This is a genomic window from Streptomyces javensis, from assembly GCF_039525925.1.
GTDB classification, from domain to species: Bacteria; Actinomycetota; Actinomycetes; order Streptomycetales; family Streptomycetaceae; genus Streptomyces; species Streptomyces asiaticus.
On sequence record NZ_BAAAIF010000001.1, the window covers coordinates 173015 to 228880 of the forward strand.

The following is a 55866-nucleotide window of genomic DNA, read 5'->3' on the forward strand; positions in this document are numbered from 1 at the left end:
AACTGCGCCATGGCCCGCTGCGGTTCGATCAGGTAGCGCGGCAGCTCCCCGGGGGCCGTCCGCCGCTTTCCCACCCGCTTCTTCCAGCGCCCGACCTCCACGTCCCAGGCGTCGGGGTGTGCCGGTGCCGCGTACAGGACGTTGACGGTCGGGGTGCCCGCGCCCGGGTCGCCCCGCAGCAGGGCGCGTTCGGTGCCGTCGAGGCGTTCGTCGAGGGTGGTCGCGTCGGAGCCGGAGATGACCGTGTACGACTTCTTCCGGGCGCAGTAGGTACGGGCCAGCTTCTTCACGAACAGCTCCAGATGGAACGCCCGGCCCGCGAAGTAGACGACGCGCGCCTTGGATTCGCAGAGATTCATGGCGAAGGTCTCGAACTCGTTCGGGGTGACCCCCGCGACCTCCGGCCCCTCCGAGGTGAACGTCATGTCCTGGGCTCCGGCACCGCCGCCCCGGGCCTCGGTGAACGCGTCCCGCAGCGACTTGTCGTAGCTGTCGTCCGGCCGGGTGTCGGCCACCAGCGCCGTCTGCGCGCGGGCCAGCCCCGGGTCGTAGCGCAGCAGCGCGGCGGCCTGGCCCTTGGCCGTGGACACCACCCGGGCCAGACCCGGATAGCGGTAGGGGCCCGGACCGTCGGCGTTGGCGAACGACTGGGAGGTGACCAGCCCGGCCACGACGGGGATCCTCAGCTCGTTGGTCAGGTGGCTCATGGCCTGCTGGGTGGAGTCCAGGCTCAGATTGAAACCCACGACCATCCGCAGCTCGGGCTCCTGGTCGACCAGCCGGTCCACCGTGTACCGCCACGCCCGGTAGTCCCGGCCCGGGTTGGCCGCCACCAGCCGGATGGGCGGGGTCGCGTCCGAGCCGTTCGCCTGGAGCTGTCCCAGATAGGCGCCCTGCACCTCGCTGAGGATCTGCCGGCGCACCGCCGGGTTGTCCGACTCCATCGGAATCATCAGCGCCACGGTCGCATGCGCCGTATGCGCGATCCGCTCGTTCTCCGCCTCGATTCCGGCGAAGACCTCGCGCATGCCCCGCAGACCGGGCATGAAGACCCCGGTCCCGTCCGAGACGCCGACACAGTCCGCGCCCCGCATCAGCAACCGCTCGCCACAGCCGTCCGCACGGCCCCACGGGGCCCAGTTCAGCAGCCCGGCGAGCACCGCGGACACCACCGCCACGGTGCCGGCGGACAACATCGCCGGGCCCCATCGGCCCGCCCCGAGCGCGGGCAGCGGAGCCGGTGGCGGGGAGGCGAGCCGCACCTGGAGCACCCGGCTCGGCAGCGGTACGTCCTGACTGCGCCGCCACCGCTCCACCGCCTCGTCCCGGGCGCGGAACCGGTCGGGCACCGCGGCGGTGATCTCCTCGGCCGTCACGGGCGGCTGTTCGCCCCGTGGCGGAGGCGCGGCGCCGGGGGCGGAGGTGGCGATGACGACGGGATGCACCCGCAGCTCGCGCGCCCCGTCGTCATAGGCGTCCAGCAGCCGGTCCCTGATCTGCCGCCGTGCGGCGGACCGGTCGACGTCCGGCAGCAGGATGACCGGGCGCCGCGCCCGGTTGAGGCGGCGGAAGCGGCCGTAATGCGCGTCGATGTCCGCGAGCAGCGCCTCGACGAGCAGCAACTGCTTGTCCGCCACGGGTTCTCGCTGCCGGGCGCGCAGCTCCCGGAAGACCTCCAGCTGGGTGACGACCCGGCCCCGGAACCACTTCCTGCGGTACCAGCGCACCGTACGGCGGTGGGGCAGGCGGCAGACGTCGGCCACCTTCACCAGCACCCCGACCAGCCCGCCCAGCTGCTGGGCGATCTGCTCGTCCCGGGCCAGCGCCTCGGCCCGCTCCTTCATCTCCTGAAGGGTGTAGCGGCGTTCCTCGGCGATCGCCTGCTTGACCATCCGCGCGATCTTGGCGTTCTGCTTGGCCGGCATCTGGCCGTCGTCCGGCCGCCACACGTACAGCGCCGCGAAGGCCGCCGCGAAGCGGGGGAAGCCGATGGGCAGCCGGTAGGCCGGGCGGCCGTCGTAACCGCAGCCCTGGGCGATGGCCAGCAGTTCGGTGACGACCTGCTGCTCCGGGGTCTCCTCCGCCGGCAGCTCATCCGGACAGTTGACCGGCAGAACGCCGCGGTGCCGCTCGTGGAAGAGGCGGGGCCAGCCGCGGACGGTCGCCTCCTCACCCTCGAGCTGAAGGATCAGCGCCCCGCTCGAACGGTGGAACCTCAACCGCCCGAAGCGCAGCCGGTCCCTGATCGTCAGCTGCGCCAGCGCCGCGTCCAACGCCTGTTCCATCTCTGCCCCCGTCCTCCGAAGGGGTGAGGGTAGGGCAGGGGCCCGGGAGGGGTCCCGGGCCTCAGGGGGTATCGGCACGGGGGTCCAGGGCGCCCCCTCCGACGGCGACTCCTAGTCCGGCTGTTCGCCTCGCGTGGCATGCGCGTACGGCTCGTCCGCCGGTACCGCGCCGCGCAGCGCGTGGATCATCGTGCCCAGCAGCGGATTGCTGTTCTCGTGCCGGTGCAGGGCCATCACGCGGCGGAACGCCAAGCGCTGCGTCAGCCGACTCGCCTCCACCGAGTCGTCGGGTGAGTGACCGAGCCCCGGCACGACGGCCACGCCGAGCCCGGCGCCACCGTCGTCGCCGTCTCCACCGCCGAGGGAGCCCTTCACGACCCCGCCGGACTGGACGTGCCCGCGCTCCGGACCGCGCGGGAGGAGCACGGGGGCGACTTCGTCACCCGCCACCACCAGGGCATGGCCGTAGCACCCGGCCAGGAGCTCACCGTCGACTGCGACATCCTCGTGCCGGCGGCCTCGCAGGACGTCATCGACGAGACAACCGCCCACCAGATCAAGGCCAAGCTGGTGGTGGAAGGCGCCAATCTGCCCACCTCGCCGCGGGCACAGTCCGTCCTCGCGGAACGCGGCATCTCCCTGCTGCCCGACTTCGTGGCCAACGCCGGTGGTGTCGTCGCCGCCGCCTTCGCCATGGACGCCCGCTACTCCGGATTCCGGCCCGAGACCTCCACCATCTTCGAGACGATCTCCAAGCGGCTGCGCGCCAACGCCGTCACCGTGCTCGAAGAGGCCCAGCGCCGCGCCACCACCCCGCATATGGCCGGGCGCGGCCTCGCCGAGGAACGCGTCCGCGCCGCCATGCGCAGCAAGGGCCGCATCCGACCTTGATCCTTCTGTTACCTGTCAGTCCGGTGACGGCGGCAGGGCGGGCACACTGGGGTCGATCACGGCGATCCCCATTCGACCTGGTGAGGGCAGAAGGGCCCTCCGTAGGGGATGGCATCGACAACCAGGACGTTACCCGGCAATATGGTCACGTGGATGAGTTCGTCTTTGTGAGCGGTCGCCTCTGCCTCGACCTGGCGGGCACGAAGCTGTGGCGACGCGGTCTCCGTACGGAGCTGCTGACCTCCCCGAGCGATGTGAGCCGCTGGATCAGCCAGGCGGAGCTGCTGGACGATCCTGGCCCCATGGACACGCGGGGGCTGGAGCGGGTCCGCCGTCTGCGAGAGGCGATCTACACCCTGGTGCGTTCCTGGCCTCCCGGAGACCCGTCGGACGCGGAGTTCAAGGAGGCCCTCGCCGAGGTGAACGACGCGGCCCGGCTGCCGCTGCCCAGGCATCAGCTCGACGCGTCGGGGCGGCTGACGCGGACGGGCGGCGTGGACGAGGTCCTCGGCGCGGTGGCGCGCGACGCCGTGGACCTGCTGAGCTCGGCCCAGCTCGCCAAGGCCAAGGAGTGTGCGAACCCCGACTGCACCCGTCTCTTCGTGGATGTGTCGCGCTCGGGAGCCCGGCGGTGGTGCGGGATGGCGGAGTGCGGAAACAAGCACAAGGCCGCCAGCTACCGGAAGCGGAAGAAGCAGCAGGCCGCCGTGGAAAACTGAGAATGTGTCAGCCGACCTCGATGACGATCCTGCCGGGGGTTCCACCGGCGGCCAGGGCACGCTGCGCGTCGGCCGCGCGCGCCAGCGGATAGGTGGCGCCGATCCGGACGTGGAGCCCGTCGGCCTCGGCGAGTTCCACCAGCGCCGTGAGGCCCGCGTGGTCCATGCGGCAGAAGACCGGAGCGACCCCCGGCACACCGATGTCGACGAGGGACGCCACGCGGGCGCCGGGTGCGGCGGCGTGTGCCGTCGCCGTCAGCACCCGCCGCCGACGGTGTCCAGGGCGTGGACAGGCCGCCGTGGGCGCGCTGCACATCGCTCCTGATGTATCCGACGACCTCGTCACCGGCCGGGAACTCCGGTGTGGCGAGGCCCGGGCGCTCCACCACACCGGCGATGTCCCAGCCGGGGAGCACCGGGACGTACGTATCGACGGCGCCGTCCAGCGCGCCCGCCTGCATGGCCAGGTCCGCGTGCACGTCTCGTCGCTGTCGCGGTCGATGCCGAACCCGAACCGGGTCCCGTACGGCTCCGCGAAGGCGGCTCTGACCCACTACAGCAAGGGCCTGGCGAACGAGGTCGCCCCATACGGCGTCCGGGTCCACAGCGTCACCCCCGGATTCACCTCGTCGCGTTCCTCGTCTCACCCCGCGCGGCGTCCATCGTCGGCGGCGAGTACGTCATCGACGGGGGCAGCAAGCCCACGGTGTGACGGCAGATCGTTTCCGAACCACAAAGAGAACAGCGATTCTGTTAACGTGTTCTCTGCGCAAACAGAACTGGCATTCTCTGTGGGGAGGGGTGTGTGGTGCCGCGGCTCACCGACGCGCGCAAGGAGCTCCGGCGTGCCCAGATCGCCGAGGCCGCCGTGCGCTGCTTCGGCCGCAATGGCCTGGAACGGACCTCGATCGCCGACATCACGGCCGAGTCCGGCCTCTCGGCCGGCTCGATCTACGCGCACTACCGCAACAAGGCCGACCTGGTCCAGGCCGCCGCCCGCGAGGTGCTCGCCAGGCGCGCCGAGGTCCTCGGCGAGTACGCCGCGAGCGACACTCCGCCCGACCCCGACGAACTGCTTGTCCGCCTGATCGCCGCCATCGACCCCGCCGAGGCCCGGGTCGGCGTGCAGACCTGGGGGGAGGCGACCACCGACCCGGTCATCCGCGACATCGTCGTCGACATGGTCGACCAGATGCGCGCGCTGCTGCGCGACTGCGTCACGGCCTGGCTGGTCAAGGTCGAGCACCAGGAGCCGGCCGCGGCCCGGGAGCGCGCCACCCCGATCGCCCACCGGGTGTCGGCGCTCTACCAGGCAGAACTGCTGTACACCGCCTTGCGATCACCGACCGAGGAGACAGCGTCATGACCACCCTGACCGCATCGTTCGCGGGCCGCACCGTCTTCCGGATCGGCTATGGCGCGGCGCAGCTCGCCCGGCTGCACGACCGCCGCGGCGAGGCCGTCGCGCTGCTGCGCCGCGCGGTCGGGCTGGGCGTCGACCACGTGGACACCGCCGAGTTCTACGGCTTCGGTTTGGCCAACGAGGTGATCCGCGAGGCGCTGCGCCCCGAGGACGGTGTCCTGGTCGTCACGAAGGTGGGCGCAGACCCCAACCCGGGCGGCCGCCTGCCGCTGCGGCAGGCTCAGCGGCCCGAGCAGCTGCGCGCCAGTGTCGAGGCCAACCTGCGCGGCCTCGGCGTCGACCGGCTCGACGTGGTCAACCTCCGCCGCCTGGACACCGGTCCGGGGCTGCGTCCCGAGCGCGACCAGGTCGTCGACCTCGACGACCAGCTCGCGGTGATGACCGCCCTGCGCGACGAGGGCAAGATCGGCGCGCTCGGTCTGAGCAGCGTCACCCTCGACGGCCTGCGCCGCGCCCTGCCCGCGGGCATCGCCTGCGTACAGAACGCGTACAGTCTCGCCTCCCGCGACGACGAGGACATGCTCGAACTGTGCGCGGCCGAGGGCATCGCCTGGGTGCCGTTCTTCCCGCTCGGCGGGGCCTTCCCGGGCCTGCCCAAGGTCACCGGGGAACCCGCCGTGCACGCCGCGGCCGAGGCCCTGGGCGTCACGCCCTCCCAGGTCGGCCTCGCCTGGCTGCTGCACCACGCCCCGAACGTGCTGCTCATCCCCGGCACCGCGGACGCCGACCACCTCGAGGCCAACATGGCGGTCGGCGAGATCACCCTCGACGCCGCGACCCTCGCCACCCTCGATGCCATCGAGTCCCGCTCCAACGAAGTCCCCATCGGCTGACCGGAACCAGCGCGACCAGAGTCGCGACCACATGCCGGACACCCTGACGGAACGTCAGGACGTGCCGGGAAACCCCGCTCCACCAGGCTCCGAGGACGGATCATGAAAGCCATCATCTACCGCGACAACGGCGACCCCGACGTTCTTCGGCTCGTCGACCGTGACCTGCCCGCGCCCGGCCCCGGCGAGGTCCGCGTCCGGATCGCCGTGTCCGGGATCAACCCGACCGACTGGAAGGCCCGCTCCGGCGCCTCCGGCCCCAAGCGCTTCCCCGAGGTCACCCCGCACCTCGATGGCGCCGGCACGATCGACGCCGTCGGGGAGGGGGTCGACCGCAGCCGGGTCGGTCAGCGGGTCTGGCTGTTCCTGGCCGCCGCCGGGCGGCCCACCGGTACCGCCGCCGAGTTCACCGTCGTGCCCGCCGAGCGGGCCGTCCCGCTGCCCGACGAGTCCGGTTTCGACGTCGGCGCCTCACTCGGCGTCCCCGCGCTCACCGCGCACCGCGCGCTCACCGTGGCCGAGGACGGGCCGCGCCGTCTGGGGCCCGGGGCGCTCGACGGCAAGGTGGTGCTCGCCGCGGGCGGGGCCGGGGCGGTCGGGCACGCGGTGATCCAGCTCGCCCGCTGGGCCGGCGCCACCGTGATCACCACGATCAGCGGTCCGGAGAAGGCCCGGCTGGCCACCGCCGCCGGGGCCCACCATGTGATCAACTACCGCGAGGGCGACCCGGCCGCCGAGATCCGCGAGCTCGCCCCGGACGGCGTCGACATCGTCGCCGAGGTGGCGCTGGGCGCGAACCTCGCACTGGACATGGCCGTGCTGCGGACCCGCGGCACGATCTCGACCTACGGCAACGACGGCGGCAAGCCGGTCGAACTGGACGTGATGCGGAACATGGTGCTGAACACACGCTTCCAGTTCGTGGTGCTCTACACGGTCGGTTCCGAGCCGCTCGCCGCGGCCGTCGCGGACGTCGCCGCCGCGGTCCGCGATGGCGCGCTGCCGGTCGGCGAGGAGCACGGCCTGCCGCTGGTCCGCTTTCCGCTCGACCGTACCGCCGACGCGCACCGGGCGGTGGAGAGCGGCGCGGTCGGCAAGGTCCTGGTGGACGTCGCGCCGTGACGCCCGGTCGGCCAGGGCCTTCGGTGGTCAGAGGCTGGTGAGCAGGGCGTCGAGTGGCGCGGGTACGCGGTCGTTGTCGAGGGCCTCGACGAGGACACGGCCGTAGTGGATCTTCCGCCCCTTCTTCGTACCGAGGAAGCGCCGCAACTGCTGCTGTGAGTCGCGGCCCCGCTGTGCGGGCTGGCGCAGGAAGGTCTGAAGGGCGCGCAGGTCGCCCTCCGCCCGGACGAGCTCCGCCACTCGTGTCACGCCCAGCGCGCGGATCAGCTCGTCCTCCAGATCCGCCGCGCAGACGAAGAACTCCTGCCGCGCCGCGTCGGCCCGCTCCAGACCGCGGGTGTAGTAGCGGCGCTCCGCTTCGTCGCACAGTCCGGTGAGGCGGAGACCCAGACCGGGTGGCCCGAGGAGCTGGGCGAAGCGTCCGACGCTCATGGCACCGCCCATCGGCAGGACGCAGACCCCTTCGGCCGCCAGGTCCCGGCCGCGGCGCGCGGCCAGCGAGCCGACCGCCGCGGCGTCGCTCGGCCCTTCGAGCAGGACGACCGCCCGGACGGGCAGCCGCGCGGCCAGCTCGCCCGCGGGGCCGCCGGGGCCACCGGCCGCCCACGCGGTGACCGCTTCCCGGAACGCCCCCATGTCAGCCATGGGATGAGTCTCCGGCCCTTCCGGCCGCCACGCCAGGGAATTTCACCTCCCCGGATCCAGCCCGGATCCAGCCCGGATTCAGCCCCGTCGCAGCGCTCGGACGAGTCCCGCCAGGATGTCCTCGAGGACGGCATGGGACGTGGCGAAGTTCAGCCGCAGAAAGCCGTCGGCGTCCGGGCCGAAGGGACTGCCCCCGTCGAGCAGGACACCGCCCTCCCGCAGCACTCTCTCCACGGGTGGTTCGCCGAGCCCCAGCGGCCGTGCGTCGAACCAGGCCAGATAGGTGGCCTCCGGGAGGTGATGACGCAGCTGGGGGAGTTGGGCGCTCAGCACCTGATGGACCCGTCGGCGATTGCGGTCCAGCACGGTGAGCAGGTTGCGCTGCCAGGCGTCGCCCTCTCGCCACGCGGCCTCGGTGGCGGCGACGCCGAGGGGCGATACGGCGCCGTAGAGGTCGGGTGGTTGTGCGTCGCGCAGCGCGAGCAGCCGGTCCGGGCCGTAGTGGGTGACCGCGCAGCGAATGGCCGCGAGGTTGAACGCCTTGGTGGCGGAGGTGAGGGTGACGGTGCGCCCGGCGGCGTCCGGGGAGAGGCTTGCGAACGGTATGTGGCGATGCGGCTCATGGACCAGTTCGGCGTGGATCTCGTCGCTGATGACCAGCAGATCGTGCCGACGGACGATGGCGGCGATCTCCTCCAGCTCCGCACGGGTCAGCGCGCGGCCCGTCGGGTTGTGCGGGTTGACCAGCACCAGCGCCTTACAGCCCGACTCCGCCACCGCGGTGTCGAGTGCGGCCAGATCCATGCACCAGCCCTCGGCGGAGTCGTGCATCGGGATGGGCACGGCCCGTCGGTTCATCGTCGCCAATGTGGCGAGGAACGGAGGGTAGTTGGGCGTCTGTACGGCCACCGCGTCACCCGCGCTCGTGGCGAGGTGCAGGACGAGTTGCAGACACTGGATCAGATCGGTCTGCTCACGTACGCGGTCCGCGGGCGCCGCCCAGGCGTAGCGGTCCATCATCCGCTGTGCGAACGCGCGCCGGAGCGGACTGCCGTCCGGCCAGTCCGGATAGCCGAGATCGCGGCGGTCCACGGCCTCCCGCAGTGCGGCGACCACCACCGGAGGGGTGGGGAAGTCCATGTCCGCCACCCATGCGGGGAGCACCCGCGGTCCCGGACGGTGCCATTTGACGCTGCGGCGGGCGCGCAGCCAGTCGAGGCCGAGGTCGTCGAAGCCGGGCACCGGCCCGGGCGGGATGACGCTCATGAACGCGCTCCCCGCTTGAGCAGATCACGGGTGATCTGTATGTGGCCGTGGTGCTGGGCGAGCTCTTCGAGTACGTGCAGCTGGACACCGTGCACGCTCAGCGGGCGGTCCGGCCCCTCGAACTCGGCGGGCGGTGTGTTGTGCGGGAGCACCGTCGGCGTCACCGGTTCGAGGTCGGTCGCCAGCCGCTGGAAGAGTGCGTCGACCTTCCGCCGCAGCTCGTGCGCGCTTCCCGTGGCGGTGAACTCCGCGGCGCGGTCACGGTCGACCTCCCGCCCGGCGACGACATGCCCGATCCAGTAGTCGGCGACCCCAACGCAGTGGTACGCGATCGCGTAGGCGGAGTTGGCGCCCGGAAGCGGCGGGCGGACGTTTCCCGCGTCATCGCCCAGGTCTTCCAAGGCGCCGAGCATGCCGTCGAAGGCGCGGCGCAAGAAGTACAGATATTCGCTCTGGTCTCGCAAGGTGGAGTCCTCGTCGATGGGGAGAGGTGGGATCTGCTTTCGTCACCGGCTTATGCGGTGACGGAATTAGGATGGGGTTCCTGAGCGGGCTTGTCAACGCTCCATTTCCTCGTGCGGAGGGTGCGGAGGGGGCGAATCATCACCACATCGACAGGTGTCCTCATCGATGTGGTAGACCATCCGGACCTAGCAACATTGTCTAGAAGTGGAATTTCGGTCGATTGGCATGAGCGCGGGACACGCCCCGGCCCTACTCGAGAAGACGGACGTCACTCCATGACCACCACGCCCTCCACCCCTGCCGGGACGCTGGCCGACCCCGACACCCCGTTCGCGGTGGTCGACGTACACAAGGCGCTGCGGAACATCGACCGACTCGCCGCCAAGGCCGACCACCTCGGCGTCGTTCTGCGGCCGCACGTCAAGACGGCCAAGACCACCGACGGCGGCTACACCGACGTCGGCGCGGATGCCTCCCGCCGGGCCGGAATCGGCATCCCCGCGCAGATCGAGATCGACTGCGACGGCCACCCCAGGGCAAGGGCGGCCGCGGCCGGATCGGCCGCCCCCGTCGACGGGCAACCAAGCGGATCGTGCCATCGTCCTGAACGACGGGTCGCCTCAAGGAAGTCATGCGGTGCGTACGCACGCCGACATCGTCAAACCACTGCCGGAACTGCTCGCGGACCACGCCCGTCGCCTCGAGGACAAGGTCTCTTTCCAGGACCGGCTTCGGGCGCGTGACCCACCGGGAGCTGGAACGGAGGACCGCACGGCTGGCCGGGCACCTGGCCGGACTCGGCCTGACGCGCGGTGACCGGGGGGCCGTACTGCTCGGCAACCGTGTCGAGGCGGTCGAGAGCCTGCTCGCCGTCACCCGGGCGAGCGGCGTGGGCGTGCCTCTGGATCCAGGGAGCCCGGAGGAGGAACTGACCCGCCTACTGGACGACAGCGGGGCACCCCTCCATCACGCGATGAGCCAGGTGGTGTGCTTCCTCGGGGTGACCGCGGTGGGGGCGAGCGCGGTGCTGCATGGAGCTGTCCGGCTTCAAGCGGCCGTCATCCTGGTGGACACCTATCCCCCCGACCACGGCGACCGGGGCCGGACGCTCTCCGCCGGGCGCCGAACCCGCCCCGGACTGGAGCCTGCCGCACGCCGAGGTCATCGTGGACGGGGACCACTTCACCATGCTGGAGGAACACGCCCGTACCATGGCGTATCCGGGACGCCCCAGAGCGATACGCAGATGTGGCGGGAGCCCCCGGTCCCGCGGCGCGGACCGCCGGTCCGGGTCCGGCGCGGGCGGACCGCTGACCCGGCCTCCCCACGCCCACAACTTGGCCGTGCCGGTGGGCACCAGCAGGACCGAGGAGCATCCGGCAGCCGTCAGCAGCCGCGTCGCGGCGTCGGCGAGTTCATCGGCCCCGCCGGCCACTTCAGTGTCGGACCAGGCGATGAGCGCCAGATGGTGCACGGTCAGGTCGTAGGAGAGTCGGCTCATGGCCAAGTCGCGGTCGATCTCCCGGCCCGCGAGGACGTCCCGCACCATCTCCTGCCGGGCCGCCGCGGCGCCGGCGAGCCAGCGGTCACGGGTGACGGCGAACTCCTGTGCCATCAGGGCGCTCAGCGCGGCCATCCCCTCGAACAAGTCCGCGGACATCTGCCGCATACCCTCCGCCTGGCTCTCCGGGGGCAGATGGGCACCGCACCAGTCGAAGAGCCTGCCGAGGAAGTCCGAGTGGAACAGTTGGACGCCCTGGAGCCCCACGTCCACCGATACACCCCTCGGCACGGCTTCCCTGACCAGGGCGGAGATCTCGCTGCGCAGAGCGGCGGGCGGAGTGTGGTCCCCCGACAGGGAGACGACGGCGGACAGAGCCAGGGCCTCGTAGGAACGGCGCGGCCGGAAGTGGACGTACCGGACGTCGGAGAGGCCGTGGACGTTTCGTCTGGCCGCCATGGCCTGGCCGGCCTCGATGGCCCACCCCGCCGCCGCGCGGCCGACCCGGGCGACCACCTCGGCGACCAGCATGGGATCGGACACGGCTGAGCCGACGACCGCCTCGTCCTCGGGCCGGAGCCGTCCCAGCCATGCCCGCTCCGGGGTCCTGATCCCGTCCGTGCTCACCAGGCGCCCCGGCGCATGGGCCGACCGTGACTCATCTGCTGTCCCGTGTTTCCTTGTCGGCGCGTACGCCGTCGCACTCCTGGCCCCTCCACAGTAGTGCTCCACCGCCACCGCCCCGGCCCCCGGTCAACCGGCTTCGGCGCGGTGCCCGCTCATCACCGCCAGGCTTTCGTCGCGGATGGGATGTGAGGTGTCGCGGTCGGGCCGGTAAGGAGCCAGCGTGGGTTCGGGCACGGAAGTGGTGAGTTCCTCGGCGGCGAGGGCGGCGAGGAGCGGGGCGAGGGTGACGCCGCTGTGGGTGGTGATGGTGTAGAGGCCGGGAGCCTGGAGGTGCGGGCCGACCAGGGGAAGGCCGTCCTCGGGAACGGGACGGACACCGATCCGGGTACCCCCCAGGGAGCGGAAGGCGGGCAGGATCGCGGCGCACCGGCTGAGGAGGTCCGCTTCGGGCGGCACATCGGTTGACGCGGTCGGGGCGAGGAGGGCGTCGACCGGCCAGGAGATGGCGCAGACCCGGTTGCCCGGGGCGGGGCGCAGATCGACGCCGGGGGTGGCGACGATGGCGCGCAGCGGCTCGGCGAGCGGGACGGACTCGCCCACCAGACCGGGGATCTGGCGCAGCGGCAGCCGTACCCCGGCCAGTTCGGCGATGCGCCCGGCGTCGGGGCCCGCACAGTTGACGACGTGGTCGGCTTCGAAGCGCCGGCCCCGTGCCTCGGCGCCGCGCACCCGCTCACCGTCCAGCAGCAGGGCGGTGACGGGACTGTCGTAGCGGATGTCGGCGCCCAGGGCCGCGGCCCGGTCCAGGAGGGTGCGCGCGAGGAGGGGGGCGTCGTACCAGGCGGCGTCGTCGTGCACCACGAGTTCGGTGGCGCCGCAGGAGGCGGGGTCGACGGCGGGTGCGAGCGTGCGCAGCTCGCCCGGGTCGGCGATGCGGCAGGGGTGCCCCCAGCCCGCGAGGCGCTCGGCACGGGCGCGGAGGACGCGCTGTTCCTCCTCGGTGTGGCCCCACTGGACGAGCGGCACAAGATGGCGCCAGCCGACGGCCCCTGTGTCCGCGTGGATCTCCTGCTCCAGCTCGCGGTGGAGCGCGGCGCTGCGCCGGTTGAGCAGGAAGTAGGAGTGGGGGGTCTTCAGATGGGTGACGTCGATGGAGAAGGTGGCGCTGGAGGTGCCCGGCGTGCGGCCGCCGGCGTCGAGCACGGTGACGCTGACACCTGCCTCGGCCAGGCGGTGGGCGGTGGCGGCGCCTATCACTCCGGCGCCGATGACGAGGGCACGGGTCATGGAGACTCCTTCGGTGGCGGTCAGAGGACCTTGCTGAGGAAGGCGCGGGTGCGTTCGTGGCGCGGGTCGCTCAGTACCTCGGCGGGCGGGCCGGTCTCGACGACGGCTCCGTCGTCCATGAACACCAGCGAGTCGCCGACCTCGCGGGCGAAGCCCATCTCATGGGTGACGACGACCATGGTCATGCCGTCGTCGGCGAGCGCTCGCATCACCTCCAGCACCTCTCCGACGAGTTCGGGGTCGAGCGCGGAGGTGGGTTCGTCGAAGAGCATCAGTTCGGGCTTCATCGCCAGCGCGCGGGCGATGGCCACCCGCTGCTGCTGGCCGCCGGAGAGCTGGGCGGGGTAGCTGCCCGCCTTGTCGGCGAGGCCGACGCGGTCGAGCAGTTCCGCGCCGCGTTCGCGGGCCTGTCTCTTCGGCACCTTCCTGACCTGGACGGGGGCCTCGATGACGTTTTCCAGCGCGGTCATGTGCGGAAAGAGGTTGAAGCGCTGGAAGACCATGCCGATGCCCCGGCGGCGTCGTGCGACGGCCTTCTCGTGCAGCTCGTGCAGCTTGCCGTCCCGCTCCTCGTAGCCGACGAGCTCGTCGCGGACGTACAGGCGTCCCCGGTCGATGGTCTCCAGATGGTTGACGCAGCGCAGGAAGGTGGACTTGCCGGACCCGGAGGGGCCCACCAGACACATCACCTCCCCGGGGGCGACGGTCAGGTCGATGCCCTTGAGCACGTCGGTGCGGCCGAAGCTCTTGTACACGCTCTCGGCTCTGATCACGGCTGGTGTCAACGTGCGCTCTCCTTACGGTGGTTCCGGGCCGCGCCGCGCAACCGCTGGAGCGGGGTGGGCGGCAGGTGGCGGCTGGTGCCGCGGCCGAAGCGCCGTTCCAGGTAGTACTGGCCGACGCCCAGCACGGAGGTCGCCACGAGGTACCAGAAGCAGGCGACGACCAGCAGCGGAACCTGCTGGAAGTTGCGTGAGTAGATGCCCTGGATGGAGGTCAGCAGCTCGGGCACGGCGATGGCGAAGACCAGCGAGGTGGTCTTCAGCATGGAGATCGCCTGATTGCCGGTGGGCGGGATGATGATGCGCAGTGCCTGCGGTAGCACGATGCGGCGCAGGGTCTGCCCGCGGGACATGCCCAGCGCCTGGGCGGCCTCGTTCTGACCGTCGTCGACGGAGGTGATGCCCGCGCGGACGATCTCGGCCATGTACGCCGCCTCGTGCAGCCCGAGGCCGAGGACGGCGGCGGCGAGCTGGGTGATGAGGTCGTTCGTGTCGGCCTGCACGAACGTCGGCCCCCAGGGGATGCCGAGGCCGATGGTGGGGACGATCGCGGAGAGGAAGTACCAGAAGAGGAGCTGGACCAGCAGCGGGGTGCCGCGGAAGAGCCAGATGTAGCACCAGCTGAGCCGGGAGAGTATCGGGTTGGCGGACATCCGCAGGACGGCGAGGACGACACCGCCGACGATGCCGAGTGCCATGGCGAGGAACGTCAGCAGCAGCGTGGTCCGCAGCCCCTCCATGATCACCGGCGAGAAGAGGAACTCACCGACGGTCCCCCACTGCATACGGGGATTGGTGATCCAGCCCTCCAGGAGGAAGACCAGCAGGAAGGCCACGACGACCGCGGCGACGCGCTGCCCCGGACGGCGCGGCGGGACGGGGCGCGGGGACGCGGCGGCGTCGCCGGAGTCCGTCCGGACGAGGGTCTCGGTCATGCCGTGCCCCCGTTCACCGTGGCGCTCTTCAGGGCTCCGGACCTGATGTTCCACTGCTTGAGGATCTTCGCGTAGGTGCCGTTGTCGATGAGTTTCTGTAGGGCACCGCGGACAGCCCGTACCAAGGTCGGCTCCTCCTTGTTGATCAGGATTCCGTAGGGCAGGAAGCGGTACGGCTCACCGGCCGTGCGGAACCTGCCGTGCGACATCTCCGCCTGGTAGACGACGGTGGGGGTGCCGCCGACGAACGCGTCGGCGCGGCCCGTGGACAGCGCCTGGAAGCAGCCGACGGAGTCGGGGAAGACCAGTTTCTCCAGCTCCGGCTTGCCGTTTGCCGCGCACTTCTCGGCCTGCGCCGCCACATCGTCCACCTGCGAGGTGCCCTGCTCGACGGCCACCTGGCTGCCGCACAGGCTGGTGAGGGAGTGGATGTTCCCGGCGGCCTTCCCGGAGGCGAGGATCGAGCTGCTGGTCTTCATGTAATCGACGAACGTGACCTGCGACTGACGCTCCTTCTTGTCGAGCATGGCCTGGATCGCCACGTCGTAGCGGCGGGACCGGACACCGCCGATGATGCTGTCGAAGTTCGTCTGCACCAGGCGCACACGGACGCCGAGGATTTGGCCGACCGCGTGAATGAGGTCGGGTTCGGCGCCGATGACGGTCTTGTTGTCGATGTCCAGGAGGGACAGCGGCGGGTAGTCGTTGCCGACCGCCGAAGTGATGGACCCTTTGTCGCGAATGTCCCGGGGGAGCAGGGCGTGGAGTGCGGGGTCGACGCGCTGCTCGGGCACCTTGGACTGGTTGACGGTCGTGGTGCCGCCACAGGCCGTCACGGTCGGCGTGAGCAGCGTCGCGAGCGCGAGGGGAAGTGCGGTGGCGCGGGCTCGCGCATGCCTTCCGGGCACGGTGCCTCCCTTCTGAGCCGCTGGTCAGAGGACCGGCGCGGGGCTGGTGAACGCCCAATCTGCGGGATGGCGGCGGCCCGGGCAAGAACAGGGAGAGTGAACGTTTCCACGCGGAGTGTTAAGTTCATTTGATGCTGACTCCGCCGCAGCTTCAGGCGATATGCGAGGTGGTCGCCGCGGGCTCGTTCCGTACCGCCGCGAAGCGCCTCGGCTACACCCCCTCCGCCGTCTCCCAGCAGATCTCCACCGTCGAACGCACCCTGGGCGTCCCGCTCTTCGAGCGCTCACCGCGCAGCGTGCGCCCCACCGCGGCCGGGCTCCAGCTCGCCCTCCGCGCGGGACGGCTGCTGGCCGACCTGTCTGCGACGGAGAACGAGATGCGCGCCTACGCCGCGGCCGAGCGGGGGCGACTGCGGCTGGGCAGCTTCTGGTCCGCGGGGTTCCGGCTGGTGCCGACGGTGCTGACGGGGTTCCTCCGCGATCGGCCCGAGGTCGACGTCCGCTACGAGGAAGGCGACCCGCAGGTCACCGTGGACGCGGTGCTGGAGGGGCGGCTGGATCTCGCCGTGATCTTCGAGTACGGCGTGGTACCGCACAGCTGGCCCGAGGGCCTGGAACACACGCTGGTACGGGAGGAGCCGCTCTACCTCCTCCTCCCCGCGGCACACCCCCTCGCCGGACGGCCGCGCATCCGCCTCGCCGACCTGCGGGACGAGCGCTGGATCAGCTACCACGAGGACACCGACGCCGCTCGATGCCTGCGCCACATCTGTGCGGCCGGCGGTTTCCTGCCCGAGGTGCTCTTCCGTACGAACGACTACAACCTGCCCTACGAACTGGTCCGGCAGGGCCTGGGGGTGGCGATCGCACCGGAACTCGCCGTCGTGGACACCTCCACCTCACCCGACGCGTCCGGCACCCGTCTCGTCCGGCTCACCGACCCCACCCACACCCGTCGGATCTACGCCACCCGGCGCACCACCGACCCCAACCCGTTCCTTCCCCTGGCCATCGCCCTCCTGCACACCGCCGCGGCCGCCCTGCCCGAGCGGGGCGAGGGCGACTGCCCCGTGGTCACCGGCTGAACAGCGGGCGCGGCGGTGCCCGGCGATTTCCCGCTCTCGCTCGGCGCGTACCCCGCGGAGTCAGCGGCCGGGTTCGTAGGTGAGTTGCTTGACCTCGCGCAGGGTGAGGGCGGTCTCGATGGAGTGGACTCCGTCGAGGGCTCCGATCTTGTCGCTCAGATAGGTGTACAGGCCGCCGACGTCGGCATGGAGCGTGGCGGCGACGATGTTGGCCTGGCCGGTGGTGGCCGCTGCGAAGCGCACTTCGGGATGGGTCGCCAGGGCGTGGCCGATGTCGGCGAGGGCGGCCGGGGCGACCGTGAGCCAGAGCATGGCCACGACGTCGTTGCCCAGGTGCTCGTGGTCGAACTGCACGTCCAGGTAGAGGACTCCGGTGGAGCGCAGGCGGTCCAGGCGCCGTTTGACCGCGGATTCCGGCAGGCCGGTGCTCGCCTGGAGTTCGGTGAGCGGGGCACGCCCGTCCCGGCTGAGGATGGCGAGCAGCGCTTCGTCGGCGTCCTCCAGGACGAGGGGGGTGGTGGCCGGTTCGGTGGGTGGCGGGCTGAGGGCTGCCTGTTCGTCGGGGCTGAGGGCGTTGATCTTGCTGAGCCAGCCGACGGGGCCTCCGTAGAAGTGGTGCAGCAGGCAGTGGGCGCTGACCGAGGTGACGCGGGGGGTGCGTTGGAGGCGGGCGAGGAGGAGTTCGTCCCTGGCCTGCCGGGTGCGTGGCTTCATCGCGCACATCACCTCCGTGCCGCCCGAGATCACGCTGACGTAGGAGGTGTCCGGGCGCCGGGCGAGGGCGCCCGCCAGCTGCTCGGCGGCGTCCGGCGTGCAGCGCAGGCGGAGGAGCCAGGTGCTGCGGCCGAGCCGGCTTTCGTCGGTGATGCCGAGCACGCGCAGCTGCACGGTGGTGCGCAGCCGACGGAAGCGGCGGGCGACGGTCTGGTCGGAGACCCCCAGGGCGTGGGCGATCCGGTTGAACGGCGCCCGACCGTCGAGCTGTAGTGCCTGGAGCAGCTTCAGGTCGAGTGGATCGGGCGCTTGGGACTGCACTGGTCTCTCCTGCTGTTCGGGGCGGACCGGACGTCGACCGGGGGCGCTCCCGTCCCACGGGTGTCGCCCCGTGCCGCCCCCGGCCGTCGCATGCCCTGGTGTGACCGTATCCGGTACGTGTGTGAGCCGTCGGTCGGGCCCGCCGCTTCAGCTGTCCGGGTGAGCCAGCTCCAGGTGGACGTTGTCCAGGCCCTGGCCGTGCAGGGTGACCGTGGTGGCCACGGGCGGGTATCCGGCGGTGATCAGCGAGTAGCTGCCCGCGTCCAGGTCGGTGAAGGAGTAGGCGCCGTCGGAGCCGGTGGTCGTGGTGCCCACCACGTTTCCGGCCGCGTCCACCAGCGTCACCCGCGCGTCGGTGAGGGCCCGGCGGCCGGATCCCGCTCGCACGACGCCCCGCAGCCGCGCGCCCGACCGCAGTGGCACCTCCAGCGTGGTGGCTTCGGAGCCGGACAGCTGAACCGGGAGGGCGACGGGCCGGAACCCGGGAGCGTTCACCGTGAGGGTGTGGTCGCCGGCCGGCAGCTCACCGAAGCCGAACCCGCCGGAGGCGTCGGTCATGCCGCTGGCCAGTACGTCGCCGCGAACGTCCGTGACCATGACCATGGCGTCCTCCACAGCCACCCCGTCACCGGCCGAGACCACGTTGCCGGCGAGCCTGCCGCCCCCGGACAGAACCACGTCGTGGGGGAGCGGCTCCTCGTGCAGCACAACCGTGGTCGCCTGGGGCTGGTGGCCATCCGCCGCGGCGATCAGCACATACGACCCCGCTGCCGGGGCGGTCAGCTCGTAGCGGCCCGCGCTGTGGGCCACCGCCCGGCCGACCTGTCGCCCGGTCAGCGAGATCAGCGTGAGCGTGGCGCCCGCCATCCCATTGCCGGCGGCGTCACGGACCCGGCCGGTCAGAAGTGGTCCGGGGCGGGTCCCGGTCGGGACGTCGGCCCCGTCGCTCACGGAGCCGGGGCCGCCCGGCTGCCGAAGTGAGGCCCGCGCCGGACCGTGCGCGGCAGCCGCGCCGACCAGCACCGGCTCCGGCTCCACCACGGGCGACGGCTTCGCCTCCTCGGGTGGTGCCGGGACCGAGGCCCGCGGGGTGCGCAGCAGCACCGCGCCGACGACGGCGGCGAGCAGCGCGAGGGCCGCGGCCACCATCAGGCACAGGTGAAGGCCGTCGAGGAAGGCCGCGGACAGGGCGCCCAGGGCGCGGCCGGTGTCAGCTCCCAGGTCCATCCGGGCCACTGTCCCCAGCCCGCCGGCTTCCACGGCCGCGGTGATTCGCTGCGCGGTCGCGCCGTCGACCCCGGCGGTCCGAAGGTGGCTGGGGAGGGCGTCGGCGGTCCTGGTGGTCAGCAGCACGCCTAGAACGGCCGGGCCGAGTGCGCCGCCGACCTGCCGGAAGGCGTTGTTGCCCGCCGCCGCCATACCGGCCAGGTGGTGCGGTACGGAGGCGACGGCGGTGGCGGTCATGGGTGTGACGACCAACCCCAGGCCGAGGCCCAGAAGAGCCAGTCGCCAGGCCAGCGCGCCGAACGGCGTATGCGCGTCGAGCGCGGTCAGGGACACCAGGGCGCCCGCGGTGAGCAGCAGGCCGGTGGTGATCAGGACGCGTGCCGAGACCCGGCGCAGCAACGGCCCGACCACCACCCCGACGAGCAGACACACTGCCGACACCGCCAGCATCCGGTAGCCCGCGTCGAGGGTGTCGAGCCGCTGCACCATGCCGAAGTAGAGGCTGAGGACGAAGAAGAAGCCGATCAGCCCCAGGAAGCTGATCATCGCGATCAGCGTCGTCGCGCTGAACGCCGGGCTGCGAAAGAGCGCCAGGTCCAGCATCGGGCTGGCACTGCGCCGTTCGGCCAGGATGAAGGCGAGGGCGCCGACGGCCGCGAGCGCCAGCGCGACGATCACCCGGGGCTCGGAGAAGGAGTCGGCGCCGCCCTCGATCACGCCGTAGACGAGCGAGGTGATCGCCAACGCGGCGGTGATCTGGCCGGGCCAGTCCAGCCGGCGGGAGCCGGGCGCCCGGGAGTCGGCCACCAGCGGCGCCGCGATCACCATGGTGAGGACGGCCACGGGTATGGTCGGCAGGTAGATCCAGCGCCAGGCGGCGTGGTCGAGGATGACCCCCGCCATCAGGGGGCCGATGGCCAGTGCCGTCATGAGGGCCGCCGCCCACAGCCCGACGAACTTCGCGCGCCGGTGCGGATCGGGCACCGCGTGGCTGATCAGCGCCAGCGTGGTGGGCAGCAGCGCGGCCGCGCCCAGCCCGGCCAGAGCCTGTCCGGCCCACAGCACCTGGATCGACTGCGCGCTCAGGGCGACGGCGGCTCCGATGACGGCGAACGACAAGCCCGCCTGGAAGACCTTCTTACGGCCGTGTACGTCTCCGAAGACACCGGCGCTCAGGATGAGGGCCGCCATGGGCAGGACGAACGCATCGGTGATCCACGACAGTTGAGATGTCGACGCGTGCAGGGCCCGTTGGATGGCGGGAAGACTCACCGAGACGCTGGTGACCGGCAGATAGGCGACGAACACCCCGACGCAGGCCATGACGAGCGTGGCTTTCGGACTCTGCCGTGCCCCGGTCGCAGTTGCTCCGACGTTCACAAATCCTCCCGATTCAGTGCGGCGGGTCGCCGACACGGCGATCACTTTCCAGCCAGTCCCGTCCAGGAGCCAGCCAGAGCCCGCGGAGCTCGGAGAACCGACATCGAGGCGACCGTTTCGAAGGTTTTCCGACACCCGCCCGGTGCGCCCGGCCCGCCGTGGCGTCGACCACGGTGTGGACTCGGTGCTGTGGCGGCGGTCGCCACCATGAAGCCCGGTATCAACCCCGCCTACCGGCCCGTCGTCTTCCGCGACCCGTCGCGCGCAGATCTACGCGACGTGGCACTCGTCCTGCACACGGCCGGGGGAGTAGCCCGATCGGCGGATCGCTACTTTGCCTCTTCAGAGGAAAACGCGGGCAATATCAAGCCACTTCTGCGCATCCTCGCCGATCGCCGTGAGGTCAGTTTGGGTCGGCGAGCGCGGGATCGGCGCGCAGCGCGGCCCATCGCGCGGCCGCACGGACGGCGGCCGGTGTCTGCCCCTCCAGGGCGATCACCCTCCACGAGCGGGAATCCAGCGGCTCCTAGCTGACCCACGGCGACATCGCCGGCGCCGTGTGACCGGCTGGCCTCACCGCGCCGCGCGTCGACGCGCCACGCCACGGCCCGGTCGGCGTCCCGCCGACCCGCACGGCTCAGGCCCGGTCGGGCCGCTTGACGGTACGCATCACGGACGGCGCCGACGGGGGGTCATCCGCGGCCCGGACAGACCCCCTGCCGCACGTGGTGTCCGTGCCGCTGCGCGGGGCCCAACGGCTGATCACCGTCACGGCTCGTTCGATCTGATCGTCGGTGAGGTCGCCGCGTGCGGTGAGTCGTAGCCGGGAGTGGCGGTCGGGAGTGGAGGGCGGCCGGAAGCAGCCCACCGCCACACCTGCTTCCCGGCACGCCTGAGCCCATGTCACGGCGGCTTCCGGCGAGGGCGCTCGGACGGACACCACCGCGGCGTCCGGCACGCTCGCTTCCAGCCCGGCGGCCGCCAGGCCGGTCGACAGCCGCCGGGCCACCTCCCGGGCTCGTGCGGCGCGCTCCGGCTCCTCGCGCAGCAGCCGCAGCGCGCCCAGGGCCGCGCCCACGCTCGCCGGGGCGAGCCCGGTGTCGAAGATGAAGGTGCGGGCCGTCTCCGTGAGGTGCCGGATGACCCTGCGGGGGCCCAGTACCGCCCCACCCTGGGATCCCAGCGACTTCGACAGTGTGACGGTGGCCACCACGTCCGGAGAGCCGGCCAGTTCGGCGGCGGACAGCGCGCCGCTGCCCCCGTCGCCGACAACCCCGAGGCTGTGCGCGTCGTCCACCAGCAGCGCGGCGCCCCGCGCACGGCATGCCCGCGCCAGCTCCGTCAGTGGCGCCGCGTCGCCGTCCACCGAGAAGACCGAGTCGGTCACCACCAGGGCACGACCCCCGCCGTGCTCGGTGAGCGCGGTACGCACCGCGCCCGGCTCGCGGTGCGGCACCTGTGCGACCTTCGCCCGGGAGAGTCGGCAGCCGTCGACCAGGGAGGCGTGGTTGTAGGCGTCGAAGACGATGAGTGTGCCCGGCCCCGTCAGAGCCGTGAGGGCGGCCAGGTTGGCCGCGTATCCGGAGGAGAAGACCAGCGCGGCCTCGAAGCCGCAGAAGTCCGCGAGTTCCTCCTCGAGTTCCTGGTGCAGCTGAGTGGTGCCCGTGACCAGGCGCGAACCGGTGGCACCGCCACCCCAGCGCGCCACCGCCTCCGTGGCCGCCCGCACCACCCGCGGATGGCGGACCAGGCCCAGGTAGTCGTTGCCCGCCAGATCCAGTACCGGATCGTCGGCCGGCCGCGGGCGCAGGTCACGGGTCAGCCCGGCGCGGCGGCGCAACTCGGCGCGCCGGTCGATCCAGTCGAAGACCGCCGCCGGGGCGGGGGCGGCGTGTTCTGGGCGGGCACGGTGCGGATCGTCGTCCCGGCTCGCGGAGGGCGCGGTGGCATCCGGTGCGGAAAGCGACCGATCGCCCGGGGCCGGGGCGGGGGTGGTCGGCTGGACGGGGTGCTGGGCCATGATCGGTACTCTGACACGCGCCCGGTGACCGGACGGCGGGTGGGGAGGCTTCCGGCGCGGTCGACCGGGGTGGCCACCGGGTGTCCGGGTGATACCGCGCACAAGGGCGGCGGTGCCGGGGCGGCCACGTGTTAGCGTCCATCCGTGCGCATACCGGCCCTGGACACCTCCCCACCTGGTACGGAGGTCCGCGACGGCGGAGCCGACAGCGGGGTGGCGGGGCCCCTGCCTCCCGGCGCGGGCGGGCCGCTGGACGCTCTGGACCTGTTCGGAGACGGCTTCGTCCGCGACCCCCACCCCTGGCTGGACCTGCTGCGGTCCCGGGCGCCCGTGCACCATGACGCGGGCACCGGTCTGTGGCTGGTCAGCCGCCACCAGGACATCCGCCGGGTGCTGCTCGACCCCGCCACCTTCCGACCGGACAACGCCCAGCACGCCGTCACCCCGCTGCCCGTGGCCGTGCTGCGGGTGCTGGCCCGGGCCGGCTTCCAGCTCCCGCCCGCGCTCGCCAACAACGGCACCGACAGCCACCCCGGCCTGCGCCGGGTGGTCACCCGGTTCTTCAACGCACGGCGCGTCGCGGCCGCCGTACCGGTGATCGAGCGCCTGGCCGGGGAACTGCTCGAGCCGTCGCGGGCGCGGATCGACGCCGACGGCGAAGACGACCTGTTCACCTCCTTCGCGCAAGTGCTTCCCTGCCGGGTGCTGATGGAGTTGCTGGACATCCGCGACGTCGACCCGGCCACGCTGATCCGCTGGAGCGACGCCTCACTGGAGCTGTTCTGGGGCAGGCCCGCACTGGACCGACAGCTGGACCTGGCGGAACAGGCCGGTGAGTTCCACCAATGGCTGACCTCGACCGTGCGCACGGGCCAGGCCACCGCCGACTCCTTCCTCGGAGCGCTCGCCCGGCACCGTCTGCCCGACGGAACTCCGCTGGATCCCCAGACCGCGGTCGCCGCCTGCTTCTTCGTCTTCATCGCCGGTCAGTCGACCACCGGACAGCTCATCGCCACCGTGCTGCGCCGTGCGCTCATCGAGCCCGGATTGTGGCCGCGCGTGGCACGGGAGAAGGAAGCGGCCGGCGCCTGGGTGGAGGAGGTGCTGCGGCGCGAGCCGCCGGTGACCACCTGGCGCCGGGTCGTAGCGCGACCGGTCGAACTCGGCGGGGTAAAGCTGCCCACGGAAGCACGGCTGTTGTTGATGCTCATGGGCAGCGGCTCGGACCCGGAGGTCTTCACCGACCCGGAACGGATGTGTCCACACCGGGCCAACATCCGCCACCACCTGGCCTTCGGCACCGGTCGTCACCGCTGCCCAGGCGCGTCGTTGGCGCGAACGGAGGCCGCGGTGGCCCTGCGGGCAGCGGCTCGCAGCCTGCCGAAGGCACGCCTCGTGGAGGGCGCGGAGGGCGCGCCGATGCTCGGACTGCTGTCATTCCGGGCGCCTCTGCGCGTGGCCGTAGCCGACGGATGAGGAGGGGCGCCGCATTCGCACGCGCCTCGGGGCCCGGCATGGAGTCGGCCTGAGACGTAGAAGGACAGCGCGTCCGGTCGGTGTCAGCCGCGCGGCCCCAGGACATCCGGGCCGGCGTAGCGGGCCTGGGGGCCCAGCTCTTCCTCGATGCGGACGAGCTGGTTGTACTTGGCGGTGCGGTCGGCGCGGGAGAGCGAGCCCGTCTTGATCTGGCCGCAGCCGGTGGCGACCGCGAGGTCGGCGATCGTGGTGTCCTCGGTCTCGCCGGAGCGGTGGGACAGGACGACGGTGTATCCGGCGCGGTGGGCGGTGGCCACGGTGGCCAGGGTCTCGGTGAGGGTGCCGATCTGATTGACCTTGACCAGGACCGAGTTGGCGATGCCGTCCCGGATACCGGCGCGCAGCAGGCTCTCGTTGGTGCAGAAGACATCGTCGCCGGTGAGCTGGCAGCGGTCGCCCAGCCGGGCGGTCAGGGCCCGCCAGCCGTCGTGGTCGTCCTCGGCCATCGGGTCCTCGATCGAGGCGATGGGGTAGCGGTCGACGAGGGCGGCGAGGTAGTCGGCGTGTTCGGCGGGCGTACGGCGGATGCCCTCCCCGGTGTAGTCGTAGACGCCGTCCCGGAAGAACTCCGAGGTGGCCGGGTCCATGACGAGGGTGATGTCGGTGCCCGGCTTGTAGCCGGACTGTTCGATGGCGCGTACGACGCAGTCGAGGGCTTCCTCGGCGGTGCGCAGTTGGGGCGCGAAGCCCCCTTCGTCACCGACGTTCACACTGTGTCCGGCGGCGAGCAGCTGGGCGCGCAGGGTGTGGAAGACCTCCGAGCCCATGCGGACGGCCTCGGCGAAGGTGCCGGCGCCAATCGGGGCGATCATGAACTCCTGGAAGTCGAGCGGGTTGTGGGCATGGGCGCCGCCATTGATGATGTTCATCATCGGCACCGGCATCAGGCGGGCGTCGACTCCGCCGACGTAGCGGTACAGCGGCAGCCGGTGGGCGGAGGCCGCGGCCTTGGCGGTGGCCAGGGAGACCCCGAGCAGGGCGTTGGCGCCAAACCGTGACTTGGTGGCTGTCCCGTCCAGCTCGATCATGGTGTGGTCGACCGTCGACTGGTCCTCGGCATGGAGTCCGGTCACGGCGTCCGCGATGCTCTCGTTCACGGCGTCCACGGCCCGACGTACTCCCTTGCCGTGGAAGCGCGCGGGGTCGCCGTCGCGCAGCTCCACCGCCTCCCGGGCGCCGGTGGAGGCGCCCGACGGGACGGCGGCGCGGCCGAGTGAGCCGTCCTTGAGCTCGACGTCCACCTCGACGGTCGGATTGCCCCGGCTGTCGATGATCTCCCGTGCGACGACCCGGCTGATAGCGGTCACGGTGTGGCTCCTCACGTTGGGCCCGCACGGCGGCGAGCTGTAAGTTCCATCGTGAAACAAAGTGAGTTTCGAAAGGAAACCTACTATGGGCGCATGAGGATGCACAACGCCGATGAGACGTGCGGTATCGCCCAGGCCGCCCTGGTGCTGGGCGACTGGTGGAACGTGCTGGTGCTACGAGAAGTCGCCCGCGGACACGTCCGCTTCGACGCGCTGGCCACCGAGATCGGCCTGTCCAGGAAGGTGCTCACCGAGCGGCTCGGGCGGCTGGTCGCCCAGGGGGTCCTGCGCCGCAGCCTCTATCAGCGGCGTCCGGTGCGCTACGCGTACCTGCTCACCGACGCCGGGGCCGCACTCCTGCCCGTGCTCGTCGCCATGCAGGACTGGGGCGACCGGTGGGCGCTCGGCGACGGAAACGTCACCGCGACGGCCGAAGTGGACGGGGCCGAGCACACCAGGGTGCACGCCCTGGCGGGCACCCGCCTGCCCGAGGGGCTCGAACTGCCCGGCACCGAGGGCACCGACCTGCCCCTCGTCTCGCCGGACGCCGCGGCGACCGTGCTGTTCACCTATCCCGGTACGGGAGTCGAGTGGGGCGCGATCCCCGGAGCCGCGGGCTGCACGCTGGAGAACCGGCTGTTCAGGGACGCCTGGCCGGACTTCGTGCGCGCGGGCGTGGACGTGCGCGGCATCAGCACCCAACTCGTTCATGAGCAGGACGAGTTCGCCCGCACCGAGGCGGTCCCGTATCCCCTGCTGTCCGACGCCCGCCACCAACTGGCCGCGGCCCTGCGGTTGCCGACCTTCCGCGGCGCGGGCCGACTGCGGCACAAGCGCCTGATCGTCGTCGTCGACGCCCAGCGGACCGTGCGCCACACGCTGTTCCCGGTCTCCGACATTCCGCACGCGGTCGACGAGAGCCTGAGACTGGCCGCGGAGTGCGCCCGGGGGAACCGTTAGGTGGTTGACGCGGCACCCGGAGACCGAGGGGCTGTTCGGCGATGAGCCGCTCGGCACGATGAAGCTCCGCCCGGCGGCTCCGGGAGCTGAGCGAGGAACTGATCAGGGCATGAGCCGCGGTGGTCCGTGGTGTGGCGCGTCAGGTCACCAGACCCTGGCGGTAGGCGTAGACGACCGCCTGCACACGGTCGCGGAGCCCGAGTTTGGTGAGGATGCGTGACACGAAGGTCTTGACGGTCTCCTGGCTGATCACCAGCGTCGCGGCGATCTCGCTGTTGGACAGGCCGTTCGCGATGAGGCGGAGCACCTCCAGTTCGCGGGGGGTCAGCGGGATGTCGTCCGGGGCGCCGTCGGGAGGCCGGATCCGGGCGGCGTACCTGCCCACGAGCTGGCGGGTCACCTCGGGGTCCAGCAGGGCCGCGCCGGTGGACACGGTCCGGATCCCGTGCAGCAGTTGGGACGGCGGCGCGTCCTTGAGCAGGAACCCGCTCGCTCCCGCGCGCAGTGCCTCGTAGACGTAGGTGTCCAGGTTGAACGTGGTCACCACGAGCACCTTGACGGGGCGCCGCACCCCCGCACCGGCCAGCAGGCGGGTGGCCTCGATGCCGTCGAGCACCGGCATGCGGACGTCCATCACCACGACGTCCGGGTGCAGCCGGCCGGCGAGGTCGACCGCGGTCTGCCCGTCTTCGCACTCACCCACCACCTCGAGGTCGGGCTGGGCGTCGATGATCGTCACCAGTCCGGTGCGGACCAGCACCTGGTCGTCGCAGACCAGGACCCGGATCGGCTCGGTCATGACGGGCTCCCCGCGGGTATCCGCGCCCGGACGACGAAGCCACCGCTGGTCCGGGCGCCCGCGCTGAAGTCGCCGCCGAGCACGTCGACCCGTTCACGCAGACCCGCCAGCCCCCGCCCGCTCCCACCGGGCGAGGCGGGGGCCCGCGAGCCGGAGCCGTCCGTGCTGACTTCCACGGTGATGTCCCTTTCCCCGTGGTGCACTTGGACCGAAGTGCGGCTGCCGTGGGCGTACTTGAGGGCGTTGGTCAGCGCCTCCTGTACGACCCGGTAGGCCACCAGGTCGGCGCTGCCGGTCGACTCCGCCGGTGTGCCCTCCTCGGTGAACTCCACCGGCTGCCCGGACCGGCGGGTCTGCTCCACGAGCGTGCGCAGTCTGCCGACGGCCGGTGTCGTGGCCTCGGTGCCGTGGTCGGGGTTGATCAGGTCGAGCAGGTGCCGCAGATCGGTGGTGGCACGCCTGCCGGTCTCGGTGACCGCGGTCAGGGCCTGGTCGAGTCGCTCGGGCGCGGCGGTCAGATAGCGTGCCGCCTCGGCCTGTACGACCATCGCCGTCACATGGTGGGTCACCACGTCATGGAGCTCACGGGCGATGCGCGCGCGTTCCGCGGCGCGGGTCTCCTCGGCGACGAGGCGGCGGCGGTCGGCCTCCACGGCCCGGGTGGAACGCAACCACGACCCCATGCCCCAGGGGAGGACCAGCGCCAGGTAGTACAGCACGAACTCGCTCGGACTCTCGGCGCCCGAACCGAGCCGGTAGAGCACGACCGCCAGCGGCAGGTACATCACGGAGAACACGAGCGCGGTGGTGCGCCGGTGCCGCTCCAGATGGGACCCCACGCTCAGCAGCGCGACGGGCACCGCGGTGCCCGCGAACGAGTGGTAGCCGCGGAGCTGGTCGACAGCGAAGCCGAGCGAGACCAGGGCGAGACAGACCACCGGCCACCGCCGCCGCACTGCGAGCGGGAGGCTCTGGAGGGCCACTGCCACGATGGCCAGCGCGTCGAAGGGGCGGCCCGGCAGGCCGCCCAGCTGTGTCCCGTGGTTCTGGAACGACGGGATGAGCGCCCCGGTGAGGATCACCAGCCCGAGCGGGAGATCCCGGACCGTGACATCGAGCCGGTGCCACATCTCCGGGACACGCCGAGCGTTGATCACGGGGCGAGTCTAGCGGTGGTGCCGGGCCGGACGGCGCACCGGAGACAGGCCCCATGGGCCGGTCCGGCACCGGCCCACCAAGGGCTCCGAAAGGTCTCCCCGTCGGTGCGGTTCGGAAGCGGGGCGGGACTCGTGGATCAGGCTTCGGGGAAGAGCCGGCGATGGAAGAACGTCTCGCGGAAACCGTCCCCATGGTGGGTCGAGCTCCAGCTCAACGGCACCGCTGGAGCGCTGTCCCGGTGCAACTCGCCGACGAGCGCGTAGTCGGGGTGTACGCCGTCGTCGCTGATCGTCGTGGTGAACTCGAAGACGAACCGGTCGCCCGGCCGCACCGGCAGGCCCTCCTCCGACAGCGCCGCATAGACGGGGGTCCAATTGCTCCATTCGGACAGCGAGTCGATGGGCGCGCCCCCCTCGGCCACCCACAGACGCATGCCCAGCGCCAGCCCGGAGAAGCGGCCGGGCCGGGTGAACGTCAGCTCGGCACGGTCGACGCCCTCCGGACGCAGGTCGCCGTTGAACTCCAGCGGCTCCACCTCGACGGGGCCGGACAGATAGGACCGCTCCCGCACCTCCGGCACGTCCTGCAACCCCCCGAGGCAGACCCGAAGGTCGAAGGGGCGGCCCACCGCGGCGAAAATCCCTTCCACGAAGCCGAAGGCGACGGACGGGAAACCGGGCAGTTCGCCCCCCGTCGCACCGCGCAGGTCCAGGGCGACGGCCGTGGTGGCGCTGCGGTGCGGGATGAACACCCCGCCGGGCTTCACCAGCCGTTCCCGCGCGTCCCGCAGCACCGGCCCCGCGCCCTCGGAGCCGCCCAGCGTGCCGATGATCTCGGAGACGCACATATCGACGGGCCCGGGGAGTTCGATCTCGGTGGACAGCCCCTCGACCACGGTGATCCGATCGGCGAAACCCGCCTCCTCGATGGTCTTCCGGGCGATCCGCGCCGACTTGGGGATGACCTCCACCGCCCACACGTGCCGCGCCCCGGCGCGGGCGGCGGCCAGCGCCCACACCGCGTCCTGGCCCGTGCCGATGTCGAGCACGGTCCGGCCGGGGGCGTAGCGCCGGACGGCCTCGGCGTAGGCGCTCGTCCGGCGCTCATCCTTGATCATCACGTCGTACACGAAGTCGTCGTAGACCGGGTACTCACCGATCGAAGGGAACAGCCATATCGGTGGATTCGACCCGTCGACGCAGGCTCGCACCGGCACCTTATGACCGGGAGCGGCTAACTCCGCCACGTAGGAACGTTGCATCCTCAGTCCTTAGCCAGATCCGCGGCCGGAGCGCCGCGGCTGCCCGCAACGTTAGGTTTCCGGCGGCCCGGGATCGTCACCCCATGGAGGACACCTCGCGTAGCTCGCCCGGGGGACGGACCTGGCCACGGCTGCCCGGCGCGCGGTCGTCGGCGCGGACGAAAACGGGCTTGAGGGGCGTCGGGGATGTGGCCCCGGACGTTGTCGCGCGCCCACGCGCAGTGTGACGCCGGTGAGGTACATGTCGAGCAGGGGCAGCTCACCGGGGCGGAAGTGGTTGCCCGCCGACTCGCAAATGCCCTCCGACGCAAGGGACTTGACGGCCAGGGCGAGCTGGGCGACGCGGCCGGTGGCCTCCACGGCGATGTCGAAGCCGTGGCGGACGGGCTCGAGTGTCAGATGAGGGGCCACCAGACGCCAGGACAGCGACCAGTCGTCGACAGCGACTTCCGGGCCGGCTGCCCCGGCCTGGCCGTCTCCGTGGAGGAGCCACCGGCCGACGAGGTCCCGCCGGCCCTGGTCGCCGCCGCCGAGGCCTTCGAGGACTGGGAGCGGCTGCTGACCGAGGCGCTGACGGCGCATGGAGCCGATCCCGACCGGGCGCCCGGACTGGCGGCGCTCATCGTGGCGTCCGTCGAGGGCGCCATCGCCATGTGCCGCGCCAAGGGCGGCATGGAGCCCCTCGATCAGGTCGCGCGACAACTCGAAACACTCATCGCCGACGCACTCGACGCGTAGTCCCGGCCCCGGCCGTGTTCACACCTCGGGGTCGATCTTCGAGGAGAGGAAGAACAGACCGAAGGCGATCACCAGGAACAACGCCGCCAACTCGCTGTCCCGCAGATACAGAACGACGGTCACGACGAGGGAGACGAGCCCGAGCAGGCCGGTGGTACAGCCGAGGATCCGCCGGGGGCGGGCGGACGGCCCGGAGAGGTGGTCGAGGTCCGGGTCCTTGGCGTTCCGCCAATGCGGAAACGGCCCCGGCCGGTAGTGCCAGCCGTCCTCCCGCAGACTCTGAACCGCCGGGTGGCCGCGGGCGTGGCGCGGCGGGCGGGGCGCGAGGCGGCGCCAGGGCAGCCACGCCTGGCGGGTGGCGATCCACACCAGCGCGGGAAGGCACGCCACCACGGCCCAGATGACCGAGTGGACCTTTCCGGACGGTGTGCTCGGCAGGATCCCGAGGAGCGTGTCCAACTCACCGCTGGCGGCGTAGGCGATCGGCGCGGCGATGGAAACCGCCAGCATCGAGTGCGCGATCGTATGGCCGCCATGGCACCGCTCGCACCGTGGCACCCGGACGCTGATGCTCCGCCACTTGGTGCGGACGCCCAGATACCAGGTCAGGCCGGACTCGACGTCCCGGTGCAACCCGACGACGCGATCGTGCCGGGTGGCGGTGGTTTCGCCGGCGCAGAACCAGCACCGTCGTGGTGGCGTCATGAGCGTCTCCTGGATCCGACATGCGTTCGGTTCGGCGGCACATGAACCTACCGCGGCCGCGGCATACACCACCCCTGATCAGCCGAGCCGCTTCTCGATCTTCGAGAGCTGGAGTGCGGGCCACTTCTCCACCATCGCGTCCTCGTCCGCTTCGCTCACCTGGTCGCTCCCGTCCCAGACGATGGCCTCCACGACGACCGTCTCGACGCGGATCGCCAGGACCGTGACGCCCGGCGCCTCGAAGGACAGGGCCGCGTCCCCCAGATCGGACGAGCGCTCCTTGGCGCCCCGGACCTTGTGGATCTCTTGGCGGTTGTCGGCCACCAGTCCGTCCCAGGCCGCCTCCGCGGCGTCCGGGTCGTCGTAGGCGAGGACATCGGACTTGACCCGGAAGAACACGTTCTCCGACCGCTCGAGCACGACCATCCCCGCCCCACGCAGATGGCGGCACGCCCAGCCGTCGCCCTCCTTGCGCCATTTCCGGCACTGCTCGTCCAGGTCGCCTCCGGTGAGCACGGATCTCCCCGCCTTGTTGCCGGACGGTACCGACAGGGCACCGGTGAGCCCGTCGTGCGGGACGAACCCGGGCAGGTCCCGCTTGGTCGGCACCACCGCGTCCATGTCCGCGGCGTCCAGCGTGGGCGCGGGCCACAGCAGATACGCGCCGAGCCCGGCCACCGCCAGTACCGCGGCCACCACACCGACCAGCGCGCCGCGGCGCGTCATTCGAACCATGCCCGTCACCGTAAGGACACGCGTCGGGACCGGTCCCGGACCGCACCCGACAGCCGGCCGTCCCGAACCACTCGTTTACGCGATGCCGAGGGTGCTTCGGGGATGACCGTCCTTGTCGAATGGCCTCCCGGCGACCCCGGGACACCGCCACACCGCCACTCGGGGCCGTGCTACGGCTATGTGACCGAGGGCGCGATCCGGTTCGAGCTCGAAGGTGAGCCGGAGCGCGTGATCAAGGCCGGTGAGACGCTGTTCGAGCCGGGCGGTGATGTGATCCACTACCAGAACGGCAACGCCCGGTCGGACGCCCCGAGCAAGTTCGTGGTGCGGCCTCGGCAAGGCGATCGCCGTGCGCACCGGTCTTCCGCAGCTGGCGCTGCCCATCACCTACGCCGGTTCGGAGATGGCACCGGTCCTCGGAGAGACCGAAGGCGGCAGGAAGACGACCCGCCGACTGCCGGAAGCGCTGCTCAGGACGGTGGCCTTCCTTATGGCCGGTGAGGGGCTCGACTCCCTCACCCGATCCCTTCCGGTCGTCGCGCGGTCGCGCATCGCGTCGGCGCCGGCCTCGGACGGCGCCGCGAGCGGTCTCCCCGACTTCGCCGGGAGGCTCGGCGCCCCCAGGGCACTGCGGGACCTCGGCATGCCGGAGTCGGGTATCGACCAGGCGGCCGAACTCATCGTGCGGCACGGCTATTGGAATCCGCGGCCGGAGGAACGGACCCGCTGTGCGTGCCCTCTTGACCCGCGCCTGGGTCGGCGAGACACCGTGAACGTCATCCGGTGACGGACGTCCCCGGACCGACCCGCCATCGACACCCCACCACCACGGGAGCGCGCCATGCGTGATCTGACCAGCGACACCATCACCGATGCCGTGATCTCCACCATGCGGGACACCAAGGACGCCCGCGTCGCGGAGGTCCTGGAATCGCTGGTGCGGCACCTCCACGCCTTCGTCCGCGATGTCGAGCTGACGGAGGAGGAGTGGACCAGGGGAGTGGACTTCCTGACGCGCACCGGGCAGATGTGCACATCCACGCGCCAGGAGTTCATCCTGCTGTCCGATGTGCTGGGCATCACCATGCTGGTCGACTCCCTGAGCAACCGACGGCCCACGGAAACCACCCAGAACAGCGTTCTGGGCCCCTTCTTCCGGGAGGACAGGCCGCGGCACACCGACGCCGCCGACATATCCGGAGGTCTGCCCGGCACCCCGCTGTTCTTCGAGGGACGGGTCGTGGACCGTGCGGGGACGCCGGTGGCCGACGCGGCGGTGGACGTCTGGCACAGCGACGGGGACGGTCACTACGACGTGGATGTGCCCGGCCAGGTCGACCCGGCCATGCGCGCGCTGTTCCGCACCGACGAGAGGGGACACTTCGGCTTCCGTTCCATCCGCCCGTCCAGCTACCCGATCCCCGGTGACGGTCCGGTCGGCGAACTCCTGGGCGCCACCGGCAGGTCGCTGATGCGCCCCGGGAGAGCGCGCCTGGCTCAGCCTGGACGAGCGCGTCGAACTGACCCGGCTGGCGCTCGAACGGGGTGGCATCGCCGACGGGGCGGACTGAACACTCACTCCGCCGCCGCACGGCGCAGCAGCGGGGTGAGGCGGTGCGGCACCAGCTCGCGCATGGCCAGGGCCGTCGTCGTGCGCTCGATGCCGGGAACGGCGAGGATCCGCCCCGCGATCCGGTACAGGTCCTCCGCGTCCACGGCGACCACCCGTACCAGCAGGTCCGTCTCGCCGCTGAGGCCGAAGACCTCCACGACCTCGGCGATGCCCGCCAGTGCCTCGGACACCTCGGCCAGCCGGCGCTGATCGACCCGCGCGGTGACGAACGCGGTGAGCGGGTGGCCCAGCGCGTTCGGCGTGATCCGGCGTTCGAAGGAGCCCAGCGCGCCGCCCTGTTCCATTCTGGCCACCCGCGCCTGGACGGTGTTGCGGGACAGCCCCAGCCGCTCGGCCAGGGCGACGACGGTGGCCCGCGGCTGGGCGGCGAGGGCGAGCAGGATCCGCGCGTCGGTGGCGTCCACGCCTCGCTCACTGTTCATAGTGCTCAATGGACGTACCTCATTCGACTCAGAGCATGAGCAGAATGCTCAACGAAAGAGCAGCATCTTGTGCAGCTGAAGAGCTATCTGTCTACTGACGGAGCACAAATTCAGTTTTCCACGGCGTGGTGCGGACAGCGGAGGCGGTCGGTGATGGTCCTGGACCCGGAGCTGAGAGCGATCGGCGGCAACGGCTCGGGCGGTGCCCGGGCGGAGGAGCTCGCCGTGCTGGAGGCGGTCGGCCAGCGGGTGCTGTGGCTGTCCACCGCGATCATCGACCACGCCAATCGGGTGCGGCCGAACCCCTCGGGGCTGAAGGTGGGCGGTCACCAGGCGTCCAGCGCCTCGATGACCTCGATCATGACGGCGCTGTGGTTCCACGCGCTGACCGCCGAGGACCGGGTGTCGGTCAAGCCTCACGCCTCACCGGTGTTGCACGCCATCAACTACCTGCTGGGCGAGCTGGACGAGTCCTACCTGACCACGCTGCGCGCCTTCGGCGGCCTCCAGAGCTACCCCAGCCGGGCCAAGGACCCCGACCCCGTCGACTACTCCACGGGCTCGGTCGGCATCGGCGCCACCGCCCCCCTGTGGGGCGCCCTCGCACGGCGCTATGTGGAGGGCCACTTCGGCGGGGCCGGGAGGGGGCGGCAGTACTCCCTGCTGGGCGACGCGGAGCTGGACGAGGGCGCGATCTGGGAGGCGATCCAGGACCCGATGGTGCCCAGCCTGGGCGAGGCGGTGTGGGTCGTCGACCTGAACCGGCAGTCCCTGGACCGGGTCGTCCCCGGCATCGCCGCGGAACGGCTCCAGGGCATGTTCGCCGCGGCCGGCTGGCAGGTCATCACCCTCAAGTACGGGCATGTGTTGCGGGAGTTGTTCGCGCGGCCGGGCGGCGAGGCCCTGCACGCCCGTATCGACGCCATGGACAACCCCGAATACCAGCGCCTGCTGCGCTGCTCCGCCGACGAGCTGCGTGAGCGCCTGCCCGGCACCGGCTCCACCGCCGGACCGATCGCCGACCTGATCGCCCCCCTGGACGACGCCTCGCTGCTGGCGGCGCTGCGCAACCTGGGAGGGCACGACATCGGCGCGCTGATGGACGCGTTCGACGACGTCGACGACACCCGGCCGACCGTCATCTTCGCGTACACGGTCAAGGGCTACGGGCTGCCCACCGAGGGCCATCCGCAGAACCACTCCTCGCTGCTGACCGCCGACCAGATGAGGACCCTGGCCGACCGCCTGGGAACGGACCCGGACCGGCCGTGGGCCGCCTTCGCCGCCGGATCGCCGGAGGCGGACCGGTGCGCGGCGGCCGCCAGGCGGCTGCGCCGCCCCGGACACGCGTCGCCGCGGGCCCCCGAGGTCCCCGCCGACCTCGCCCGCCCGGCACCGACCGGCTCCGGCAACACCCAGCAGGCCCTCGGACGCGTGCTGCTGGACCTCACCCGGCGGGCGCCGGAGGCGGCCGCCCGGATCGTGACCGTCAGCCCGGACGTCAGCTCCACCACCAACCTCGGCGGCTGGCTCAACAAGGTCGGTGTGTGGTCCCCGGCCGAGCGCCCCAACTGGTTCGCCGATGACGCCGAGACGATCCTGCACTGGCGGGAGCGGCCCACGGGCCAGCATGTGGAGCTGGGCATCGCGGAGACCAACCTGGTCGGTCTGCTCGGCGAGCTGGGCGCCACCTGGAGCCGCTGGGGCCAGCCGCTGCTGCCGATCGGCGTCGTCTACGACCCCTTCGTCAACCGGGCCCTGGAGCCGTGGTCGTTCGGCATCTACGCGGGCGGCCAGTCGATCCTGGTCGGCACGCCGTCCGGCGTCACGCTCGCCCCGGAGGGCGGCGCCCACCAGTCGATCACCACACCCTCGCTGGGCATCGAACAGCCCGGCTGCGTCACCTACGAACCCGCGTTCGCGATCGACACCGAATGGTGCCTGCTCACCGCGCTCGGCAACCTCGGCCGCCCGGACGGGAGTTCGGCCTATCTGCGGCTGTCCACCCGGCCCGTCGACCAGTCCGCGGCCGATGTGCCCGGCGACCCGGCCGCCCGCGAGCGCCGCCGCCGGCAGGTGACCGCGGGAGCGTACCGGCTGCGTCGCCACGAGAGTCCCGTGGTCACCCTCGCCGCGATGGGCGCCCTGGTCCCGGAGGCCCTGGCCGCCGCGGACCGGCTGGCCGCCCTCGGCCACGGCGCCGACGTGGTCTGTGTGACCAGCCCGGACCTGCTCTTCCGCGCGCTCCAGGCCCGCCGCGGCCTGTCACGGGACCAGAGCTGGATCCTCGACCAGGTCTTCCCCGCCGACCGGGCCACACCGCTGGTCACCGTGCTGGACGGCCATCCGCACACGCTGGCCTTCCTGAGCGCGATCCAGAACACGCCCGTCACCACCCTCGGTGTGACGCGGTTCGGCCAGAGCGGTTCGATCGAGGACGTCTACCGCTACCACGGCATCGACACCGACAGCATCGTCACCGCCGCCCTCGACCTCGTCGACTGAAGTCGACTGAGGCGGAGGTCAGTCCGCCCGGGCCTCGGCGGCGCCGGGGCCCGGGGACCGCCGGTCGGGTGCGGGCTCCGCGTGGACGACCGGGTGGCCGAGCGCGGGCATGTGGTGGGGGAAATCGATCCGGAGGAGAGCCGCCGCGACGGCGGACGCCAGCACGACGACGGCCGCGAGGATCAGGGCCCGGTGGTACCCGTGGCGCAGCAGCGGGGTGGCGACCAGCGGGCCGAGGATCTGGCCCACCGAGTATCCGGTCGTCAGCAGCGCGACCGCGCGGGGGAAACGCAGATGCGCGCCGGTCGCGAGCGCGAGGGTGCTGACGCCGATGAACGTGGCGCCGAAGAGCACCGCGGAGATCAGCGCCGCGGCGACGCCACCGATCAGCGCGGGCAGGGCGATGCCGACGGCCTGGACGCCCAGCGCGGCCAGCAGCAGGCTGGGGCGGGACCAGCGCCGGCCCAGCCCCGCCCACAGCGCGGAGGACGGAATGGCCGCGAGGCCCACCAGCACCCAGGCACCGCTGCCGATCCAGCCGGGGGAACTCTGGTCGATCGCGGCCACCAGGAAGGTACCGGCGATGATGTAGCCGACGCCCTCCAGCGTGTACGAGGCGAAGAGCGCGGTGAACCAGCGATGGGTGGGCGGGCCGGTCTCACGCCGTTCCGCGCCGGGCCGGGGAGTGGCGGACGCCGACGGGGGCGCGGGTTCCGGCCGCAGGAACCAGGCGGGAACGGCGAGCAGCGCGCTCAGCCCGGCGGAGGCCCACCACGCGGCCTGCCAGTCGGCGATGGTGCGCAGGGCGAGCACGAGCGACCCGGACAGGGCGATACCTGCCCCGACTCCGCCGAAGGCCCACCCGGGCAAGTGGGCGGGATGGTCCCGCAGATGGCTGAGCAGCGAGCTGACGGCGATGACGAAGATCACCGCACTCACCACGCCCGCGCACAGCCGGAGCAGCAGCCATACACCGGTGGCGTGGGTCAGTGGCATCGCGGCCAGGGACACCGCCAGCATCACCAGACAACTCCGCAGCACGGCGGGGGAGCGCGTCAGACGCGGCAGGAAGGTCCCGGCGAGCGCGCCGATCAGATAGCCGACGTAGTTGGCGGTGGCGAGGTTCGCGCCCGTCGCGGCGGACAGCCCGGCCTGAGTGTGCATCAGGGGAAGAATCGGGGTGTAGACGAAACGGCCGACACCCATGCCCGCCCCCAGCGCGGCGGCCGCCTGCGCGACATGGGCCCAGGGCGAGTGGCGGACGCCCTCGGAGCCGGCGGTACGGGGGCGCGGAGGCGCAGCGGTCACGATGTGGTCCTTGACGGTTTCGCGGTACGGAAGCCTGGGTGGCGTTGCGCTCCCGTGCCCTCAGACTGCGCCCGCCACCAGGGCGAATGCCACGATCGGCTTCCTCCCTCCTGGTAGGCCCGGCCTCTTACACGCACCACGCACGCGGGGGTGCGGACCTCCTCTCCTCGGCCTCGATGTCTCGGATGGACCGGTCTGACCAGGGCATCCCTGTGACCGGCTTCCTCCCATCTGGTAGGCGCTGCCTCCCACCGCAGGTCACAGTGGTGCGGGGGAGGCGGGAGACTCTCGCCGTTCCTGGCTGTTTGTCGACCGGTCGTCTATGTTCGTGAAGGGCCGGTGATCAGCGCCGGTCCGGACACCCCACCCCACTGGAGACAGTCACCATGAGCACTTCCGGCCAGAAGGTCGCCGTCATCACCGGAGCGTCCCAGGGCATCGGCGCGGGCCTGGTCGAGGCGTACCGCAAGCTCGGCTACGCCGTCGTCGCCACCTCACGCGGGATCGCTCCCGCTTCCGATCCCGAGATCCTCACCGTCCAGGGCGACATCGCCGACCCCGCCACCGCCGAGCGCGTGGCCGGTGCCGCCATCGAGCGCTTCGGCCGCATCGACACCCTGGTCAACAACGCCGGCGTCTTCGTCGCCAAGCCCTTCACCGAGTACACGCAGGCGGACTACGACACGGTCACCGGCGTCAACCTCAGCGGCTTCTTCCGCATCACCCAGCTCGCCACCGAGCAGATGCTCCGCCAGGGCGGCGGACACATCGTCCAGATCACCACCAGCCTGGTCGACCACGCCCACTCCGCGGTCACCTCCGTACTGGCCTCCCTCACCAAGGGCGGACTGCAGTCGGCTACCAAGGCCCTGGCCATCGAATACGCCACCCGCGGCATACGCAGCAACGCCGTCTCCCTCGGCATCATCAGGACGCCGATGCACCCGGCGGAGTACCACGACACACTCGCCGCCCTCCACCCGGTCGGCCGGATGGGCGAGATCGGCGACATCGTCGACGCCGTCGTCTACCTGGAGAACGCCCCGTTCGTCACCGGCGAGATCCTCCACGTCGACGGCGGCCAGAGCGCCGGCCACTGACCCCGGACTGCCCGCCCGGGCGCCGGTACGTGGCGCCCGGGCACGCCCTTGCCCTCACACGGAAGTTTCCATGAGCAAGATTTTCCTCATCACCGGTGTCAGCGGCGGTCTCGGACGCGCCTTCGCCCAGGAGGCGCTGGCCGCCGGGCACCGGGTCGTTGGCACCGTCCGCGAGCCGGACCAGATCCGTGCGTTCGAGGCGCTCGCACCCGGCCGCGCGACCGGGATGGAGCTGGACGTCACGGACGAGCACGCGGTGAAGACCGTGGTCGACCGGATCGAGCACGGGATCGGCCCGATCGACGTGCTGATCAGCAATGCGGGGTACGGCGTGGAGGGGACGGTCGAGGAGTCCTCGATGGACGATCTGCGCCGCCAGTTCGACGTCAATGTCTACGGGACCGTGGCGGCCATCCAGGCCGTCCTGCCCTATCTCAGACGCCGCCGCGGCGGACACATCGTCACCCTGTCGTCCATGGCCGGTCTCACCGCGCTGCCCGGAGTCGCCTTCTACGGCGCCAGTAAGTTCGCGATCGAGGGCATCTCCGCCTCGCTCGCCCAGGAGGTCGACCGGTTCGGCATCCACGTCACCTCCTTGGCGCTCGGCTCGTTTCGCACCGACTGGGCCGGGCGCTCGATGGTCCGCGTTCCGCGCAGCATCCCCGACTACGACGCCGTCTTCGAGCCCATCCGCGCCGCCCGCAAGGCCAAGGACGGCAACCAGACCGGTGACCCGGCCCGCGCCGCCAAGGCCCTCCTGACCGTGCTGGACGCCGAAGACCCGCCCGTGCATCTGGTGCTCGGCAGCGATGCGCTGCGCTTGATCGAGCAGGGCCGGCAACGGCTCCAGCACGACATCGACGCCTGGGCCCAGCTGACCGCTTCCACCGACTTCCCGACCGACCACTGAACCACTGGACACCACATGCCCCCTGTACCGTCGCCCCTGCCGGTCGACTTCTGGTTCGACCCCGTCTGCCCGTGGACGTGGCTGACCTCCCGCTGGATGCTGGAGGTCCGCAGCGCCCGGCCCGTCGACATCACCTGGCACGTCATGAGCCTGGCGGTCCTCAATGAGTGACGCCTGGACGAGCTGCCGGAACACATCCGCGACCTCATGGGCCGGGCCTGGGCGCCGGTCCGCACCCTGATCGCGGCGCAGATCGCCTTCGGCGCCGACGTAACGGAGCCCCTCTACACCGCTCTCGGCACCCGATACCACCTCAACCAGGAACCCAGGACACGCGCCACCATTGAAGCGGCCCTCGGCGAGGTCGGGTTGCCTGCCGACCTCGCCGACGCCGGTGACACCGACGCCTACGACGAAGCACTGCGCCTGTCGCATCGCGAGGGCATCACCCTGGTCGGTTCGGAAGTGGGCAGTCCCATCATCGCCGTGCCGGGTCCGCACACGCTGTCGGGCAAGGTGGCCTTCTTCGGTCCCGTCGTCACACCGGCGCCCAAGGGCGAGGAGGCGGCCCGCCTGTGGGACGGGACCCTCGCCGTCGCCTCCATACCCGGCTTCTACGAGATCAAGCGCAGCCGCGCCGTCGGCCCGCTCTTCGACTGACCCCTGCCACCTGACGCGACACGCCGGGGCGCCGGCACCGGGGGAATCCGGTGCCGGCGCCCCGGCGTGCGGGCGCGCCGCTGTCGGGCGCATGATGGAGACAACGGCAGCGACCCCGCCTGGGACCTGAATCCATCGAGCGGCCCCTCGGCGGAGTGGGCGCACTTCCACGGCGCACCTGCCCGGCGCCGCGGCCCGGATCGCAACTACCGCCTGAACCAGAGAGAGCGGTGGTCGAATGAACACCGTGCAGAAGGTCGCCATCGTCACCGGGGCTTCCCGGGGAATCGGCGCCGCCCTGGTGTCCGCCTACCGCGAGCTCGGCTACGCGGTTACCGCGACCGCCCGCTCCCTGGACGAGTCGAGCGATCCCAGCGTGCTGACCGTCAGCGGTGACGTGGCCGAGCCGGGCGTCGGCGCCCATATCGTCGACGCGACCCTGGCCCGGTTCGGACGGATCGACACGCTCGTCAACAACGCCGGGGTCTTCGTCTCCAAGCCGTTCACCGACTTCACCGACGAGGACTACGACCTCGTGACCGGGGTCAACCTGCGTGGCTTCTTCGAAACCTCCCGCGGCGCCGTCGCCGCGATGCTCTCCCGGGGCGGCGGCGGCCACGTGGTGAACCTCTCCACCAGCCTGGTCGACCACGCCAACTCACAGACACCCTCAGCGCTCGCCTCGCTGACCAAAGGCGGTCTGAACGCGGTCACCCGGGCTCTGGCGATCGAGTACGCGGCCCGTGGCATCCGGGTCAACACCGTCGCACTGGGCATCATCCGCACTCCCATGCATCCGCCCGAGACACACGAGGCCCTCGCCGCGATGCACCCGCTCGGCCGGATGGGGGAGATCGAGGATGTGGTCAACGCGATCGTCTACCTGGAGAACGCCCCGTTCGTCACCGGCGAGATCATGCACGTGGACGGCGGCCAGAACGCCGGCCACTGAGTCAGCCGGTGACGCCGGCCCCACCCGGGTCATTGGGGTGCGGCCGAACGGCGGTGACCACCGCGGTCATCCAGGGCCACAGGGGCAGCGTACCGAGCACCTTCTCGTGCAACTCGGCCTCGTCGGTGGCCCGCCACAGACCGATGCTGCGCAGTTCACCCACCGGACGCCACAGCCTGGCCAGGTGGCCGGCGGCGGTCAGCTCCCGGGCCCGTACCGCTTCGGCCGCACGGCGACGGTCGACCTCGGCCGGGTCGGTGCCCTCGGGGACGGTGGTGGTGAGCTCGACCAGGAACTCTTCCATGGTTTTTCCTCTCTCGGGTCCCTGTGGGGGACGAGGCCGTGCGGTGCGCCCGGCCCGGCCTTGCGTCGATCGTCGCCGGCCTCAGTGATCAGCGACGATCCGGGAGACGTGGTACTGGCGGATCCGCCAACTGCCGCCCTCGTGCTGGAGGACCAGCGACAGGTGCACCGGGGCCTCCCAGCCCGTCGGATCCCGGAAGGTGACGTCGGCGAAGCCACCGGCCACGTGCTCGCCGATCCGGTAGCCGTGGACCTCCCCGAGATGCGCCCTGCGGTAGTCCGGTACGGCCTCGTAGTAGCCGCGCACCGCGTCCCGGCCGGAGAGCGTCTCGGGGCCGAACCCCTGGAAGAGGGCGTCGGGTGTGAACAGGTCGGCGATGACGTCCGCCTGGTGGCTGTCGAAAGCGGCCTGCCAGCGTCTCAGCACCTCGTGCATCGGGTCGTTCACCGCGTCAGTGCTCATGGCGTCAGCTCCTGTGATAGATGACCGGTCTAGTAAAAAGGTAGTCGATCGGTCGTATACTGGCAACATGGGACGGACGAGTGATGCCAGGGAGAAGATCCTCAGCGCTGCGCGGGCGCTCATCGAGCTGCGCGGCTACTCGGCTCTGGGGGTGGCCGAGATCTGTAAGGCGGCCGGGGTGCCCAAGGGCAGTTTCTACTACTTCTTCGAGTCCAAGGAGGCCCTCGCGCTGGCCGTGATCGACGAGCACTGGACCGCCCAGCGGTACGACTGGACTCGCATCCTGAACAGCGACGCGCGGCCGCTGCAACGGCTACGGCAGCTGTTCGAGGAGACGGAGGCCGCCCAGCGGGCCGGCCAGCGGAGCTGCGGGACCGTTTCGGGCTGCATGTTCGGGAACCTCACCCTGGAGATGAGCAATCAGACCGAAGCCGTCCGCAAGCGGCTGCAGGAGATCTTCGAGACCCAGGTCGAGATGGTCGACTCGGTCATCGCCGATGCTGTCGAGCGTGACGAGGTCACCGTCGCCGACAGCCGCGAAGCCGCTCGGTCCGTGGTCGCGCAGCTCGAGGGCCAGGTCCTGTTCGCCAAGCTCTACAACAACGCTTCCCGGCTCAGCGCGGTGTGGCCGAACTGCCTGGCGTTGCTGGGAGCTCGCACACCTCAGGCACCGGTCGGCGCCTGAGGCGACGTGCATCGGCTCATGGGTGCCGCCTCCCACCGCAGGTAGCATGGCGATCGTGGAGCTGCGCCAGTTGCGGTATTTCGTCGCTGTGGCCGAGGAGCTGAACTTCGGCCGGGCCGCCGAGCGGCTCCTTATCGCCGGTCCCTCGCTGTCCCAGCAGATCAAGGCGCTGGAACGGGACCTCGGCGTCCGGCTCTTCGACCGCGACCGCCGTTCGGTGGCCCTCACTCCGGCCGGAGCGGCCCTGCTCCCGCACACCCGGGACCTGCTCGGCCGCGCCGACGATCTCCGCAACCGCGCCGCGAGGATCGCGGGCTCGGAACCGGTCCGGCTCGGATACGTGAATTGGCTGCCCTCGGACCTGACCGCCCGCGCCTCGTCCGTGGCGCGCCTGCACATCGACGCATGGGTCGCGCCCTCCCACGCCCAGGCCGCCCGCGTCGCGGACGGCAGCCTCGACCTCGCGGTGTGCTGGATTCGTGCGGACGATCTGGAGAAGCGCGGACTCAGCGCCCGGCTGATCGGCGCCGACCAGCTCTACGCCGTCTCGGCCGGGCAGGACACCGGCGAGGTCCGCGCCCAGGACACCGTCGTCCTGCTGGACGACGACGCCACCACATGGGTGTCCTGGAACGACTACGCGGAGCAGCTGGCCGCCGACACCGGCGCCCCCGCGGTGCGCATCGCGGACGGCGGTATCACCGGTCCCGTCTTCTTCGACCAGGTACGCCGCCGCGGGCGGCCCATCCTCAACTCGCCCAAGGGCCAGACCACTCCGCTGCCGCCCGACCTGGTCGCCCGACCCGTGGTCGAGCCGAAGGTCTATTGGACCTGGTCCCTCGTCTGGCGCCGGGAAGAGCTCCGCCCGGCCGTACTGAGCGCCGTGGACGCCCTGACGGAAGGCGTCGGCGACTTCGGCATCCACGCGCCGGACGCCTGGCTCCCCGACGGCGATCCGTACAAGCGGTGACTCTCCTCTCATCGGACCCCGTGGGGGATGGCGTGGTCAGACGGTGGTTGCCGCGGCCGCGAGCATGTCGAGGGAGGTCTGCCACAGGCGGGCCGCGTGCCGAGCGTCCAGCGCGTGGGCGGCCACTCCGCGCCGCACACCGGGCTGATGGGGCCCGGCCTCGTTGCAGTCCTCGAAGTAGCGGCCGGTCACGCCCTCGGTCAGCGGGGAGGCGGCGAGCAGAACGGAGGTCGCGGCCCCCTGCTCGATGTTCTTCCAGGACACATCGGTGCTGGTGGGGTCGAACGAGGCGGGGCTGTGGGAGATGTCCCCGATATGGCGGCCGAGCCGGGTGCTCGTGATACGGCCGGGGTTGAGGGCGTTGACGCTGATCAGGTCCGATGCCCAGCGGCGGCTCGCCTCGACGGCGAACAGGACATTGGCGGTCTTGGACTGGCTGTAGGCCGCCCACGGGTCGTAGGGGTGGTGCTCGAAGTTGATGTCGTCGAAGAGCACCTCGCCGTTGACGTGGCCGACCGAGCTGACCGCGACCACGCGTGCGCCACGGGCCGCCGTCAGGGCGCCGTGCAGACCGGTGGCGAGGGCGAAGTGGCCGAGGTGGTTGGTGGCGAACTGCATCTCCCAGCCCTCCTTCGTCCGCTGAAGTGGCGGGGCCATCACACCGGCGTTGAGGACCAGGATGTGCAGCGGTCCACGCCAGGCATCCACGAAGGCGCGCACCGAGCTCTGGTCGGCGAGGTCGAGCATGGTGGCGTGCACCGTTCCCGGGCCGCTCGCCGGGAAGAACTCCTCGGCGGCCCGCCCACCCCCCGCCGGGTCGCGGACGCCGATGGTGACCTCCGCCCCTGCCGCCGCCAGGACGCGTGCGGTTTCGCGCCCGATGCCGGAGGCCGCGCCGGTGACGAGGGCGCGCTTGCCGGTGAGGTCGACGCCGTCCAGTACCTCGGCGGCGGCCGTCCGGGCTCCGAAGGGGGTGGTGATGAGGTGGTCGGTCATGACGTACTCCAGGGAGATGGTGGCATGCGGGGCGAGCGCACGGTCGCTGGCACGGCGGGCGCGGACCGTCGTAAGCTCGTATCCGGAACGGGTTCCGGTTCACTTCCCGACGGTAAGCGGAACTGGTTCCGGTTGCAAGTGACGGCGAGAGGGGACCCGGATTGACCGGCACGGAGGGGAACGCGGCGGCGCACCGCAGGCCGCTGCGCGCCGACGCGCAACGCAACGAGGACCGGCTGCTGGAGACGGCGGCGGCCGTGTTCGCCCGCGAGGGGGCGGGGGCCTCGGTCAAGGACATCGCCCGCGAGGCCGGTGTCGGCGTTGGTACGCTCTACCGCCGGTTCCCCTCCAAGGAACTCCTGGTCGAGGCGGTCTACCGGCAGGAAGTGCGGCGCCTGTGCGAGGCCGCGCCGCGCCTGGCCGCCACACTGCCGCCGGTGGACGCGCTGCGGACCTGGATGGAGCGCTTCATCGACTTCATGGCCGCCAAGGGCGGGATGGCCGACGCGCTGAGAGTCGTGCTGACCGACGACGGCGAGCGCCTGCAGACCAGGGCTCTGCTCGCCGGGGCGATCGACCACCTGCTGTCGTCCGGGGAGGGCCGGCCGGAGGCGCGGCCGGAGGCCGACGCCCAGGACGTGCTGATGGCCCTCGGCGGGATCAGCCTCATGGCCGCCGGTGAGGACCGGCGCGACCTGGCCACCCGGCTCATCGACCTGCTGCTGCGCGGCGTCGTGAGGAGCTGACACGGTCCGCGCTATCGGGACGATAGAGGCCCTTTGAACACTCGGTGGACCCACGCCGGGTGGTCAAAGGAGTGGCGCCACCGCGGGTCGGTCCGGCGCCAGAGAGAAGTCGCGCATGTTTACCCAACAGTTTCTCCAGACCCAGCTCGCCTCCAGGATCCGCGCCGCACGCGCGGGGCACGACGCGGAGGCGCTGGACGCCCAGCCGCTCACCGCGGAACGGATGGCGGAGCTGGCCGCGGAGGCCGCGTCGGCGACGACGACCGTGACCGTCGTCCTGCGCCGGTTCGAGCCCCGGATCTACGCGGAATCGGTGCTGGGCTACGCCCTGAGCCTTCCGGACCCCCTGCGTGAGGCATGGCTCCGGGCCTACACCAGGACCGTGTTCCTGACCGGCAACCCGGCGAACCTCGCCACCCGATTCGACTTCCACCACACCAGTCGGGACGGTTCCATGGCGTGGACGGCGCCCGATGACTCGGGGGAGCGGTCACCGCTTCGCCGGCTGCTCAGACTGTTCCCCACGGCGGGGCTGCCGGCCCTCCCCGCCCGGCTGGAGGTGTCCGCGACGGCCTCACCGGAACGGGACCCCCACGCACCGGTCCGCCGTGCGCGGCTGTACGCCGTCACGACCCGGGTGTCCCTGGCCGCCTACCTCGTCCACGTTCACCATGTCCTCGCCGAGGCCGTCATCACGAAGCTGATCGACGAGCACACCCGGCTGACGATCCACCACGTACCGCAACTCGACCCGTCGGACGGCCCCTTCGACATGCTGCGCGTCGTCCCCGACGCGGACCTGGACACCTCCGGTGACGGTCCGGAGACCGCCGGCCCCGGCCGGCTGCGCGCCTGCGCGGGACTCTCCCTCGGCGGTGGGGCCCGGGTCCTGACGTGACGCCTCGCCGCCGTCGGCGCTATCGAGGCGATACACCGCGCTCGGATACTCGGTAAATCCAAGTGAACGAGTGAAGGAAGAACTAATGCCCGAAACACGTACGGCCCGTGCGCTGTCACCCGAAGGGGGCCCGGAGCCCGGTACCACCGCCGGGGGGAGGCCCGCCGGGTGAGGCCGCGATCAACGGTCCTGCTGGGGCCCGACTACTCCGGGAAGTCCTCGGTGCTGGAGCGGCTCGCCGAGCGGGGGACCTGGACGGTCGTCTCGTACGACGAGGCCCTGCTGGACCCGGTGTACTCGCTCATCGGCAGGGTGCGCGACGAATTCCTGACTGAGGCGCTGCGCGCGCCCGCGGGGCGTTACTCCTCGGATCTCTTTCTCACCCTGGTGCAGATCGCGGCGGTGCACCTTCGTGACCGGGTGGCGGACGCCCCGCCGGACCGGCCGGTGATCGTGGACTCCTACCACTACAAGCTCCTGGCCAAGTGCTCCCTCCTCGGCCACGACAACCCGTCGCTGCTCTCCTGGTGGCGGTCCTTCCCGCCGCCCGACCAGGTCGTCTACCTCGATGTGGAGCCCGCCGTCGCCTGGGAGCGAAGCGGCTGGGGAGCGGACGCGAATCCGATGGAGCACTACGGCGAGAAGCCCACCGAGGAGTCGTTCACACGCTTTCAGGCCGATCTGGGCGATGTGATGAGGAAGGAGCTGGCCGGGCTGAACGTCATCACCCTCGGCCAGTCCGATGGTGTCGAGGAGTCCGTGGAACTCGTGGAGAAGGCAGTGAGGAACGGTACACATGGCTGAGGCGGCGGAGATGGCCGACGCGGCGGGCGGGACGTTCTCCGCCTACCGGAGCAGGGTGTTCGGCGAGCGGGACCGGCTGTGGGCGGCGCTGGACAACGCGCGGGAATCCCAGGACGACGCGCTGCGCGGCATGCTGCGCGAGAACGCGGACACCGAGTTCGGGAAGGCCCACGGCTTCTCCCGCTGCGGCGGCGTGGACGAGTACCGCGCGGCGGTCCCCATCGCCGACTACGCCTCGCTCGCCCCCTGGATCGAGTCGGCCGCCGCCGGGCGGCGACACGTGCTCAGCGCGGATCCCGCCGTGGTCTTCTTCAAGAGCAGCGGCAGCACCGGGGACAGCAAACAGATCCCGATCACCCGGCAGTTCATGCGCACGTCCTTCTTCCCCTTCTACTACGCGGCGTGGGCCAACTTCGTCGAACACTTCCCGGAGGCCGTCCACCGCGCGGACGCCACGCTCAACCTCAAACACGACCCGGCCCCCGCGGTCGGCACCACCCGCTCCGGACAGCCGCATCTGGGCGCCAGCCAGGTCGACTTCGGCCAGGCGTTCGGCGAACCGCTCGCCGCGGAGCCGGGCAGCCGGGCCCCCTGGGGCACCCTGCCGGACTTCGTGGACCCCGCGGACCACCTTCAGCGCGGCTATGTGCGGCTGCGCGCCGCGATCGAGCACGATGTACGGTGCGTCATCGGTATCAACCCGGCGATGGTCGCCGCCGTGCCGCACCAACTCGTCCAGTGGTGGCCCCGGTTGGTCAAGGACCTGTACGACGGCACGATCGACGGCCACCCCGGCTCCACCCCCGACCCCGGCCGCGCCCGCCTGCTGGAGAGGTCGGCGGAGCGCGCGGGAGGGCTGCTGCCCACGCATGTCTGGCCCCGGATGCAGCTGCTGTTCTGCTGGACCACCGGCCTGGCCTCGCTCTATCTGCCGCGGCTGCGGGAGGCGTTCGGCCCCCGGGTCACCGCGCTGCCCGCCCCGGTGGCGGCGTCGGAAGGCTTCGTGGCCGTCGCCCTCGACCGCCATCTGACGGCCGGATCACCGGCGATCACCGGCGGGCTGCTGGAGTTCGTCGACGCCGACGAGGACCTCCGGCCCGACTCCGCCACTCAGCTCTTCCACGAGCTGGAGACCGGTCGCGAGTACCACGCCGTCATCAGCCACGTCGGCGGCCTGTACCGGTACGCGCTCGGTGATGTGGTGCGGGTGGTCGACCGGGTCGGGGACGTCCCGCGGGTCGAGTACGCCGGCCGGCGCACCCTCTCGGACGCCGTCGGCGAGCGGCTGCGCGAGTCCCATGTGGTGACCGCCCTGCGCACGGCGCTCGCGTCCACCGGGCTCGAGGTGCGCAACGCCACCTGCCGGGTGGTGGACGCCCCGGCGACGCGGACCGGTGGGGGCCCGGCGGGCGCGGGACCGGCACAAGGCGCCGTGCGGCCGCGCTACGCCTTCGCGCTGGAGCCGTTCCTGCCCTGGTCGGACCGGGAGACCGCGGCCTTGGGACGTGCGGTCGACGCGGCGCTGAGCGCCGCCGCCCCCGGCTACCGGTCGGCGCGTGGGACGGGCCGGCTCGACGCCCCCGAGATCCACCGCGTGGCGCCGGACGCCTTCGCCCGCGACTGGCAGCACAGGGTCGCCGCCGGAACCCGTCCGGCCCAGGTCAAGGACCGGGTCTTCCAGCAGGACGACGCCGCCTGGCAGCGCCTGCTCGGCGGCTGAGGCATATCTGCGGCCACCTGCCCGGCCCTCTTCACCAACCTCGTACAAGGAGCACCCACGTGGCACCATTAGACGCGATCGCCCGGACGTCCCTGCTGACGGCGGCGCTGCGCGCCGAGGAGACCCGGCGACCGGACCGGCTCTACGAGGACCCCTTGGCCGCCCGGCTCGTGGGCGCCCTCGGAGGCGACCTGCTCGGCCAGGTCGCCGATGCGAGCGGGCCCCGTGACACCGATCCCGGACAGGGCGGTCCCGGACGACACGTTCCCGGGCAGAAGGTGCCGAGCACCGTCGACTTCAACGCCATCCGGACCCGGTACTTCGACGACTATCTGCTCACCCAGGTGAGGGACGGCGGATATCCCCAGGTGGTCATGGTGGCCGCGGGCATGGACACCCGCGCCCACCGGCTGCCCTGGCCCCGGGCGATCGAGCTCTTCGAACTGGACCGTCCGGGTGTCCTGGAGGCGAAGGAGTCGGCCCTCGGCGACGAGCCGGTGCACCAGCGGGTCACCAGACGCCCGATCGGCGTCGACCTCCTCGGCCCGGACTGGACGGACGCCCTCGTCGCGGCAGGTTACCGGCCGGAAGAGCCCTCCCTGTGGCTGCTCGAAGGACTGCTGTACTACCTCACCGATGACGAGACCCGGCGGCTTCTCTCCCGTGTCGCGGACCTGACCGCCCCCGGCAGCCGCATAGCCGCGGACATGGTCAGCGCCACCACCCTGACCGCCCCCGCCGTCGCGCCGCTGCTCGAGGTCTTCGAACGCCAGGGCTGTCCCTGGCTGTCCGGGCACGACGAGCCGGAGGCGCTCTTCGCCGAGTACGGCATCGAGGCGGAAGCGGTGCAGCCGGGCGAGGAGTCCGCGCACTACGGACGGTGGCCCGACCCCGTCCATCCACGCCATGTACCGCATGTCGAGCGGGTGTTCCTCGTCCACGGCGTACGGAAGTGAGCATGGCCACGCCCCGACGGCCCGCCACCGGACCGCACGACGGCACCGGTCCGGTGGCGGTGGACGGTTCCCCGCGCCGCCCCAGGGTGCTGATCGCCCCGGTGACCGTGACCCCCACCAAGGCGCTGGGCCTCAGCCACCTCAAGGGCCTGCTGTGGGTGGACGTCATGTACCGCGCCACCCGATCGCTGGCCGATGCGGACTACCTCTACAACCACACCGCCTTCAACATCACCCGCCAGACCGCGGGCTTCTGGGAGTACCTGGACCGCGCCTGCCCGGACATCGATCCGTCCCGGTGCACGGAGGACGACGCCGGCCGTCTCTACACCGCCTTCCAGGCGCAGCCGTCGCCACCGCCGGAAGAGGCGCTTCAGCCGTACGTCCGCGCGGTCGAGGAGACCGGCTGGACGCATCCGGTGAGCCGGCGCCTGCTGGAGATCTGGCGCGGCCACTATGACTGGCTGGGGCTGCACGACCCGGGCATCACCCGGACCATGCCGCCCAGGATGGGGCTCGAGGAGGTGGTCGAGTACCTGGCCAAGCGCGGTCTGTGCCTGGACGCCCGGCGCGACGGAGGCCCCGTCTATCTCGATGCCACCGCCCAGGGCCTGCCGCTGCGCGCCGTCACCTCGGCCACCGGCCACCCCAACTACCTGGGCTGCGCGCTGCGTGACCTGGTGCCGATGCTCGAGCAGTACGACGAGATCGTTCTCGTTCACGACCTCGAGCTGACCGAGGACTACATCCTCCTCCAGAAGGTCTTCGGCGCCCTCGGCGCCGACACCCACCGCCTCGGTCTGGGCAGGGTGCCGCTCGACGGCATCGTGCGCTCCAGCCGCCATGGAGTCGACCACCGCCACACGGTCGCCGGGCTCGCGGACGAGTTCGGCACCTGCGGATCCACGGACGCCGTTCGCCTCGGTATGCGCCTGTACTTCATCGCGGCTCTCGGCAAGGGCGGCGGTCAGTCGTTCCGCATGGACCTGCTGCGCGAATTCATCGACCGCGCCGGGAAACTGCTCGCCAGGGACGACGCTCCCGACGCACCGGACGTGGCGGCGTTTCTTCGGCGGAACACCGGTGGCCGGGCATTCGTCGACGCCTATCGCCTCACCTCCGCGCTCCTCGGAAGACATCGTCGAGTTCCGCTGAGGGCCCTCACCTCCGCTCTCCACGGCTGAAATCCCTTTCTCTAGGGGCTCGAGCGGTGTCGTGTGACGTCGCGCGGAAAGGCTTCGTTGAGGCTCCGAGACTCGTTCTCAGAGGGCGGGTGGGGTGAGTGAACGCAACCCGTATCCGAGTGACTTATCGGACGAGCAGTGGTCGTTGATCGCGCCGGTGATCACCGCATGGAAGGACCGGCACCGTTCGGTCAGTGGCCATCAGGGCGCCTACGAGATGCGGGAGATCGTGAACGCGATCGACGGGACCGACCAGGTCATCCATGAACTCCTGCGCTGCCAGGTCCGTGAGCGGGCCCGCCGATTAGAGGACCCGACCCTGGTGGTGCGGGACACCCAGAGTGTCCACGCGGCCGCCGGGTCCCCGCCGCCACGACCGGCCGGGATCCGGCCAAGCGGGCGCCGGGCCGCAAGCGCGGACTGGCCGTGGACGTCCTCGGCCTGGTTATCGCAGTCGTCGTCCTCGCTGCGAACACGCACGACAACGCCGCGGGCATCATCTTGCTGGACCAGGTCGCCGGGCACGCCGGCGGAACCGTCCGCAAGGCACTGGTTGACCAGGGCTTCAAGAAGCAGGTGGTCCTGCACGGTGCAGGCCTGGGGATTGACGTCGAGATCGTCGAACGCAACCCGCAGGACAAGGGGTTCGCGCCGCAGGCGAAGCGGTGGAGGGTCGAGCAGACCTACGGGATCTTGATGCTGCACCGGCGTCTGGTCCGCGACTACGAGCACCGCCCTTCGTCGCCTTGTCAGCCGGCCGATGGGGTGAGGCTGGTGCGGTCGAACGGGCCACCGTGCGCGGCGGCGTACGCGATGGCGTCGTTGACAGCATCGAGGCCGAACGACCGGACTCGTTCGGGGGCGAGATCCAAAGTGCCCGAGGCGAGAAGCCGGATGATGCCGACATTGGCTGTGCGCGGGTACATCCACTGCCCGCGCACGGTGATCGAGTTGCGCATGATCCATGGGTACGGGAGTGCGAGGTCGTCGCCACCGAGCATGCCGACGCCGCCCATGAGGACGACGCGGCCGTACTCGCGGACGGTCATGGCCGCCGCGCGCGACGCCGAGCTGGGTGCGCTCGGCGGGAGCAAGTCGATCACCATGTCGATCGGGCCGTCGGCCGCCGCGGACATCGCCGCGCGGTCGGTGGCCTCGTCTCCGGTCAGCGGGACCGGGCTCAGACGCGGACCGAACCGGTCGGCGAGGAGGCCGAGTGCGGCCTGGTTGCGGCCCGGGGCGACCACGCGGCCTGCTCCCATCGCGACCGCGACCGCGACCGCGCTGCTGCCGAGGTTGCCGGTGGCCCCGCTGACGAGCAGCGTCTCGCCGGCTGCCAGCCCGCCTGCCAGCAGCCCGCCGTAGGAGATGGCGTGCACGGTGAGTGCGGCCCAGCGGGCCGGATCGTCCCCTGCCACGGTGGGCAGCGGGAAGACGTTCTCCGTCGGGACCCGCATAAGCTCGGCGAACGCGCCGTCGTGCATGTACTCGGCGAGCCGCGCGCCGCCCTCCCCGCGCGAGCTCCAGCCCTGGAGCGTGATGTCGGGCGTCATGGCGTCGTCCCGCGAGCGCACCGTCGAGTCGCACCACACCAGGTCGCCGATCCGCAGCCGGGTGGCGTCCGGGCCGACGTGGACGATCCGCCCCACCGCGCCAACACCGGGCACGACAGGAGGGACAAGGGGGTAATTCCGCTTGCCACCGAAGACTTCGGCCGCGTAGGGCGCCACGCTGGCGGCGAGGACCTCGACCACCACCTCACCGCCCCCGGTCTCGGGGTCGGGCACCTCCCGCACCGTGAGCGGGGCGCCGAACTGCGTCAGAACTGCTGCTCGCACGTGATGACCTCCGTGTTGTCCGTACTGGTGGGATCGACACTAGGAGCTGGGTGAGCATGCGGGAAACGATGATCTGGCATTTGTGGTATGCGTATGCCGCATGGATATCTCCAGCGTGGGACTGCGGGTCCTGCGGCAGATCGCTGAGTCCGGCAGCTTCACCGCGGCAGCTGCCCGACTCGGCTACACGCAGTCGGCCGTCTCACGCCAGGCCGCCGCCCTCGAACGCAGTGCGGGCACCACCCTGTTCGAACGCCGCCCGGACGGGATACGGCTCACCCCCCTTCGGCTTGACCCTGCTGCGGCACGCCCACACGGTCCTGGCCTCGCTCGCAGCGGCCGAGCGTGAGCTCGCTGGCGGTGCTGCCGCCCGGGGTTACTGGCGATCGGCTTCGCCGTCGTCACGGCCTGCACTGGCCGACACCCGGGACCTGCCACTGGATGATCAGGCCGGGGACAGCGGCCTGCACTACCGGCTCAAGCCCCGGCACCGGCTGAAGGAACCGGAGACGGAAGTCGAGCGCGCATCGCCGTTGCAGGTGCGAGGAGCTGACCAGGGATTTCGCGTTTCCGCAGCAGAGCCAGCCGCACCCACGTGAAACGGCGGGGCTAGGCGGGGTGTGGTGACGATGCCGTGTCCGGAGCGGGACGATCCGCGGCTCCGCTCGAGTGCTGCGGGTCGGGCTGATCGCCCATGAGAGCGATTGCGCGCGTCTCGGGAACGCCCAGCATCAGCAGGCTCGTGATCGTCGCTGCTCGGGCGCCGAGGGCCCCGTTCGACAGGTCGCTGTCCGCGATGGCGAACACGACGCCGTAGGCAACCTGGCTCAGAATGCCCGCCGGCAGGTGCCGTGCGAACACGTCGCCGTCCTGGCCTCGTTTCACGACGTCGGCGAGGAGCTCATCGACCGGCCCGAGCAGGTCGTGGATCGACTGGCCGTACTCGCCACGGCGCAGCGCCAACAGCACTCGGTACCGGTGCGCCACCGGCCAGACGCGGGCGATGAATTCGACCCACGTCGCGTCCGCTTCCGCGCCGGAGGCGTTGACTTCGGTGAGTACGGCTGTCACCTCAGTGACGGCCCGTTCCGTGAGTGTCCGTACCAGGTCGAGGCGCGAGGGGAAATGGTCATAGACCGTGCGACGGACGACGCCGGCAGCGGAGGCGATGTCGCCCATGCCGGCGTCGGGGTTCTCTCCCAGCACGTCGAGGGCGACGTCGAGGATGCGATCGCGTGTCTCGTTCATCAAGCGCACGCGGGAGGACTCGGTGGACACGGCACCAGTATTGCACACCGGTGTACAGTGAGAGGGACTGCACACCGGTGTGCAGTGAAGAGTTGCGCTGTGCTTCGAACCCCAGGAGAAGAAGGCAATGACCGCACCGACGCCGCCGACCTCGGCCCTCGTCCGCCCGTTCACCGTCTCGATCTCGGAATCGGAGATCGACGACGTGAAGCAGCGACTGGCCAGGACTCGATGGCCGGATCCGGAAACGGTGGGCGACTGGTCGCAAGGGGTTCGCGTAGAGAACGCCAGATCTCTGGTCGACTACTGGGAGCGCGGCTACGACTGGCGGCGCTTTGAGTCCGAGCTCAATCGCTTCCCCCAATTCCTGACCGAAATTGATGGGCTGGACATCCACTTCATCCACGTCAGGTCCAAGAATCCCAACGCGATGCCGCTGATACTCACGCATGGGTGGCCGGGCTCGATCGTCGAGTTCCTGAAGCTGATCGGCCCGCTGACCGATCCGGTTTCGTTCGGAGGAGATGCCGCCGATTCATTCGACGTCGTCGTCCCGTCGCTCCCCGGGTTCGGGTTCTCCCAGAAGCCCACGCAGACCGGGTGGACCGTATCGCGCATCGCAAGTGCGTGGGCGGAGCTGATGAAGCGTCTCGGCTACCCGAGATGGGCCGCGCAAGGCGGCGATTGGGGTGCCGTCGTCACCACCGCCCTCGGGGCCATGCAACCTGAGGGGCTTCTCGGAATTCATCTGAACACCCAGTACGCCTTTCCCGCGCAGATACCCGACACCTTGTCGCCCGAACAGCGCTACGCCGTGGAGACCCTCGCCCTCTACACCGGCGATCTCGGCGGGTCGAACCACCTTCAGGGCACGAAGCCGGAGACTGTCGGATTCGCCCTGGCGGACTCGCCCGCCGGCCAGGCAACCTGGATCTACGAGAAGTTCCAGTCCAAGACCGACAACCACGGGCTTGCCGAGGACGCTCTCAGCATCGACGACATGCTCGACGCGATATCCCTCTACTGGTTCACCAACAGCGCAGCGTCGTCCGGTCGCATCTACTGGGAGAACAAATCGCTCACTTTCGCCGGCCCGAAGGTGACGCTTCCGGTCGCGGTGACCGTCTTCCCGAGGGACATCCCACGCGTGCCCCGCAGCTGGATCGAAGACACCTACAGCAATCTGATCCACTACGGCGAGGCCGACAGGGGCGGGCACTTCGCGGCCTTGGAACAGCCCGAGATCTTGGTCAGCGAAATCCGCACCGGCCTGCGCACCCTTCGTTCCTGACACCACCGCGCGAACTCAACGGGCAATGAGCGAGTGAGTTTCGCGTGGGTGCCTTCGACGTGCTTGGGCATCAAGGGCAGGTCCAGGCAGGAGACCGACATCTGCGACTCCTCGTCGTACGCGGCGAGTGGCAGCACGACTGCCTTGGAGGCGTCGGGGGCGCGGGCGAAGCGCAGGACTCACGGACGGGTGTCGGCGCCCGTCGGGGGCTCCGCGCTGTGCGGGATGCACCCGCCCCCGGGCGCGAGCGGGAAGGCCTCCCGCACCCGGAGCGGGCCGCCATGGGGGTGCGTCAGTGCGGGGTCCGTGCCGGCACCAGGGCGAGGACGGGGCCGGTCACGACCGCCATGTACAGGGCGATGCCGGCGGTGATCGTCGCCGTCGCCAAGATCAACGACAAGCCGGGTCAACAAGCTCGGTCGTCTACGGCCGAGTTGCTGACCTCATTGTCTGTCGGCGCCGGGGCGGGCTGGGTAAGGCCGGCGAGCAGCAGGTCGATCATGTGGCGGGCCTGGTAGTCGGGGAAGGTTTCGATTCCGATGCACAGGTTGCCGATGGCCAGCATGAAGTCGTAGGCCCGTACGTCGGCGCGTGTGTAGCCAGCGGAGGCGGACGCCTTCAGCAGTTGGTCGAGCACGG

Annotated in this window: 51 protein-coding genes and 8 pseudogenes (2 of these 59 only partly in view); 31 read left to right on the top strand and 28 right to left on the bottom strand. The window is 71.3% G+C overall.

The window, feature by feature from the left end; all coding sequences use genetic code 11:
• Together ABD329_RS00660 and ABD329_RS00665 are read right to left on the bottom strand one after the other, a co-directional pair.
• On the bottom strand, window positions 1–2285 hold the 5' portion of the coding sequence (locus tag ABD329_RS00660; RefSeq protein WP_198275662.1) for a type 1 periplasmic-binding domain-containing protein. The gene continues 379 nt to the left of window position 1, outside the view; only the first 2285 of its 2664 coding nucleotides appear in the window; the start codon lies at window positions 2283–2285; the stop codon falls past the left edge of the window.
• Between the two features lie 111 nt (window positions 2286–2396).
• On the bottom strand, window positions 2397–2597 hold the full coding sequence (locus ABD329_RS00665; protein WP_344315776.1) for a hypothetical protein: 201 nt from the start codon (window positions 2595–2597) through the stop codon (window positions 2397–2399).
• Here ABD329_RS00665 and ABD329_RS00670 point away from each other — a divergent pair.
• Complete coding sequence (locus ABD329_RS00670) at window positions 2580–3176, top strand: Rossmann-fold NAD(P)-binding domain-containing protein (protein ID WP_309142634.1); 597 nt, start codon at window positions 2580–2582, stop codon at window positions 3174–3176. The two genes, ABD329_RS00665 and ABD329_RS00670, sit on opposite strands and share 18 nt — an antisense overlap.
• A gap of 149 nt (window positions 3177–3325) precedes the next feature.
• Entirely contained in the window at window positions 3326–3895 is a 570-nt protein-coding gene (locus tag ABD329_RS00675) for a CGNR zinc finger domain-containing protein (protein ID WP_198275663.1), read from the top strand.
• A 7-nt stretch (window positions 3896–3902) separates the two neighbouring features.
• On the opposite strand, the gene ABD329_RS00680 is transcribed toward ABD329_RS00675, so the two are convergent.
• Entirely contained in the window at window positions 3903–4157 is a 255-nt protein-coding gene (locus ABD329_RS00680) for a zinc-binding dehydrogenase (RefSeq protein ID WP_309142635.1), read from the bottom strand.
• 238 nt (window positions 4158–4395) lie between these two features.
• Here ABD329_RS00680 and ABD329_RS48095 point away from each other — a divergent pair.
• The 4 genes and pseudogenes from ABD329_RS48095 to ABD329_RS00700 form a co-directional block, all read left to right on the top strand.
• Window positions 4396–4491 (top strand): annotated as a pseudogene (locus ABD329_RS48095) (short-chain dehydrogenase); the annotation flags it as partial.
• Between the two features lie 209 nt (window positions 4492–4700).
• On the top strand, window positions 4701–5261 hold the full coding sequence (locus ABD329_RS00690) for a TetR/AcrR family transcriptional regulator (RefSeq protein WP_198275665.1): 561 nt from the start codon (window positions 4701–4703) through the stop codon (window positions 5259–5261).
• On the top strand, window positions 5258–6151 hold the full coding sequence (locus tag ABD329_RS00695) for an aldo/keto reductase (protein WP_198275666.1): 894 nt from the start codon (window positions 5258–5260) through the stop codon (window positions 6149–6151). The genes ABD329_RS00690 and ABD329_RS00695 overlap by 4 nt, the downstream gene beginning before the upstream one ends.
• A 102-nt stretch (window positions 6152–6253) precedes the next feature.
• Complete coding sequence (locus ABD329_RS00700; protein WP_198275667.1) at window positions 6254–7273, top strand: NADPH:quinone reductase; 1020 nt, start codon at window positions 6254–6256, stop codon at window positions 7271–7273.
• Between the two features lie 27 nt (window positions 7274–7300).
• Here the strand turns inward: ABD329_RS00700 and ABD329_RS00705 are convergent, their stop codons facing one another.
• The 3 genes from ABD329_RS00705 to ABD329_RS00715 form a co-directional block, all read right to left on the bottom strand.
• The gene (locus ABD329_RS00705; RefSeq protein WP_198275668.1) at window positions 7301–7918 is read right to left on the bottom strand and encodes a TOPRIM nucleotidyl transferase/hydrolase domain-containing protein; all 618 of its coding nucleotides are present in this window, start codon (window positions 7916–7918) and stop codon (window positions 7301–7303) included.
• Between the two features lie 78 nt (window positions 7919–7996).
• Entirely contained in the window at window positions 7997–9184 is a 1188-nt protein-coding gene (locus ABD329_RS00710; protein ID WP_198275669.1) for a MalY/PatB family protein, read from the bottom strand.
• Window positions 9181–9648 (bottom strand): DinB family protein, encoded by a 468-nt coding sequence (locus ABD329_RS00715; protein WP_198275670.1) that lies wholly within the window; start codon window positions 9646–9648, stop codon window positions 9181–9183. Before ABD329_RS00715 ends, ABD329_RS00710 begins: the two co-directional genes overlap by 4 nt.
• Before the next feature lie 276 nt (window positions 9649–9924).
• On the opposite strand from ABD329_RS00715, the pseudogene ABD329_RS00720 reads away from it, so the two are divergent.
• Together ABD329_RS00720 and ABD329_RS48100 are read left to right on the top strand one after the other, a co-directional pair.
• Window positions 9925–10179, top strand: a pseudogene (locus tag ABD329_RS00720) (DSD1 family PLP-dependent enzyme); the annotation flags it as partial.
• A 101-nt stretch (window positions 10180–10280) separates the two neighbouring features.
• Window positions 10281–10547: pseudogene (locus ABD329_RS48100) on the top strand (AMP-binding protein); the annotation flags it as partial.
• 39 nt (window positions 10548–10586) lie between these two features.
• Here ABD329_RS48100 and ABD329_RS00725 read toward each other — a convergent pair.
• From ABD329_RS00725 to ABD329_RS00745, 5 genes are all read right to left on the bottom strand, one after another.
• Window positions 10587–11777 carry a hypothetical protein gene (locus tag ABD329_RS00725; protein WP_246618228.1) on the bottom strand — a complete coding sequence of 397 codons (1191 nt, stop codon included), beginning with the start codon at window positions 11775–11777 and terminating at the stop codon, window positions 10587–10589.
• Between the two features lie 126 nt (window positions 11778–11903).
• Window positions 11904–13064, bottom strand: a complete 1161-nt coding sequence (locus ABD329_RS00730; protein WP_198275672.1) for an NAD(P)/FAD-dependent oxidoreductase — start codon at window positions 13062–13064, stop codon at window positions 11904–11906.
• A gap of 20 nt (window positions 13065–13084) precedes the next feature.
• The gene (locus ABD329_RS00735; protein ID WP_214664593.1) at window positions 13085–13849 is read right to left on the bottom strand and encodes an amino acid ABC transporter ATP-binding protein; all 765 of its coding nucleotides are present in this window, start codon (window positions 13847–13849) and stop codon (window positions 13085–13087) included.
• Window positions 13846–14781, bottom strand: coding sequence for an amino acid ABC transporter permease (locus tag ABD329_RS00740; RefSeq protein ID WP_198275673.1), 936 nt, complete (start codon window positions 14779–14781; stop codon window positions 13846–13848). The genes ABD329_RS00735 and ABD329_RS00740 overlap by 4 nt, the downstream gene beginning before the upstream one ends.
• Complete coding sequence (locus tag ABD329_RS00745; RefSeq protein WP_198275674.1) at window positions 14778–15689, bottom strand: ABC transporter substrate-binding protein; 912 nt, start codon at window positions 15687–15689, stop codon at window positions 14778–14780. The genes ABD329_RS00740 and ABD329_RS00745 overlap by 4 nt, the downstream gene beginning before the upstream one ends.
• A gap of 131 nt (window positions 15690–15820) precedes the next feature.
• On the opposite strand from ABD329_RS00745, the gene ABD329_RS00750 reads away from it, so the two are divergent.
• Window positions 15821–16774, top strand: coding sequence for a LysR family transcriptional regulator (locus tag ABD329_RS00750; RefSeq protein WP_344315777.1), 954 nt, complete (start codon window positions 15821–15823; stop codon window positions 16772–16774).
• 60 nt (window positions 16775–16834) lie between these two features.
• Here the strand turns inward: ABD329_RS00750 and ABD329_RS00755 are convergent, their stop codons facing one another.
• The 3 genes from ABD329_RS00755 to ABD329_RS00765 form a co-directional block, all read right to left on the bottom strand.
• Entirely contained in the window at window positions 16835–17809 is a 975-nt protein-coding gene (locus ABD329_RS00755) for an Lrp/AsnC family transcriptional regulator (RefSeq protein ID WP_344315778.1), read from the bottom strand.
• Window positions 17810–17956: 147 nt separating this feature from the next.
• Window positions 17957–20359, bottom strand: a complete 2403-nt coding sequence (locus ABD329_RS00760) for an MFS transporter (protein ID WP_198281299.1) — start codon at window positions 20357–20359, stop codon at window positions 17957–17959.
• A 694-nt stretch (window positions 20360–21053) separates the two neighbouring features.
• Window positions 21054–22436, bottom strand: coding sequence for an 8-amino-7-oxononanoate synthase (locus tag ABD329_RS00765; RefSeq protein WP_344315779.1), 1383 nt, complete (start codon window positions 22434–22436; stop codon window positions 21054–21056).
• Between the two features lie 144 nt (window positions 22437–22580).
• Between ABD329_RS00765 and ABD329_RS00770 the strand changes: the two genes are divergently transcribed.
• On the top strand, window positions 22581–23912 hold the full coding sequence (locus ABD329_RS00770; RefSeq protein ID WP_309142705.1) for a cytochrome P450: 1332 nt from the start codon (window positions 22581–22583) through the stop codon (window positions 23910–23912).
• Window positions 23913–23995: 83 nt separating this feature from the next.
• On the opposite strand, the gene eno is transcribed toward ABD329_RS00770, so the two are convergent.
• Entirely contained in the window at window positions 23996–25279 is a 1284-nt protein-coding gene (eno, locus tag ABD329_RS00775) for a phosphopyruvate hydratase (protein ID WP_198276934.1), read from the bottom strand.
• Between the two features lie 93 nt (window positions 25280–25372).
• Here eno and ABD329_RS00780 point away from each other — a divergent pair, with 93 nt between their 5' ends.
• Window positions 25373–26239, top strand: coding sequence for a winged helix-turn-helix transcriptional regulator (locus ABD329_RS00780; protein WP_198276935.1), 867 nt, complete (start codon window positions 25373–25375; stop codon window positions 26237–26239).
• Window positions 26240–26378: 139 nt separating this feature from the next.
• Here the strand turns inward: ABD329_RS00780 and ABD329_RS00785 are convergent, their stop codons facing one another.
• The 3 genes from ABD329_RS00785 to ABD329_RS00795 form a co-directional block, all read right to left on the bottom strand.
• The gene (locus ABD329_RS00785; RefSeq protein WP_198276936.1) at window positions 26379–27038 is read right to left on the bottom strand and encodes a response regulator; all 660 of its coding nucleotides are present in this window, start codon (window positions 27036–27038) and stop codon (window positions 26379–26381) included.
• Window positions 27035–28168, bottom strand: a complete 1134-nt coding sequence (locus tag ABD329_RS00790; RefSeq protein ID WP_214664805.1) for a sensor histidine kinase — start codon at window positions 28166–28168, stop codon at window positions 27035–27037. The genes ABD329_RS00785 and ABD329_RS00790 overlap by 4 nt, the downstream gene beginning before the upstream one ends.
• A 164-nt stretch (window positions 28169–28332) precedes the next feature.
• Complete coding sequence (locus ABD329_RS00795) at window positions 28333–29457, bottom strand: 50S ribosomal protein L11 methyltransferase (protein ID WP_198276938.1); 1125 nt, start codon at window positions 29455–29457, stop codon at window positions 28333–28335.
• A gap of 201 nt (window positions 29458–29658) precedes the next feature.
• On the opposite strand from ABD329_RS00795, the gene ABD329_RS00800 reads away from it, so the two are divergent.
• On the top strand, window positions 29659–30195 hold the full coding sequence (locus ABD329_RS00800) for an LmrA/YxaF family transcription factor (protein WP_246618415.1): 537 nt from the start codon (window positions 29659–29661) through the stop codon (window positions 30193–30195).
• An 18-nt stretch (window positions 30196–30213) separates the two neighbouring features.
• Here the strand turns inward: ABD329_RS00800 and ABD329_RS00805 are convergent, their stop codons facing one another.
• Both ABD329_RS00805 and ABD329_RS00810 read right to left on the bottom strand, forming a co-directional pair.
• Window positions 30214–30900 (bottom strand): hypothetical protein, encoded by a 687-nt coding sequence (locus ABD329_RS00805; RefSeq protein ID WP_198276939.1) that lies wholly within the window; start codon window positions 30898–30900, stop codon window positions 30214–30216.
• Between the two features lie 78 nt (window positions 30901–30978).
• Window positions 30979–31635: a hypothetical protein gene (locus tag ABD329_RS00810; RefSeq protein WP_198276940.1), complete on the bottom strand. Its 657-nt coding sequence runs from the start codon at window positions 31633–31635 to the stop codon at window positions 30979–30981.
• A gap of 87 nt (window positions 31636–31722) precedes the next feature.
• Between ABD329_RS00810 and ABD329_RS00815 the strand changes: the two are divergent.
• From ABD329_RS00815 to ABD329_RS00825, 3 genes and pseudogenes are all read left to right on the top strand, one after another.
• Window positions 31723–31962 (top strand): annotated as a pseudogene (locus ABD329_RS00815) (cupin domain-containing protein); the annotation flags it as partial.
• A gap of 22 nt (window positions 31963–31984) precedes the next feature.
• Window positions 31985–32422: a dehydroquinate synthase/iron-containing alcohol dehydrogenase family protein gene (locus ABD329_RS00820; protein ID WP_198276953.1), complete on the top strand. Its 438-nt coding sequence runs from the start codon at window positions 31985–31987 to the stop codon at window positions 32420–32422.
• A 102-nt stretch (window positions 32423–32524) separates the two neighbouring features.
• A pseudogene (locus tag ABD329_RS00825) lies at window positions 32525–33109 on the top strand (dioxygenase); the annotation flags it as partial.
• 101 nt (window positions 33110–33210) lie between these two features.
• Here the strand turns inward: ABD329_RS00825 and ABD329_RS00830 are convergent.
• A complete protein-coding gene (locus ABD329_RS00830) occupies window positions 33211–33690 on the bottom strand; it encodes an Lrp/AsnC family transcriptional regulator (RefSeq protein ID WP_198276941.1) in 480 nt (159 codons plus the stop codon).
• A 153-nt stretch (window positions 33691–33843) separates the two neighbouring features.
• Between ABD329_RS00830 and ABD329_RS00835 the strand changes: the two genes are divergently transcribed.
• On the top strand, window positions 33844–36195 hold the full coding sequence (locus ABD329_RS00835) for a transketolase-like TK C-terminal-containing protein (RefSeq protein WP_246618416.1): 2352 nt from the start codon (window positions 33844–33846) through the stop codon (window positions 36193–36195).
• An 18-nt stretch (window positions 36196–36213) separates the two neighbouring features.
• On the opposite strand, the gene ABD329_RS00840 is transcribed toward ABD329_RS00835, so the two are convergent.
• A complete protein-coding gene (locus ABD329_RS00840; RefSeq protein WP_425574271.1) occupies window positions 36214–37506 on the bottom strand; it encodes a YbfB/YjiJ family MFS transporter in 1293 nt (430 codons plus the stop codon).
• Window positions 37507–37889: 383 nt separating this feature from the next.
• On the opposite strand from ABD329_RS00840, the gene ABD329_RS00845 reads away from it, so the two are divergent.
• The 4 genes and pseudogenes from ABD329_RS00845 to ABD329_RS00860 all read left to right on the top strand — a co-directional run bounded on the left by ABD329_RS00845 (window position 37890) and on the right by ABD329_RS00860 (window position 41125).
• On the top strand, window positions 37890–38603 hold the full coding sequence (locus ABD329_RS00845) for an SDR family NAD(P)-dependent oxidoreductase (protein WP_198276942.1): 714 nt from the start codon (window positions 37890–37892) through the stop codon (window positions 38601–38603).
• A gap of 70 nt (window positions 38604–38673) precedes the next feature.
• A complete protein-coding gene (locus ABD329_RS00850) occupies window positions 38674–39513 on the top strand; it encodes an oxidoreductase (protein WP_198276943.1) in 840 nt (279 codons plus the stop codon).
• A gap of 15 nt (window positions 39514–39528) precedes the next feature.
• Window positions 39529–40173, top strand: a pseudogene (locus ABD329_RS00855) (mycothiol-dependent nitroreductase Rv2466c family protein).
• Window positions 40174–40411: 238 nt separating this feature from the next.
• Window positions 40412–41125, top strand: a complete 714-nt coding sequence (locus tag ABD329_RS00860; protein WP_198276944.1) for an SDR family NAD(P)-dependent oxidoreductase — start codon at window positions 40412–40414, stop codon at window positions 41123–41125.
• Between the two features lies 1 nt (window position 41126).
• On the opposite strand, the gene ABD329_RS00865 is transcribed toward ABD329_RS00860, so the two are convergent.
• On the bottom strand, window positions 41127–41429 hold the full coding sequence (locus ABD329_RS00865; protein WP_198276945.1) for a muconolactone Delta-isomerase family protein: 303 nt from the start codon (window positions 41427–41429) through the stop codon (window positions 41127–41129).
• Window positions 41430–41510: 81 nt separating this feature from the next.
• A complete protein-coding gene (locus tag ABD329_RS00870; RefSeq protein ID WP_198276946.1) occupies window positions 41511–41891 on the bottom strand; it encodes a nuclear transport factor 2 family protein in 381 nt (126 codons plus the stop codon).
• A gap of 67 nt (window positions 41892–41958) precedes the next feature.
• Between ABD329_RS00870 and ABD329_RS00875 the strand changes: the two genes are divergently transcribed.
• Both ABD329_RS00875 and ABD329_RS00880 read left to right on the top strand, forming a co-directional pair.
• Window positions 41959–42576, top strand: a complete 618-nt coding sequence (locus ABD329_RS00875) for a TetR/AcrR family transcriptional regulator (RefSeq protein WP_198276947.1) — start codon at window positions 41959–41961, stop codon at window positions 42574–42576.
• A gap of 46 nt (window positions 42577–42622) precedes the next feature.
• The gene (locus ABD329_RS00880) at window positions 42623–43546 is read left to right on the top strand and encodes a LysR family transcriptional regulator (RefSeq protein WP_198276948.1); all 924 of its coding nucleotides are present in this window, start codon (window positions 42623–42625) and stop codon (window positions 43544–43546) included.
• Between the two features lie 36 nt (window positions 43547–43582).
• Here ABD329_RS00880 and ABD329_RS00885 read toward each other — a convergent pair whose 3' ends face one another.
• A complete protein-coding gene (locus tag ABD329_RS00885; protein WP_344315780.1) occupies window positions 43583–44542 on the bottom strand; it encodes an SDR family NAD(P)-dependent oxidoreductase in 960 nt (319 codons plus the stop codon).
• 161 nt (window positions 44543–44703) lie between these two features.
• On the opposite strand from ABD329_RS00885, the gene ABD329_RS00890 reads away from it, so the two are divergent.
• The 7 genes and pseudogenes from ABD329_RS00890 to ABD329_RS00920 form a co-directional block, all read left to right on the top strand.
• On the top strand, window positions 44704–45288 hold the full coding sequence (locus ABD329_RS00890) for a TetR/AcrR family transcriptional regulator (RefSeq protein WP_198275533.1): 585 nt from the start codon (window positions 44704–44706) through the stop codon (window positions 45286–45288).
• Between the two features lie 115 nt (window positions 45289–45403).
• Window positions 45404–46186, top strand: coding sequence for a DUF6182 family protein (locus ABD329_RS00895; protein WP_198275534.1), 783 nt, complete (start codon window positions 45404–45406; stop codon window positions 46184–46186).
• A gap of 168 nt (window positions 46187–46354) precedes the next feature.
• A complete protein-coding gene (locus ABD329_RS00900; RefSeq protein WP_198275535.1) occupies window positions 46355–46990 on the top strand; it encodes a hypothetical protein in 636 nt (211 codons plus the stop codon).
• A complete protein-coding gene (locus tag ABD329_RS00905) occupies window positions 46983–48710 on the top strand; it encodes a GH3 family acyl-acid amido synthetase (protein ID WP_246618204.1) in 1728 nt (575 codons plus the stop codon). Before ABD329_RS00900 ends, ABD329_RS00905 begins: the two co-directional genes overlap by 8 nt.
• A 59-nt stretch (window positions 48711–48769) precedes the next feature.
• Window positions 48770–49666: a class I SAM-dependent methyltransferase gene (locus ABD329_RS00910; protein ID WP_198275536.1), complete on the top strand. Its 897-nt coding sequence runs from the start codon at window positions 48770–48772 to the stop codon at window positions 49664–49666.
• 2 nt (window positions 49667–49668) lie between these two features.
• Window positions 49669–50850 (top strand): hypothetical protein, encoded by a 1182-nt coding sequence (locus ABD329_RS00915; protein ID WP_246618205.1) that lies wholly within the window; start codon window positions 49669–49671, stop codon window positions 50848–50850.
• 94 nt (window positions 50851–50944) lie between these two features.
• Window positions 50945–51594: pseudogene (locus tag ABD329_RS00920) on the top strand (transposase); the annotation flags it as partial.
• A gap of 5 nt (window positions 51595–51599) precedes the next feature.
• On the opposite strand, the gene ABD329_RS00925 reads toward ABD329_RS00920, so the two are convergent.
• Window positions 51600–52688 carry an alcohol dehydrogenase catalytic domain-containing protein gene (locus ABD329_RS00925; protein ID WP_198275537.1) on the bottom strand — a complete coding sequence of 363 codons (1089 nt, stop codon included), beginning with the start codon at window positions 52686–52688 and terminating at the stop codon, window positions 51600–51602.
• A 100-nt stretch (window positions 52689–52788) separates the two neighbouring features.
• Here ABD329_RS00925 and ABD329_RS00930 point away from each other — a divergent pair.
• A pseudogene (locus tag ABD329_RS00930) lies at window positions 52789–53053 on the top strand (LysR family transcriptional regulator); the annotation flags it as partial.
• A 244-nt stretch (window positions 53054–53297) separates the two neighbouring features.
• On the opposite strand, the gene ABD329_RS00935 reads toward ABD329_RS00930, so the two are convergent.
• On the bottom strand, window positions 53298–53966 hold the full coding sequence (locus ABD329_RS00935) for a TetR/AcrR family transcriptional regulator (protein ID WP_198275538.1): 669 nt from the start codon (window positions 53964–53966) through the stop codon (window positions 53298–53300).
• A gap of 97 nt (window positions 53967–54063) precedes the next feature.
• Here ABD329_RS00935 and ABD329_RS00940 point away from each other — a divergent pair, with 97 nt between their 5' ends.
• Window positions 54064–55227, top strand: a complete 1164-nt coding sequence (locus tag ABD329_RS00940; RefSeq protein ID WP_198275539.1) for an epoxide hydrolase family protein — start codon at window positions 54064–54066, stop codon at window positions 55225–55227.
• Window positions 55228–55633: 406 nt separating this feature from the next.
• On the opposite strand, the gene ABD329_RS00945 is transcribed toward ABD329_RS00940, so the two are convergent.
• Window positions 55634–55866, bottom strand: partial view of a TetR/AcrR family transcriptional regulator gene (locus ABD329_RS00945; RefSeq protein WP_198275540.1) — the final stretch only. Its footprint extends 406 nt past the window's final position; the window shows 233 of its 639 coding nt (coding positions 407–639); the start codon falls outside the window, past its right edge — the gene reads right to left on this strand; its stop codon occupies window positions 55634–55636.

What these genes read in the sequence shown, in the direction of transcription:
- ABD329_RS00695 (WP_198275666.1), top strand. Translation starts at nt 5,258, where the DNA reads ATGACCACCCTGACCGCATCGTTCGCGGGCCGCACCGTCTTCCGGATC.
- ABD329_RS00700 (WP_198275667.1), top strand. Translation starts at nt 6,254, where the DNA reads ATGAAAGCCATCATCTACCGCGACAACGGCGACCCCGACGTTCTTCGG.
- ABD329_RS00705 (WP_198275668.1), bottom strand. Translation starts at nt 7,918, where the DNA reads ATGGCTGACATGGGGGCGTTCCGGGAAGCGGTCACCGCGTGGGCGGCC.
- ABD329_RS00710 (WP_198275669.1), bottom strand. Translation starts at nt 9,184, where the DNA reads ATGAGCGTCATCCCGCCCGGGCCGGTGCCCGGCTTCGACGACCTCGGC.
- ABD329_RS00730 (WP_198275672.1), bottom strand. Translation starts at nt 13,064, where the DNA reads ATGACCCGTGCCCTCGTCATCGGCGCCGGAGTGATAGGCGCCGCCACC.
- ABD329_RS00740 (WP_198275673.1), bottom strand. Translation starts at nt 14,781, where the DNA reads ATGACCGAGACCCTCGTCCGGACGGACTCCGGCGACGCCGCCGCGTCC.
- ABD329_RS00750 (WP_344315777.1), top strand. Translation starts at nt 15,821, where the DNA reads ATGCTGACTCCGCCGCAGCTTCAGGCGATATGCGAGGTGGTCGCCGCG.
- ABD329_RS00760 (WP_198281299.1), bottom strand. Translation starts at nt 20,359, where the DNA reads ATGGCCTGCGTCGGGGTGTTCGTCGCCTATCTGCCGGTCACCAGCGTC.
- ABD329_RS00765 (WP_344315779.1), bottom strand. Translation starts at nt 22,436, where the DNA reads ATGGCCCAGCACCCCGTCCAGCCGACCACCCCCGCCCCGGCCCCGGGC.
- ABD329_RS00780 (WP_198276935.1), top strand. Translation starts at nt 25,373, where the DNA reads ATGAGGATGCACAACGCCGATGAGACGTGCGGTATCGCCCAGGCCGCC.
- ABD329_RS00785 (WP_198276936.1), bottom strand. Translation starts at nt 27,038, where the DNA reads ATGACCGAGCCGATCCGGGTCCTGGTCTGCGACGACCAGGTGCTGGTC.
- ABD329_RS00790 (WP_214664805.1), bottom strand. Translation starts at nt 28,168, where the DNA reads ATGTGGCACCGGCTCGATGTCACGGTCCGGGATCTCCCGCTCGGGCTG.
- ABD329_RS00795 (WP_198276938.1), bottom strand. Translation starts at nt 29,457, where the DNA reads ATGCAACGTTCCTACGTGGCGGAGTTAGCCGCTCCCGGTCATAAGGTG.
- ABD329_RS00805 (WP_198276939.1), bottom strand. Translation starts at nt 30,900, where the DNA reads ATGACGCCACCACGACGGTGCTGGTTCTGCGCCGGCGAAACCACCGCC.
- ABD329_RS00810 (WP_198276940.1), bottom strand. Translation starts at nt 31,635, where the DNA reads ATGGTTCGAATGACGCGCCGCGGCGCGCTGGTCGGTGTGGTGGCCGCG.
- ABD329_RS00830 (WP_198276941.1), bottom strand. Translation starts at nt 33,690, where the DNA reads ATGAACAGTGAGCGAGGCGTGGACGCCACCGACGCGCGGATCCTGCTC.
- ABD329_RS00835 (WP_246618416.1), top strand. Translation starts at nt 33,844, where the DNA reads ATGGTCCTGGACCCGGAGCTGAGAGCGATCGGCGGCAACGGCTCGGGC.
- ABD329_RS00845 (WP_198276942.1), top strand. Translation starts at nt 37,890, where the DNA reads ATGAGCACTTCCGGCCAGAAGGTCGCCGTCATCACCGGAGCGTCCCAG.
- ABD329_RS00850 (WP_198276943.1), top strand. Translation starts at nt 38,674, where the DNA reads ATGAGCAAGATTTTCCTCATCACCGGTGTCAGCGGCGGTCTCGGACGC.
- ABD329_RS00860 (WP_198276944.1), top strand. Translation starts at nt 40,412, where the DNA reads ATGAACACCGTGCAGAAGGTCGCCATCGTCACCGGGGCTTCCCGGGGA.
- ABD329_RS00865 (WP_198276945.1), bottom strand. Translation starts at nt 41,429, where the DNA reads ATGGAAGAGTTCCTGGTCGAGCTCACCACCACCGTCCCCGAGGGCACC.
- ABD329_RS00870 (WP_198276946.1), bottom strand. Translation starts at nt 41,891, where the DNA reads ATGAGCACTGACGCGGTGAACGACCCGATGCACGAGGTGCTGAGACGC.
- ABD329_RS00875 (WP_198276947.1), top strand. Translation starts at nt 41,959, where the DNA reads ATGGGACGGACGAGTGATGCCAGGGAGAAGATCCTCAGCGCTGCGCGG.
- ABD329_RS00880 (WP_198276948.1), top strand. Translation starts at nt 42,623, where the DNA reads ATGGCGATCGTGGAGCTGCGCCAGTTGCGGTATTTCGTCGCTGTGGCC.
- ABD329_RS00885 (WP_344315780.1), bottom strand. Translation starts at nt 44,542, where the DNA reads ATGACCGACCACCTCATCACCACCCCCTTCGGAGCCCGGACGGCCGCC.
- ABD329_RS00895 (WP_198275534.1), top strand. Translation starts at nt 45,404, where the DNA reads ATGTTTACCCAACAGTTTCTCCAGACCCAGCTCGCCTCCAGGATCCGC.
- ABD329_RS00905 (WP_246618204.1), top strand. Translation starts at nt 46,983, where the DNA reads ATGGCTGAGGCGGCGGAGATGGCCGACGCGGCGGGCGGGACGTTCTCC.
- ABD329_RS00915 (WP_246618205.1), top strand. Translation starts at nt 49,669, where the DNA reads ATGGCCACGCCCCGACGGCCCGCCACCGGACCGCACGACGGCACCGGT.
- ABD329_RS00940 (WP_198275539.1), top strand. Translation starts at nt 54,064, where the DNA reads ATGACCGCACCGACGCCGCCGACCTCGGCCCTCGTCCGCCCGTTCACC.